The 41,466-nt window shown below is 66.8% G+C and carries 40 protein-coding genes, 1 rRNA gene, 1 other RNA gene and 1 riboswitch; of the genes, 14 read left to right on the top strand and 28 right to left on the bottom strand.

Annotated features, from left to right (window positions below; translation table 11 throughout):
• Positions 1-166: 166 nt before the first annotated feature.
• The 9 genes from lpdA to IE083_RS11105 all read right to left on the bottom strand — a co-directional run bounded on the left by lpdA (position 167) and on the right by IE083_RS11105 (position 11,354).
• Positions 167-1,957: a dihydrolipoyl dehydrogenase gene (gene lpdA / locus IE083_RS11145; RefSeq protein ID WP_189353679.1), complete on the bottom strand. Its 1,791-nt coding sequence runs from the start codon at positions 1,955-1,957 to the stop codon at positions 167-169.
• 107 nt (positions 1,958-2,064) lie between these two features.
• Positions 2,065-3,732: a dihydrolipoyllysine-residue acetyltransferase gene (gene aceF, locus IE083_RS11140; protein ID WP_189353678.1), complete on the bottom strand. Its 1,668-nt coding sequence runs from the start codon at positions 3,730-3,732 to the stop codon at positions 2,065-2,067.
• A 195-nt stretch (positions 3,733-3,927) separates the two neighbouring features.
• Positions 3,928-6,591, bottom strand: a complete 2,664-nt coding sequence (aceE, locus tag IE083_RS11135; protein ID WP_189353677.1) for a pyruvate dehydrogenase (acetyl-transferring), homodimeric type — start codon at positions 6,589-6,591, stop codon at positions 3,928-3,930.
• 1 nt (position 6,592) lies between these two features.
• The gene (locus tag IE083_RS11130) at positions 6,593-6,892 is read right to left on the bottom strand and encodes a hypothetical protein (protein ID WP_189353676.1); all 300 of its coding nucleotides are present in this window, start codon (positions 6,890-6,892) and stop codon (positions 6,593-6,595) included.
• A 38-nt stretch (positions 6,893-6,930) separates the two neighbouring features.
• Positions 6,931-8,373, bottom strand: coding sequence for a M48 family metalloprotease (locus IE083_RS11125; RefSeq protein ID WP_189353675.1), 1,443 nt, complete (start codon positions 8,371-8,373; stop codon positions 6,931-6,933).
• Positions 8,374-8,423: 50 nt separating this feature from the next.
• Entirely contained in the window at positions 8,424-10,130 is a 1,707-nt protein-coding gene (locus IE083_RS11120; protein ID WP_189353674.1) for a SulP family inorganic anion transporter, read from the bottom strand.
• Positions 10,127-10,570 (bottom strand): DUF6691 family protein, encoded by a 444-nt coding sequence (locus IE083_RS11115; RefSeq protein WP_189353673.1) that lies wholly within the window; start codon positions 10,568-10,570, stop codon positions 10,127-10,129. Before IE083_RS11115 ends, IE083_RS11120 begins: the two co-directional genes overlap by 4 nt.
• 10 nt (positions 10,571-10,580) lie before the next feature.
• Entirely contained in the window at positions 10,581-11,012 is a 432-nt protein-coding gene (locus IE083_RS11110) for a YeeE/YedE family protein (protein WP_189353672.1), read from the bottom strand.
• Positions 11,013-11,030: 18 nt separating this feature from the next.
• On the bottom strand, positions 11,031-11,354 hold the full coding sequence (locus IE083_RS11105) for an ArsR/SmtB family transcription factor (RefSeq protein WP_189353671.1): 324 nt from the start codon (positions 11,352-11,354) through the stop codon (positions 11,031-11,033).
• 118 nt (positions 11,355-11,472) lie between these two features.
• Between IE083_RS11105 and IE083_RS11100 the strand changes: the two genes are divergently transcribed.
• The 8 genes from IE083_RS11100 to IE083_RS11065 all read left to right on the top strand — a co-directional run bounded on the left by IE083_RS11100 (position 11,473) and on the right by IE083_RS11065 (position 18,544).
• Positions 11,473-12,333, top strand: a complete 861-nt coding sequence (locus tag IE083_RS11100) for an MBL fold metallo-hydrolase (RefSeq protein WP_189353670.1) — start codon at positions 11,473-11,475, stop codon at positions 12,331-12,333.
• Positions 12,334-12,380: 47 nt separating this feature from the next.
• Positions 12,381-13,373, top strand: coding sequence for a DUF2804 domain-containing protein (locus IE083_RS11095; RefSeq protein WP_189353669.1), 993 nt, complete (start codon positions 12,381-12,383; stop codon positions 13,371-13,373).
• A 130-nt stretch (positions 13,374-13,503) separates the two neighbouring features.
• A complete protein-coding gene (gene accC, locus IE083_RS11090) occupies positions 13,504-14,865 on the top strand; it encodes an acetyl-CoA carboxylase biotin carboxylase subunit (RefSeq protein WP_189353668.1) in 1,362 nt (453 codons plus the stop codon).
• Between the two features lie 192 nt (positions 14,866-15,057).
• Complete coding sequence (locus tag IE083_RS11085; protein ID WP_189353667.1) at positions 15,058-15,624, top strand: beta-class carbonic anhydrase; 567 nt, start codon at positions 15,058-15,060, stop codon at positions 15,622-15,624.
• Positions 15,605-16,267 carry a nicotinate-nucleotide adenylyltransferase gene (gene nadD, locus IE083_RS11080; protein WP_189353666.1) on the top strand — a complete coding sequence of 221 codons (663 nt, stop codon included), beginning with the start codon at positions 15,605-15,607 and terminating at the stop codon, positions 16,265-16,267. The genes IE083_RS11085 and nadD overlap by 20 nt, the downstream gene beginning before the upstream one ends.
• Before the next feature lie 282 nt (positions 16,268-16,549).
• Positions 16,550-16,924: a ribosome silencing factor gene (gene rsfS / locus IE083_RS11075; protein WP_189353665.1), complete on the top strand. Its 375-nt coding sequence runs from the start codon at positions 16,550-16,552 to the stop codon at positions 16,922-16,924.
• Between the two features lie 84 nt (positions 16,925-17,008).
• Complete coding sequence (gene rlmH / locus IE083_RS11070) at positions 17,009-17,479, top strand: 23S rRNA (pseudouridine(1915)-N(3))-methyltransferase RlmH (RefSeq protein WP_189353664.1); 471 nt, start codon at positions 17,009-17,011, stop codon at positions 17,477-17,479.
• 393 nt (positions 17,480-17,872) lie between these two features.
• Positions 17,873-18,544, top strand: a complete 672-nt coding sequence (locus IE083_RS11065) for a lytic transglycosylase domain-containing protein (RefSeq protein WP_189353663.1) — start codon at positions 17,873-17,875, stop codon at positions 18,542-18,544.
• A 67-nt stretch (positions 18,545-18,611) separates the two neighbouring features.
• Here IE083_RS11065 and holA read toward each other — a convergent pair whose 3' ends face one another.
• The 5 genes from holA to IE083_RS11040 form a co-directional block, all read right to left on the bottom strand.
• Entirely contained in the window at positions 18,612-19,622 is a 1,011-nt protein-coding gene (gene holA, locus IE083_RS11060) for a DNA polymerase III subunit delta (protein ID WP_189353662.1), read from the bottom strand.
• Positions 19,603-20,121, bottom strand: coding sequence for an LPS-assembly lipoprotein LptE (locus tag IE083_RS11055; RefSeq protein WP_189353661.1), 519 nt, complete (start codon positions 20,119-20,121; stop codon positions 19,603-19,605). The genes holA and IE083_RS11055 overlap by 20 nt, the downstream gene beginning before the upstream one ends.
• Before the next feature lie 185 nt (positions 20,122-20,306).
• Positions 20,307-22,922, bottom strand: a complete 2,616-nt coding sequence (leuS, locus tag IE083_RS11050; protein WP_189353660.1) for a leucine--tRNA ligase — start codon at positions 22,920-22,922, stop codon at positions 20,307-20,309.
• A 108-nt stretch (positions 22,923-23,030) separates the two neighbouring features.
• The gene (locus IE083_RS11045) at positions 23,031-23,843 is read right to left on the bottom strand and encodes a sulfite exporter TauE/SafE family protein (RefSeq protein WP_189353659.1); all 813 of its coding nucleotides are present in this window, start codon (positions 23,841-23,843) and stop codon (positions 23,031-23,033) included.
• Positions 23,843-24,301 (bottom strand): EVE domain-containing protein, encoded by a 459-nt coding sequence (locus tag IE083_RS11040; RefSeq protein ID WP_189353658.1) that lies wholly within the window; start codon positions 24,299-24,301, stop codon positions 23,843-23,845. Before IE083_RS11040 ends, IE083_RS11045 begins: the two co-directional genes overlap by 1 nt.
• A gap of 82 nt (positions 24,302-24,383) precedes the next feature.
• On the opposite strand from IE083_RS11040, the gene IE083_RS11035 reads away from it, so the two are divergent.
• A complete protein-coding gene (locus IE083_RS11035; RefSeq protein WP_189353657.1) occupies positions 24,384-24,563 on the top strand; it encodes a hypothetical protein in 180 nt (59 codons plus the stop codon).
• 30 nt (positions 24,564-24,593) lie between these two features.
• Here the strand turns inward: IE083_RS11035 and IE083_RS11030 are convergent, their stop codons facing one another.
• The 6 genes from IE083_RS11030 to IE083_RS11010 all read right to left on the bottom strand — a co-directional run bounded on the left by IE083_RS11030 (position 24,594) and on the right by IE083_RS11010 (position 28,525).
• Positions 24,594-25,199 carry a 5-formyltetrahydrofolate cyclo-ligase gene (locus IE083_RS11030; protein WP_189353656.1) on the bottom strand — a complete coding sequence of 202 codons (606 nt, stop codon included), beginning with the start codon at positions 25,197-25,199 and terminating at the stop codon, positions 24,594-24,596.
• A gap of 12 nt (positions 25,200-25,211) precedes the next feature.
• A non-coding RNA gene (ssrS, locus tag IE083_RS16090) (6S RNA) lies at positions 25,212-25,395 on the bottom strand.
• A 14-nt stretch (positions 25,396-25,409) separates the two neighbouring features.
• Positions 25,410-25,724 carry a cell division protein ZapA gene (locus tag IE083_RS11025; protein ID WP_189353655.1) on the bottom strand — a complete coding sequence of 105 codons (315 nt, stop codon included), beginning with the start codon at positions 25,722-25,724 and terminating at the stop codon, positions 25,410-25,412.
• Positions 25,721-25,924: a hypothetical protein gene (locus IE083_RS11020; RefSeq protein WP_189353654.1), complete on the bottom strand. Its 204-nt coding sequence runs from the start codon at positions 25,922-25,924 to the stop codon at positions 25,721-25,723. The genes IE083_RS11025 and IE083_RS11020 overlap by 4 nt, the downstream gene beginning before the upstream one ends.
• Before the next feature lie 168 nt (positions 25,925-26,092).
• Positions 26,093-26,626 (bottom strand): bifunctional adenosylcobinamide kinase/adenosylcobinamide-phosphate guanylyltransferase, encoded by a 534-nt coding sequence (gene cobU / locus IE083_RS11015; protein WP_189353653.1) that lies wholly within the window; start codon positions 26,624-26,626, stop codon positions 26,093-26,095.
• 72 nt (positions 26,627-26,698) lie between these two features.
• A complete protein-coding gene (locus tag IE083_RS11010) occupies positions 26,699-28,525 on the bottom strand; it encodes a TonB-dependent receptor domain-containing protein (protein ID WP_189353652.1) in 1,827 nt (608 codons plus the stop codon).
• Between the two features lie 170 nt (positions 28,526-28,695).
• A riboswitch (cobalamin riboswitch) is annotated at positions 28,696-28,905 on the bottom strand.
• Between the two features lie 117 nt (positions 28,906-29,022).
• On the opposite strand from IE083_RS11010, the gene cobT reads away from it, so the two are divergent.
• From cobT to IE083_RS10995, 3 genes are all read left to right on the top strand, one after another.
• A complete protein-coding gene (gene cobT, locus IE083_RS11005; RefSeq protein WP_189353651.1) occupies positions 29,023-30,051 on the top strand; it encodes a nicotinate-nucleotide--dimethylbenzimidazole phosphoribosyltransferase in 1,029 nt (342 codons plus the stop codon).
• A gap of 130 nt (positions 30,052-30,181) precedes the next feature.
• Complete coding sequence (locus IE083_RS11000; protein ID WP_189353650.1) at positions 30,182-30,790, top strand: histidine phosphatase family protein; 609 nt, start codon at positions 30,182-30,184, stop codon at positions 30,788-30,790.
• 64 nt (positions 30,791-30,854) lie between these two features.
• Positions 30,855-31,646: an adenosylcobinamide-GDP ribazoletransferase gene (locus tag IE083_RS10995; protein WP_189353649.1), complete on the top strand. Its 792-nt coding sequence runs from the start codon at positions 30,855-30,857 to the stop codon at positions 31,644-31,646.
• Positions 31,647-31,725: 79 nt separating this feature from the next.
• Here IE083_RS10995 and speB read toward each other — a convergent pair whose 3' ends face one another.
• Positions 31,726-32,694 (bottom strand): agmatinase, encoded by a 969-nt coding sequence (gene speB, locus IE083_RS10990; protein ID WP_189353648.1) that lies wholly within the window; start codon positions 32,692-32,694, stop codon positions 31,726-31,728.
• Positions 32,695-32,870: 176 nt separating this feature from the next.
• Between speB and IE083_RS10985 the strand changes: the two genes are divergently transcribed.
• Positions 32,871-33,977, top strand: coding sequence for a YjgN family protein (locus IE083_RS10985; protein WP_189353647.1), 1,107 nt, complete (start codon positions 32,871-32,873; stop codon positions 33,975-33,977).
• A complete protein-coding gene (locus IE083_RS10980) occupies positions 33,971-34,999 on the top strand; it encodes a M48 family metallopeptidase (RefSeq protein ID WP_189353646.1) in 1,029 nt (342 codons plus the stop codon). Before IE083_RS10985 ends, IE083_RS10980 begins: the two co-directional genes overlap by 7 nt.
• A 143-nt stretch (positions 35,000-35,142) precedes the next feature.
• Here IE083_RS10980 and IE083_RS10975 read toward each other — a convergent pair whose 3' ends face one another.
• The 7 genes from IE083_RS10975 to rrf form a co-directional block, all read right to left on the bottom strand.
• Positions 35,143-37,104 (bottom strand): PhoX family protein, encoded by a 1,962-nt coding sequence (locus IE083_RS10975; RefSeq protein WP_189353645.1) that lies wholly within the window; start codon positions 37,102-37,104, stop codon positions 35,143-35,145.
• A 97-nt stretch (positions 37,105-37,201) separates the two neighbouring features.
• Entirely contained in the window at positions 37,202-38,008 is an 807-nt protein-coding gene (locus tag IE083_RS10970) for a YoaK family protein (RefSeq protein ID WP_189353644.1), read from the bottom strand.
• A gap of 49 nt (positions 38,009-38,057) precedes the next feature.
• Positions 38,058-38,891 (bottom strand): SPOR domain-containing protein, encoded by an 834-nt coding sequence (locus tag IE083_RS10965; protein WP_189353643.1) that lies wholly within the window; start codon positions 38,889-38,891, stop codon positions 38,058-38,060.
• The gene (locus IE083_RS10960; protein WP_189353642.1) at positions 38,888-39,604 is read right to left on the bottom strand and encodes a type III pantothenate kinase; all 717 of its coding nucleotides are present in this window, start codon (positions 39,602-39,604) and stop codon (positions 38,888-38,890) included. The genes IE083_RS10965 and IE083_RS10960 overlap by 4 nt, the downstream gene beginning before the upstream one ends.
• Complete coding sequence (locus IE083_RS10955) at positions 39,601-40,566, bottom strand: biotin--[acetyl-CoA-carboxylase] ligase (RefSeq protein WP_189353641.1); 966 nt, start codon at positions 40,564-40,566, stop codon at positions 39,601-39,603. Before IE083_RS10955 ends, IE083_RS10960 begins: the two co-directional genes overlap by 4 nt.
• Entirely contained in the window at positions 40,563-41,060 is a 498-nt protein-coding gene (gene rfaE2, locus IE083_RS10950; protein ID WP_189353640.1) for a D-glycero-beta-D-manno-heptose 1-phosphate adenylyltransferase, read from the bottom strand. The genes IE083_RS10955 and rfaE2 overlap by 4 nt, the downstream gene beginning before the upstream one ends.
• A 162-nt stretch (positions 41,061-41,222) precedes the next feature.
• A 5S ribosomal RNA gene (rrf, locus tag IE083_RS10945) occupies positions 41,223-41,336 on the bottom strand.
• Between the last annotated feature and the right edge of the window lie 130 nt (positions 41,337-41,466).

Here is a 41,466-nt window from a genome sequence, read left to right as displayed (position 1 = left end):
GCTTCGCCCCCAAAGCAACGACTAAGCTGTTTGGGAAGGTGGGCGGGCCGGACGCTTACATACAAAAGCCCAAACACCATGCTTTGTCGTAATGACAAAAGGGCAAGCCCTCATCAGGCTTGCCCTTTCTCGTCTCCTGCGGCCAACCTTGGCCGCATTCACACGCTTACTTCTTGCGCTGCGGCGGCAGGTCGGTGCAGCTGCCGTGTGCCACTTCGGCGGCCATGCCGATGCTCTCGCCCAGGGTCGGGTGAGCATGGATGGTCTTGCCGATGTCGGTGGCGTCGCAGCCCATTTCGATGGCCAGGCAGATTTCGCCCAGCATGTCGCCGGCGTGGGTGCCGACGATGGCGCCGCCGATCACCTGATGGGTCTCGGCGTCGAAGATCAGCTTGGTGAAGCCTTCGTCGCGACCGTTGGCGATGGCGCGGCCGGAGGCGGCCCACGGGAACACCGCTTTTTCGATCTTGATGCCGTCACGCTTGGCTGATTCCTCGGTCACGCCGACCCACGCCACTTCCGGATCGGTGTAGGCCACACCCGGAATCACGCGCGCGTCGAAGTAGGCTTTCTGCCCGGCGCAGTTTTCCGCCGCCACGTGCGCCTCGTGCACCGCCTTGTGCGCCAGCATCGGCTGGCCGACGATGTCGCCGATGGCGTAGATGTGTGGCACGTTGGTGCGTTGCTGCTTGTCCACCTCGATGAAGCCGCGGTCGGTCACGGCGATGCCGGCGTTTTCGGCACCGATCAGCTTGCCATTCGGCGCGCGACCGGCGGCGACCAGTACCAGGTCGTAGCGTTGCGGCTCGGCCGGGGCTTTCGCGCCTTCAAAGGTCACGTAGATGCCATCTTCTTTGGCCTCTACGGCTACGGTTTTGGTGCCGGTCATGATGTTGTCGAAGCGGTGGGCGTTGTACTTCTCCCATACCTTGACCAGATCACGGTCCGGACCCTGCATCAGGCCGTCCATCATCTCGACCACATCCAGGCGCGCGCCCAGCGTGGAGTACACGGTGCCCATTTCCAGGCCGATGATGCCGCCGCCGATCACCAGCATCTTGTTCGGTACGGCTTTCAGTTCCAGCGCGCCGGTGGAATCGACGATGCGCGGGTCTTGCGGGATGAACGGCAGGTTCACCACGCGGCTACCGGCGGCGATGATGGCGTTCTTGAACTTGATGGTCTGCTTGGCACCGGTCTTGTCCTGACCTGTGCCTTCGGTGGTTTCCACCTGCAGGTGGTACGGGTCGAGGAAAGAGCCGACGCCGCGCACCACTTGCACCTTGCGCGCCTTGGCCATGCCGGCCAGGCCTCCGGTCAGCTTGCCGATGACCTTTTCCTTGTAGCCACGCAGCATGTCGATGTCGATTTCCGGCGCGGCAAACTTGATGCCGTTGGCGGCGAGGTGTTTCACCTCGTCGATCACCGCCGCGTTGTGCAGCAAGGCTTTCGACGGGATGCAGCCCACGTTCAGGCACACGCCGCCCAGGGTGGCATAGCGCTCGACCAGCACCACTTTCAGGCCCAGGTCGGCGGCGCGGAAGGCGGCGGAGTAGCCGCCAGGGCCGGCGCCCAGTACCAGCACGTCGCACTCGATGTCGGCGGTGCCGCTGTGCGTGGCCGCAGCAGGAGCCGCGACCGGCGCGGCCTTGGCTTCTGCAACAGGTGCCGCAGCCGGAGCAACAGCAGGCGCAGGGTTGGCCGCAGCGGCAGCGCCGGCAGCCTCGATCACCACGATCACGTCGCCTTCGGAGATCTTGCCGCCGACGGCGGTGCGCACTTCCTTCACCACACCGGCGTGTTCCGCCGGCACTTCCATGGTGGCCTTGTCGGTCTCCAGCGTGATCAGGCTGTCGTCCTTGGCAACGGTGTCGCCGACTTTCACGAACACTTCGATCACGTCCACATTGCTGTGGCCGCCGATGTCCGGCACTTTCAGTTCAATCAGATTGCTCATGGTTCACATCCATGTGGTGGCGGCGCGCAGGGCACGCCGCCGGTATTCGGCACGATGGCTTGTTGGCAGCCGAAGGTTGGCCGCGGCCAACCTTCAGGCTGCGACCATTACAGGATCAGGCGGCGCACGTCGGACAGCAGCTTGCCCAGGTACACGGTGAAGCGGGCGGCAGCGGCGCCGTCGATCACGCGGTGGTCGAAGGACAGCGACAGCGGGCACATCAGGCGCGGCGCGAATTCCTTGCCGTTCCAGACCGGCTTGATCTGCGACTTGCACACGCCGAGGATGGCCACTTCCGGCGCGTTGACGATAGGCGTGAAGCCGGTACCGCCGATGCCACCCAGGCTGGAGATGGTGAAGGTCGCGCCCTGCATGTCGGTCGGCTTGAGCTTGCCGTCACGCGCCAGCGCGGACAGCTCGGTCAGTTCCTTGGCGATCTGCTTGATGCCTTTCTGGTCCACGTTCTTGATCACCGGTACTACCAGGCCGTTCGGCGTGTCGGCGGCGAAGCCGATGTGGTAGTACTGCTTCAGCACCAGGTTGTCGCCGTCCAGCGAGCTGTTGAACGCCGGGAAGGCTTTCAGCGCCTCGGCGGCAGCCTTGATGATGAAGGCCAGCGGGCTGATCTTCAGGCCGGACTTTTCCCATTCCTTGCCGATGGTCTTGCGGAATTCTTCCAGCTCGGTGATGTCGCAGTCGTCGTTGAACGTGACGTGCGGGATCATCACCCAGTTGCGCGACAGGTTGGCACCGGACAGCTTCTGGATGCGCGACAGCGGCTTGGTTTCGATCGGGCCGAACTTGGCGAAGTCCACCTTCGGCCACGGCAGCAGGTCGAGACCGCCACCGTTGCCTGCCGGTGCGGCAGCCGGGGCCAGTGCCGCCGGGTTCTGCAGCACGGCTTTGACGAAGCCCTTCACGTCGTCCTCGACGATACGGCCCTTGCGGCCGGTACCCTTCACCTTGGACAGGTCCACGCCCAGTTCGCGCGCCAGCTTGCGTACCGACGGGCCGGCGTGCGACTTGGCGAAGCCGGCTTCGTTGAAGGCGGCAGCGACGGCGGCGGCAACTGGCGTTGCTACCGGTGCGGCAACCGCTGCCGGGGCGGCAGCAGCAACTGGCGCGGCAGCCGCGGGAGCCGGTGCCGGTGCCGGTGCCGCCGCGGCGGCTGGTGCGGCGGCCGCGCCGGCACCCTCGACCACCACGATCAGGTCGCCTTCGCTGGCCTTGTCGCCCACTTTCACTTTCACTTCCACCACGCGGCCGGCGGCGGTGGCCGGCACTTCCATGGTCGCCTTGTCGGTTTCCAGCGTGATCAGGCTGTCGTCGACCTTGATCTCGTCACCGACCTTGACCGCTACCTCGATCACGTCGACGCCGCTGTGGCCGCCGATGTCAGGGATGCGGATTTCGCTGCGGCCAACGTTGGCCGCAGCCACTGGTGCGGCAACGGGTGCAGGTGCAGCTACAGGCGCGGGCGCAGCCGCTACCGGGGCGGCTACCGCGGCAGCGGGGGCTGGCGCGGCGGCGCTGGCGCCGACTTCGATGATGGCGATCACGTCGCCTTCGGAAATCTTGCCGCCGAGCACGGCGCGCACTTCCTTCACCACGCCGGCGGCTTCGGCCGGTACTTCCATGGTGGCTTTGTCGGTTTCCAGGGTGATCAGGCTGTCGTCAACGGCGACGGTCTGGCCCGGCTGGATGAAGACTTCGATGACGTCTACGTTGTTGTGCCCACCGATATCGGGCACTTTCAGTTCGATCAGATTACTCATGGCTCTATCCACATCGTAGGGCGGAGGCCCGCGTGACAGGCAAGGCGTGGCGCCTTGCCGGCTGCGGGCTCCGCCAACATTCGGCTTGGTATCCCGGCTGCCGTCTGGCGGCGGCCGGATCGCGCTGCTGCAGGAGCGGCGAAAGCCACGCGGGTGACTTTCGCCGGTATCAGGGTTGGCCGCAACGGCCGCGCCTTATACCTTCCAGCTAGGCAGCTTGGCGACGTTGATACCGTACTTGGTGATGGCTTCCTGGACGCGGGCGGCGTCGATCTTGCCGTCGCGTGCCAGTGCCGACAGCGCGGCCACGGCGACGTAGCGGCGATCCACTTCGAAGAACTCGCGCAGCTTGGCGCGGCTGTCGGAGCGGCCAAAACCGTCGGTCCCCAGCACCACGTAACGGCCAGGCACGTATTCACGGATCTGGTCGGCGTAGTTGCGGATGTAGTCGGTGGCGGCGATCACCGGGCCGGAACGGCCGGCCAGCTGCTGCTCGACGTAGGACAGGCGCTGCTCGCCTACCGGGTGCAGCAGGTTGTGGCGGGACGCTTCCATGCCGTCGCGGCGCAGCTCGTTGAAGGAGGTCACGCTCCAGATGTCGGAGGCGATGCCGAAGTCGTTGCGCAGCAGGTCGGCGGCGGCAATCACTTCGCGCAGGATGGTGCCGGAGCCCATCAGCTGCACCTTCACCGCGGCGTCGCCACCGTCCTTGAACAAATACATGCCCTTCAGGATGCCGTCTTCGGCGCCCTGCGGCATCGCCGGGTGGGTGTAGTTCTCGTTCATCAGGGTGATGTAATAGAACACATCCTGCTGTTCCACGTACATGCGCTTCAGGCCGTCCTGCAGGATCACCGCCAGTTCGTAGGCAAAGGTCGGGTCGTAGCTGATGCAGTTCGGGATCAGGCCGGCCTGGATGTGGCTGTGGCCGTCTTCGTGCTGCAGGCCCTCACCGTTCAGGGTGGTACGGCCGGCGGTGCCACCCAGCATGAAGCCGCGGGCGCGCATGTCGCCTGCTGCCCAGGCCAGGTCGCCGATACGCTGGAAACCGAACATCGAGTAGTAGATGTAGAACGGTATCATCGGGATGCCGTGGTTGGCGTAGCTGGTCGCTGCCGCAATCCACGACGACATCGCGCCAGGCTCGTTGATGCCTTCCTGCAGCATCTGGCCGTCCTTGGATTCCTTGTAGAACATCAGCTGGTCGGCGTCCTGCGGCACGTAGTTCTGGCCCTGGGTGGACCAGATGCCGTACTGGCGGAACATGCCTTCCATGCCGAAGGTACGCGATTCGTCCGGCACGATCGGCACGATCTGTTTGCCGATGTTCTTGTCTTTCAGCAGGATGCCCAGCTGACGCACGAAGGCCATGGTGGTGGAGAACTCGCGCTCGCCGGAATCGGAAAGCAGGCTGTCGAACAGGTGCAGGCCGGGGATCGCCAGCGGTGCCTTCACCGGTTTGCGTGCCGGCAGGTAGCCGCCAAGGGCAGCACGGCGTTCGCGCATGTACTGCATTTCCGGGCTGTCTTCGGCCGGCTTGTAATACGGTGCATTCGGCAGGTCTTCATCGGAGACCGGAATGCCGAAGCGGTCGCGGAACTTGCGCAGGTTGTCCAGCGCCATTTTCTTGGCCTGGTGGGCCACGTTCTGCGCTTCGCCGCTGGAGCCCATGCCGTAGCCCTTGATGGTCTTGGCCAGGATCACGGTCGGGCGGCCGCCGGCGTTATGAGTGGCTTCGTGGTAGGCCGCGTATACCTTGTGCGGGTCGTGGCCGCCGCGGTTGAGGGCAAAGATCTCCTCGTCCGACATATTGGCCACCATTTCGCGCAGCTCCGGGTACTTGCCGAAGAAGTGTTCGCGAACGTAGGCGCCGTCCTTGGACTTGAAGGTCTGGTAGTCACCGTCCACACATTCGTCCATGCGCTTCTTCAGCAGGCCCTTGCTGTCCATCGCCAGCAGCGGGTCCCAGCGGCTGCCCCACACCACCTTGATCACGTTCCAGCCGGAGCCGCGGAAGTCGCCTTCCAGTTCCTGGATGATCTTGCCGTTACCGCGCACCGGGCCGTCCAGACGCTGCAGGTTGCAGTTGATCACGAATACCAGGTTGTCGAGGCCTTCACGTGCCGCCAGCGCGATCGCGCCCAGCGATTCCGGCTCGTCCATCTCACCGTCGCCGCAGAAGCACCACACCTTGCGACCCGGGGTCTTGGCCAGGCCGCGGCTTTCCAGGTACTTCAGGAAACGCGCCTGGTAGATGGCCATCAACGGCCCCAGGCCCATCGATACGGTGGGGAACTGCCAGAAGTCTTCCAGCAGCCACGGGTGCGGATAGGATGGCAGGCCGCCACCGTCCACTTCCTGGCGGAAGCTGTCCAGCTGCGCCTCGCTGATGCGGCCTTCGAGATAGGCACGGGCATACACGCCCGGGGCGATGTGGCCCTGGAAGTACACCAGATCGCCTTCCTGCTCGTCGTTGTGCGCACGCCAGAAGTGGTTGAAGCCGACGTCGTACAGGGTGGCGGAGGACTGGAACGACGCGATGTGGCCGCCCAGCTCCAGGTCTTTCTTGCCGGCGCGCAGCACCATGGCCATCGCGTTCCAGCGGTTGATCGAGCGGATGCGGTGCTCCATCTCGTGGTTGCCCGGCGATTTCTGTTCCTTGCCGACCGGGATGGTGTTCCGGTATGCGGTGGTGGCTTCGAATGGCAGGTGGGCGCCACGGCGGCGGGTACGCTCGACCATCTTTTCCAGCAAGAAATGGGCACGCTCGGCGCCGTCACTGTCCAGTACAGACTCCAGCGCATCGGTCCATTCGTGGGTTTCAACCGGATCGATATCGTCAGGGTAGATTGCTGCCATCTCACATCCTCACTTTTATTTTCAGTCCGCCACCCGGTTGGGCGGCGTCTGTTGTCATGACATTGGGTGCCTTGGTAAAGGCGTTACAGAACTGCGGCGGATTATAATCGAACAATTCCGCAAATAAAATTTGCGAAAGTGAAAAGTTTCTTACATAGCGCAGAGTGTAAATCGTGCCGATTTCCACGCGAAGTGGGCAATTAGGGATATCACTCAAATTCGGCTTTTCCGCCAGTGATATTGCACTGCAATATGTTGTTTTTTTGCGATTATTGCCGGAACGAAGGGGAACGGGCAGCACCAGTCACGGCGCGGATGGCGGCCGGCGCGGATCCGGCATCAGCGCGGCCTGGCCGGATGCTGGCTGTCGATTTCGCGCAAACGCGCTTCGACGGTGGAACGCAGGTAGAAATCGTCGCCGCCGGCGCGGCTGGCGAGCTGGTACTGGATGCGCGCCGATTCAAACTCCTGTTCGATATAGAACGCGTGGCCCAGCGCGGCGTGGTAACGCAGTGCGTCGCCCTCGCCGTAGCTGCGCGCCGCCAGCCGCCACAGCGCGGCGTTGTCGGGGGTGCGCTTGAGCGCCAGCTCGATCTGCTGCCGCGCCTCGGCGCCGCGCCGCGCCTGCAGCAGGGTGTCGATGTTCGCCAGCCACAGCGCGTCGTTGGACGGGAATTGCTGCAGTGCCTGCTGATAGCGCGCCAGCGCGCCGTCAAGGTTGGCCGCAGCACGCTGGATGTCGCCGCCCAGCAGCAGCAGCGCCGGATGCGGCGGCAGCTGCCGCTGCGCGCTGGCCAGCGCCTGCTGCGCCTCGTCGTGGCGGCCCAGCTGCAGCAGCGCGCGTGCCAGGCCGTAGTAGGTGGCGCCCGGCTGCAGGAAGCGGCCGGCGGCCAGCGCGGTGCGGTAGTGGCGCTCGGCCTCGGCGGCGCCGAGGGTGGCCAGGCGCAGCTTCTCGCGCATCAGCAGGAAATCGCTGCTGTCGGCGCGCATGCGCAGCGGGTAGCCCTGCGCGCGGTTCTGCGCCTCGCTGACGCGCTCGCCGGTCAGCGGGTGGGTGCGCAAAAAGCCGAAGGCGTTGTTGTCGTTGTGGCGGTGGGTCTGCTGCAGGCGGTCGAAAAAGCCGGCCATGTTGCGCGCGTCGAAGCCGGCGGCGGTCAGGTACTGCATGCCGATGCGGTCGGCCTCGCGTTCGAAATCGCGCGAATAGGCCAGCTGGCGGCTGGCGGCGAGACCGACGCCGGCGTTGATCACGCCGGCGCTGACGTCGCCGTTGGACGCGTTGGATGCCAGCACTCCGGCCAGGATCGCCGCCAGCATCAGCAGCTGGCGGTTGCCCTCGCCCTCCTGCATCCGCGCCAGGTGGCGCTGGCTGACGTGGGCGATCTCGTGCGCCAGCACCGAGGCCAGCTCGCCCTCGCTCTGCGTCGCCAGCAGCAGGCCGCTGTGCACGCCGATCACGCCGCCGGGCAGCGCAAAGGCGTTGATGCTGCGGTCGTTGACGGCGAAGAAGGCGAAGCGCATCCCCGGCAGCTGCGCACCAGCGGCCAGCCGCCCGCCGAGGTCGGCGAGATAGGCGTTGACCTCGGCGTCGTCGATCACGTCACCGTCGCCGCGCAGCGAGCGCAGGATATCGCGGCCGATACGGTTTTCCTCCGCCTGCGGCAGGGCGGACTCCGCCACCGTGCCCAGGCTGGGCAGGTCGTTGGCGGCGAACAGCGGCGGCGCGGCCAGGGTGGCGAGCAGGCTGGCGGCAAGCAAGGGACGGCGGAAGTGTCGTTTCATGCCGCTATGATAGCCAGCGGCGGCAGTAAGTTGCACGCGGCGCGTGGTTTTCAGATCTGGTAGTCGCTGCCGGGACACAGCTGCTGGATGGCGATATGGGTGGACAGGTGCAGGCGGCCGTCGAAGCGCGCCGCCAGCCCGGCGCGCTTGCACACGTCCAGCACCGGGCCCTTGACCTCGGCCAGGTGCAGGCGGATGCCGCGCGCGGCGAGGCCGTCGTCCAGCCGCTCCAGCATAGCCAGCGCGGTCATGTCGAGGCGGTTGACCGCGCTCATCACCAGCAGCAGGCTGTGGCTGTCCGGGCTGGCGGCGGCCAGTTGCTCGATGGCATTGCCGACGTGGCGGGCATTGCCGAAGAACAGGCTCTCGTCGACGCGCAGCAGCAGCACGCCGGGCAGCGGCTCGGTGTGGTAGCGCAGCACGTTGCGAAAGTGCTCGGTGCCGGGCACCCGCCCCAGCACCGCGATGTGCGGCCGGCTGCTGCGCATCAGCCACACCGACAGCGAGATCACCACCCCGGCGACGATGCCGGCATCGACGCCCAGCGCCAGCACCAGCAGGAAGGTGACGGCAAATGCCACCGCGTCGGCGCGTTCGGTGCGCCACGCGGCGCGCAGGGTGCGGAAATCGATCATCACCACCACCGAGGCGATGATGGTGGCGGCCAGCACCGCCAGCGGCAGGCTGGCCAGCAGCGAGGTGGCGGTGCTCAGCAGCAGCACCATCAGCGCGGCGGTGATCAGCGACGCCAGCTGGGTATTGGCGCCGGCGTCGGCATTGACCACCGAGCGGGTCAGGCCGCCGGTGACCGGAAAGCCGCCGCTAAGGCCGGCGCCGAGATTGCACAGCCCCAGCGCCAGCAGCTCGCGGTCCGGGTCGATGGTTTCGCGCCGCGGCGCGGCCAGCATCTGCGCCACCGACAGGCTCTGCACGTAGTTGATCAGCGCGATGAAGAAGGCCGGCATCACCAGCGGCGCGAGGCCCAGCGACGGCAGCGCCGCCAGCCGCAGCGACGGCAGCCCGCCGGGCACCACGCCGACCACCGGCAGTCGCGCCTGCCAGCCAGCCAGCGTCACCGCCAGCAGGCCGCCCAGCACCACCAGCATCGGCGCGGTGCGCGACAGCGTGCGCGCCACGCCGGATGCCAGCCCCAGCGCGTGCAGCAACGACGCCAGATAGCGCCGCGCCAGCACCAGCACCAGCAGCGCCGCCAGCCCCAGCAGCAGCGCCAGCGGATTGAGCGCCGCGACATGGGCGAGGAAGGCCTGCGCGATGTCCGGCAGGCTGGCACCGCCGGCGCGGAAGCCGGCCAGCGGCGCCAGCTGCGACAGCACGATCAACAGCGCCGAGGCGGCGGTGAAGCCGGCCAGCACCGGTTGCGACAGCGCGTCGGCCAGAAAGCCCAGGCGCAGCAGGCCGAACAGGAACAGCATGGCGCCGGACAGCAGCGCCAGCCAGATGGCGGCCAGCAGGTAGTCGTCGCTGCCGGCTGCGGCCAACCTTGACAGCGTCGCCGCCACCAGCAGCGAGGTCACCGCCATCGGCCCCACCGACTGCGCGTGGCTGCCGCCGCTGAACGCGTACAGCAGCAGCGGCAGCAGGCTGGCGTAGAGGCCGGCTTCCGGCGGCAGGCCGGCCACCAGCGCATAGGCCAGCCCCTGCGGCACCAGCAGCAGGGTGACGATCACCCCGGCGCTGACATCGCCGGGCAGGTCGGCACGGCGGTAGTGGCGCAGCCAGCGCGGCAGCCAGTTCATCGCGACAGCGCTTTGTCCAGCGGCCGGAACAACAGCATGCCCGCCACCATCGCCAGCACGAACAGCAGCCCCGGCCATTGCAGGCTGCCCAGCAGCACCAGCCCCGGGCCGGGACAGATGCCGGCGATGCCCCAGCCGATGCCGAACAACATACTGCCCAGCACCAGCCGCGGCGTGATGCCGCTCTTGCCCGGCAGGTGGATGGGCGCGCCCGACCACGACGGCAGCTGGCGATGGCTGCGCGACTCGGCGAGGCGGAACAGCGGCAGGCCGACGGCAATGGCGCCGCCCATCACCAGCGCCAGCGACGGATCCCAGGCCCCGGCGAGATCGAGAAAACCGATCACCTTCTGCGGATTGCTCATCCCGGACAGCAGCAGGCCGACGCCGAACAGCAGGCCGATGGCGAACGCCTGCCCCGCTTGTGCACGATGTTTCATGATGCTCTCCTCACACCAGCAGGTGGCGCAGCAGGTAGACCGCGGCAAAGCCGGCCCCCATGAACGACAGCGTCGCCACCAGCGAGCGCGGCGACAGCCGCGACAGGCCGCAGACGCCGTGGCCGCTGGTGCAGCCGGAGGCAAAGCGGGTGCCGATGCCGACCAGCAGCCCGGCCAGCAGCAGCTGCGGGGTATCGGCCATCATCTTGACCGCCGGCAGCTCGCCGCGCAGCAACAGGTACAGCGCCGGTGCCAGCAGCAGGCCACCGACAAAGGCAGCGTGCACGGTGCGGTGCGGCGCGCCGTCGACCAGGCCGCCCAGCAGGCCGCTGATGCCGGCGATGCGTCCCAGCCCCAGCGCCATCCACGCCGCGGCCAGCCCGATCAGCACGCCGCCGGCCAGTGCCGCCAGCAGTGCAGCCGGATTCCAGATGATGTTCATGCTTTACTCCTTAAGGTGTCAGGGCGGCGGTGCCTGCGACCCCGCGTCGTCGCCACAAAACAGGCCGTGCAGCGTGCCGAGAATGGCCATTGCCTCCCGGCTGGCTACACTGTAGTAGATCCACTTGCCCTCGCGCCGGGTGTTGACCACCGCCTCGTTGCGCAGCACGCCCAGCTGCTGCGACAGCGTCGGCTGGCGGATGCCGGTCAGCCGTTCCAGCTCGGACACGCTCTTCTCGCCATCCACCAGCTGGCACAGCAGCAGCAGCCGGTCTTCGTTGGCCAGGCTTTTCAGCAGGCTGGTGGCGCGTGACGCGTTGTCATGCAGGATGCTCAGATCCATGGTGGGTACTTCCTCCTGTCTGTCTTGTTATTTTATCGCAGCGCGTTTTTATTATATTTACAAATATAATGTAACGCAATATATTGATTGCACTGCCATTCCGCCACCAGGAGTCACGATGAACCCCCAAGTCCACGCCGGTTTCGATCCCGTCACCCGGACCGTCAGCTATGTGGTGTACGACCAGCCGGGCGGCCACGCGGCGATCATCGACCCGGTGCTGGACTACGACCCCAAGTCCGGGCGCACCGCCGCCGCCGCCGCAGACCGGCTGCTGACCTTCGTGCACGAACAGCGGCTGACGCTGGACTGGATCATCGAGACCCACGCCCACGCCGACCACCTGTCCGCCGCCGCCTACCTGCAACGGCAACTGGGCGGCCGCATCGCCATCGGCGACCGGATCGGCGGCGTGCAGCGCGTGTTCAAGGACATTTTCAATCTCGAACCCGGCTTCGCCACCGACGGCCGGCAATTTGACCATCTTTTTGCCGATGGCGACACCTTTGCCATCGGCCGGCTGCAGGCACAGGCCATCGCGGTGCCCGGCCACACCCCGGCCGACATGGCCTACCACATCGGCGACACGATCTTTGTCGGCGACACCCTGTTCCTGCCCGATGTCGGCACCGCGCGCTGCGACTTCCCCGGCGGCGACGCCGCGACCCTGTACCGCTCCATCCGCCGGCTGCTGTCGCATCCCGACCACACCCGGCTGTTCATGTGCCACGACTACCCGCCGGAAGGGCGCGCGCCGCAGTGGCAGTGCACGGTGGCCGAGCAGCGCGCGCACAACATCCACGTCCACGACGGTATCAGCGAGGCCGACTTCGTGCAGCTGCGCGAGGCGCGCGACGCAACACTGGCGATGCCGGTGCTGATCCTGCCGGCGATCCAGGTCAATATCCGCGCCGGCCAGCTGCCGCCGGCCGAGGACAATGGCACCGCCTACTTAAAGATTCCGCTGAATCTGCTGTAAACTGCAGCCATCGTGACGACATCGGGCGCACGGCGACCCGTACCCTAATGGACCCCTATCCCTTGCCTCCGGCACCGGCACGACTGGTGCACGAACGCGGCGTGCCGGCCTTCGGCATGTACCGCGGCACCGTCGAGCAATTGTCCTGGCGCGCGCTGAAGGCGCCGCTGGCCAAGCAACTGACGCGCCAGCTGCACCACAAGCGCTGGCAATACGCCGCCATCGGCCACGCCGACTTCTTCATCGGCGTGGCGGTGGTCGATACCGGCTGGTGCGGCAGCGCCTTTGCCTACCTGTTCGACCGCCGCCGCCGCGAGCTGGTCGCCAGCTTCAGCAGCAACGGCCTGCCGCTGATCTCCACCCGCATCGAAAACCGCAGCTTCGGCGACGCCACCTTCCGCCAGGGCAAGGACTGCATCGCCTTCCGCCGCGCCGACGGCCGCCTGGAGCTGACCATCAACACCCCGGCGCTGCGGCTGGCGGCGCACATCGCGCTGCCGGCGCCGCACAGCGTGCTGGTCGCCATCGCCCCCGGCAACTGGCTGGCGCACGCCACCCACAAGAGCAGCGCACTGAGCATCAGCGGCTTTGCCGACTGCGGCGGCCGGCAGCTGGTGCTGGACGACGCCATCGCCAGCCTCGACGCCTCCAACGGCCTGCTGGCGCGCGACACCGCGTGGCGCTGGGCCAGCGCCCACGACCGGCGCATCGGCTTCAATCTGCAGCAGGGTTATATGGGCGACACGGAAAACGCGGTGTGGCTGGACGGCGTGCCGCACCGCGTCGGCGCCGCCCGCTTCGACTTCGACGCCACGCAGCCGCTGGCGCCGTGGCAGATCCGCACCGACGACGGCGCGGTGGCGCTGACCTTCACCCCGGAAGGCGTGCGCCAGCAGGAGCAGGAGCTGCTGATTGCCGCCAGCCGCTACCTGCAGCCGATCGGCTGCTTCAGCGGCCGCATCATCCACCCGCACACCGGCGTCGCGCACGAGGTGTCGCAGCTGCTCGGCGTCACCGAAGACCACCACTCGCGCTGGTAATTGCGGCCAACGTTGGCCGCAAGCCGAACGCTGCCCGCCGCCGCCTGTCTCATGATGCAGGAAGCGGCCGGCCTCCGGCTGCCGGCCGCGGGCGTCCCGCTGCGGCGCCTTGCCTGGAGTGCGGCCAACCATGTTCGACAAGATCCTGATCGCCAACCGCGGCGAAATCGCGCTGCGCGTGCTGCGCGCCTGCCACGAGCTGGGCATCAAGACGGTGGTGGCGCACTCCGAGGCCGACCGCGATGCCAAGTACGTGAAGCTGTCCGACGAGTCGGTGTGCATCGGCCCGGCCCCGTCGGCCAGGAGCTACCTGCACATGCCATCCATCATCGCCGCCGCCGAGGTCACCCGCGCGCAGGCGATCCACCCCGGCTACGGTTTCCTGTCGGAAAACGCCGCCTTTTCGCAGTGCGTGGAGGAGTCCGGCTTCGTGTTCATAGGCCCGCGCGCCGACACCATCCGCCTGATGGGCGACAAGGTGTCGGCCAGGCAGGCGATGATCGCCGCCGGGGTGCCGTGCGTGCCCGGCTCCGATGGCGCGCTGCCGGACAACGACAAGGCGGTGCTAAGGATCGCCGGCAAGATCGGCTATCCGGTGCTGATCAAGGCTGCCGCCGGCGGTGGCGGCCGCGGCATGCGCGTGGTGCGGCAGGCCGGCGAGCTGCTGGACGCGATCCGGATCACGCAGCGCGAGGCCGACGCCGCCTTCGGCAACGCCAGCGTATACCTGGAGCAATACCTGCCGGCGCCGCGCCACATCGAGATCCAGATCCTGGCCGATCAGCACGGCAACGCCGTGCATCTGGGCGAGCGCGACTGCTCGCTGCAACGCCGCCACCAGAAGGTGATCGAGGAGGCGCCCGCCCCCGGCATCAGCGCCGCCCAGCGCCAGCGCATCGGCGAAGCCTGTGCCGACGCCTGCCGCCGCATCGGCTACCGCGGCGCCGGCACCTTCGAATTCCTGTACCAGGACGGCGAGTTCTATTTCATCGAAATGAACACCCGCGTGCAGGTGGAGCACCCGGTGACCGAGATGATCACCGGCATCGACATCGTGCAGGAGCAGATCCGCGTCGCCGCCGGCCTGCCGCTGCGCTACACGCAGGCACAGGTGGTGCTGCGCGGCCACGCGATGGAATGCCGCCTCAACGCCGAGGATGCGTTCAGCTTCATCCCGTCGCCGGGACGCATCGCACATTACCATCCCGCCGGCGGCCCCGGCATCCGCATCGATTCGCACATCTACCAGGGCTATCAGGTGCCGCCGCACTATGATTCGATGATCGGCAAGCTGATCGCCCACGGTGACGACCGCGCGCAGGCGATGGCGCGCATGCGCGGGGCGCTGCGCGAGCTGAACATCAGCGGCATCAGCACCAATATTCCGCTGCACCAGCTGCTGTTCAACGACCCCGGCTTCATCGCCGGCGGCACCAGCATCCACTATCTGGAACAGTGGCTGGCCGATCGCCGCCAGGGGGCGCCAGGATGAGTGCGCGGCCCGCAACGGCACGGCCGGGCGCCGCGCAAAACCCTGCCCGTCACGTGGCCAGGCCGCCCGCGCGCGGCACGAGACCGTCGCCAAAACCCGTGGTAGCATGGCGCCCGACCCCGATAGAGCAAACACACCAATCCCGTGCCCCTGCCTGCTACCCGCGGGCACACTTCAAGACAGGAGAACACCATGGGCCTGCTTAACAACTTGCTGGAACACAACCGCGCCTTTGTCGAGGCGCGCGAATACGAGCAATTCAGTACCGACAAATTCCCGGACAAGAACCTGGTCGTGCTGTCGTGCATGGACGCGCGGCTGGTAGAACTGCTACCCAAGGCGATGGGTCTGAAAAACGGCGACTTCAAGCTGATCAAGAACGCCGGCGCGCTGGTCACCCACCAGTGGGGATCGGTGATGCGCAGCCTGCTGGTGGCAGTGTACGAGCTGCGCGCCGAGGAAATCTGCATCGTCGCCCACCACGACTGCGGCATGCGCGCCATCGACCCGAGCCGCATCCTGGACCATGCGCAGGAACGCGGCGTGTCGGCGGAAACCATCGCCACCCTGCGCGGCGCCGGCATCGACCTGGACAGCTGGCTGAAGGGCTTCGACAACGTGCAGGACAGCGTGCGCCACACCGTGGCCACCATCCGCAGCCATCCTCTGATGCCGAAAGACATCCCGGTGCACGGCCTGGTCATCCATCCGGCCACCGGCAAGCTGGACGTGATCATTGATGGCTATCAGCCCGGCTGAGCACCCGCCGCGCATCGGCGTGTTCGGCGGCACCTTCGACCCGCTGCACGCCGCCCACCTGCGCCTGGCACGCGCCTTCCGCGACCAGCTGGCGCTGAACGAAGTGCGGCTGATCCCGGCCGGCCAGCCCTACCACCGCGAGCACGCCCCGCACGCCAGCGCCGGACAGCGGCTGGCGATGCTGGACGCGGCGCTGGCGACCGAGGCGCCCGGCCTGGTCAGCGACGAGCGCGAGGTGCGCCGCGCGCGCCCCGCCTACACCGTCGACACGCTGCAGGAGCTGCGCGACGAGCTGGGCGACCAGGCCGAGCTGTGGTTCCTGATCGGCGGCGATTCGCTGCAACGGCTGCACACCTGGCAACGTTGGCCGCAGCTGCTGCGGCTGGCCAATCTGGCCGTCGCCATCCGCCCCGGCTTTGTTGCGGCCAAGCTCGATCCGGCCGTCGCCGCCCTGTGGCAGACACGGCAAGTATCTGATTTTTCAAATCGAACGCCTTCCGGTACAATCCGCGCCTTGGACTTGCCGCCCATCACCCTCTCTGCCACCGCCATCCGCCAGCAACTGGCGACGGGGCAGGACTGCAGCGCGCTGCTGCCACCGGCGGTGCTGGCCTATATCCGCCAGCACCGGCTATACCGCTAAGAACCGTTCAAGGTCTGCTGCGCTTCGGCGATACGGCGTTAAAAACGCCTTCGGAATGCTCATTTACCCCGTGTAAACTCCGCTTCCTCAGCCGTTTTCGCCTTGTCTCGCGTGAGCTCGCGAGACTTTGAACAGGTTCTAGACCAGCCGCGCAACACGCGGCGGCAAGCAGGATTTGCACTGGCCGGCGGTTGCCGGCCGTTTGCTCTTTTGCGGAACCTCTGGCCACGCCGGGCGCTGACGCGTCGCCACGTCCCCTGACACCGAATATCAAGGATGCACATGGAAGTTCAAGAAATCGTCAAACTGGCCATCAACGCGCTGGAAGACGTTAAAGGTAAAAACATCGTGTCGCTGGACACCAGCAAGCTGACCTCGCTGTTCTCGCACCTGATCGTCGCCACCGGCGACTCCAACCGTCAGGTGAAGGCGCTGGCCAACAACGTGGCGGTGGACCTGAAGGCCGCCGGCGTCGACATCGTCGGCACCGAAGGCCACGAGAGCGGCGAGTGGGTACTGGTCGATGCCGGCGACGTGGTCGTCCACGTGATGCTGCCGGCGGTACGCGACTACTACGACATCGAGGCACTGTGGGGCGGCCAGAAGCCGTCCTTCGTGCCGGTCGGCGGCCGTCCGTGGGACGCCACCGCGGAATAAGCCCCGCCCTGCCGTGACCGCAAGCGCACCGCCCAGGCGGTGCGTTGTGCTTTGCGGCCAACCTTTTGCCCCTGTAGCCCTGCCATGAAAATTACCCTGCTGGCCGTCGGCACCAAGATGCCGCGCTGGGTGGACGAAGCGTTCAACGACTACGCCAAGCGCTTCGGCCGCGACATCAGCTTCGAGCTGAAAGAGATCAAGCCGGAGAAGCGCGGCGGCGGCGTCACCGCCGAGAAAGGCATCGCCGCCGAGCACGAGCGCATCGTGGCCGCCATCCCGCCGCGCAGCAAGCTGATTATCCTCGACGAGCGCGGCAAGAACTGGACCTCGGTGCAGCTGGCCGGCGCGATGAAGGAATGGATGGCCGGCGGCGACGACATCTGCATCGTCATCGGCGGCGCCGACGGCCTGTCACAGGAGCTGAAGGCACGCGCCGACATCATGTTGCAGCTGTCGGCGATGACGCTGCCGCACGGCATGGTGCGCGTGCTGCTGGCCGAGCAGCTGTACCGCGCCTACTCCATCCTCAACAACCACCCCTACCACCGCGAATAGGGCGCCGGTTGCGGCCAACGTTGGCCGCAGCCTCATGCCGCCTGCGAGCCGGTGTCGCGATCCGGAAACGGGCGCCGCAGGCGCCTCATTCCTGAGCGGCAGAAGCGCGACAGGGTTTGACCGGCCGCAAAGCAGGAGCCGTTATTCCTGCAAGGCGGCCCCCGTCCTCAAGTTGCGCCACGGCGCGCCGTTCGATTTTCCGTATTTGATTTAAACACTTTTACAACAAATTCCAAAAGGGCCGATTCCGCCCAGCGCCTTGCCCCTGCTCGACATAATCCAAAAGCATAAAAAAGACCGTTACGGCCACTACGGTTTGAACTGGAAAATGGTCAATCCGATCAGTAACATGAGGTTATCGCTCCTTTAACCTGAGCCCGAGTTCTTTACATCATGACGAACCGCCTGTTACTGCCGGCAATGCTGCTGGCCAGCAGCCATGCACTGGCCCTCTCCCCCCAGCCTGCCGATGATTACCTCGCCGACGCGGTACGCCCCGGCCTTGGCGCCACCCTCAGCTTCGATGCCCAGCCGGAGGCGCCGCCGGTCCCCGAGACGCGCGGCGATGCGGTGCCGGACGTCAAGGCGCCGGGCTACAACCGGCAACAGGCGGCGCTGTTCAGCAAGCTGATCCACCAGGTGGCGCGCGAACACCAGCTGGACCCGCAGCTGCTGCACGCCATCGTCACCGTCGAATCCGGCTACAACCCGGGAGCGACCTCGCCCAAAGGCGCGCAGGGCCTGATGCAGCTGATGCCGGACACCGCCGCCCGCTTCGGGGTGCGCAACCGGGCCGACCCGCTGCAGAGCCTGCGCGGCGGCGCGCGTTACCTGCGCTTCCTGCAGGGCCACTTCAAGCAGGACATGACGCTGGTGATCGCCGCCTACAACGCCGGCGAGGGTGCGGTCGGCAAGTACCGCAACACCATCCCGCCGTATCGCGAAACCCGCGAATACGTGGCCAAGGTGCTGGCGTCCTACGAGTCGCGCGCCGGCCAGCCGCTGGTGCCCGTACGCCAGCCGCGCTTCCAGCTGATCCTGCCGCCGCCGCGCTACCCGCTGTAAGGCGGCCGCCACAAACAAAAGCCCCTGTCCGCGGACAGGGGCTTTTGCTTGGCAGATGCGTGGCAACTCAGCGCGCGGCGAGGCTGGCGGCCAGCCGTTTCAGGCTGTGCCAGGCGTCGCCCTGCGCCACGCCCTTGATCTGGCGGTCGATGCGCGCGCACTCGGTCAGCGCCTGCATCAGCCGCGCGCCGCCGATGCGTTTCAGCGCCGGCTCCGCCAGCCGCTGCTTGTCGCCCCACAGCCGCAACTCACCCGCCATGTCGCGCACGCTGCGGCCGTCCTTCAGGCCGCGGCCGAGCTTGATCAGCATGCGCACGTCCTCGGTGAACGACCACAACACCAGCACCGGCGCCTCGCCCTCCGCCTCCAGCCCGTCCAGCATGCGCGCGGCGCGTGCCACGTCGCCGGCCAGCCAGCTCTCGGACAAATGAAAGACGTCGAAGCGCGCCACGTTGGCCACCGCGTCGCGGATGTCGGCCAGGCTCAGCTCGCCCTGCGGGTACAGCAGCGCCAGCTTGTCGATCTCCTGCTTCGCCGCCAGCAGGTTGCCCTCGACGCGGTCGGCAAAGAAGCTGGCCGCGTCGTGGTTCAGGCTCTGGCCCTGGCGCTGCAGCCGCCGCGCGATCCACGCCGGCAGCTCGCCGCGCGCCACCGGTTTCGCCTCGGTGATCACCGCGCTCTTTTCCAGCGCGGCAAACCACTTGCTCTTCTGCTGGCTGCGGTCCAGCTTGGGCAGTTGCAGCAGGGTGATGGTGTCCGGCGGCGGGCTTGCGGCCAACCTTTGCAGCGCCTCGCCGCCCTCCAGCCCCGGCTTGCCGCCGGGAATGCGGATTTCCAGCAGTTTGAGGCTGGCAAACAGCGACACGCTGCTCATCGCGTCAGTCAGCTGCGACCAGTCGAAGTGCGCGCCCTCCACCGTCAGCACCTCGCGCTCGGCATAGCCGGCCTGGCGGGCGCGGCGGCGCAGCGCGTCGGCCGCCTCCAGCGCCAGCAGCGCTTCCTCGCCGTGGATCACGTACAGCGGCGCCAGACCGCGCGCCAGCTGCGTGACAAAGGCATCAGGGCTTAGTGCTGGCATGGCCCGGTTTCGGCAGGTAGGCCAGACGGTGCATCAGCTGCTCGGCGGCATCGCGGCGCATGTCTTCCAGCAACAGCGCTTCCTCGCGCTCCTTGCCCAGCACCGCGCTGTCGCTGTACGTCAGCTCGCGGCGCACCACCACCGTCAGCGGCAGCGGCTGCTCGTCGCCCTTGCGCTGCACGCTGGCCTCGACACGGTAGGTGAGCAGGTATTCGTTGACCTTGCCGCCGCGGTTGATGGTCAGGATGTCCTTGGCATTGGCGGTGCTGTCGATAGTCAGCACCAGCTCGGCGTCGGCAGCGCGGCTTTGCAGCTGCACGCGGCCGTCGCGCTGCAGCGCGCTTTGCAGCGGCTCGGCGAGGTTCCCTGCCTGCTGGATGGCGATGCTGGCAAACGGCAGCGGTGTCAGCGGTGCCGACAGCCCGCGCAGGTGAAAGCCGCAGGCGCTCAGCGCCAGCAGGGCGCCGGCCAGCAGCGTGTTCTTGATCAGTCGGTTCATGCGACACTCCGGTGTGCGCCGCGGTGACAAGGCGGCTGACGGGCATACCATCAGCCGCCTTGTTGCGTTGCGGCGCGTTGCTAGTGTAGTGTTTCACGCTATTTGAAACATATGAAAACCAATATCCATGCGGGTTTCAAGCTGATTTCAAGTTCCATCAAGAACGCAGCACTACACTAGCAGGATTAAACGACGATGTTCACCAGGCGGCCCGGCACCACGATGATCTTCTTGGCTGGCTTGCCTTCCATGAACTTGATCACGTTGTCGTGGGCCAGCGCGGCGGCTTCGATCACGTCACGGCCGGCGTCGGCGGCGACGGTGACGCTGCCGCGCAGCTTGCCGCACACCTGCACCATCAGCTCGATCTCGCTCTTCACCAGCGCGCTCTCGTCCACCTGCGGCCAGGCTTGCGCCAGCAGCTCGGTGCCCGGGCGCAGCGCGCTCCAGATCGCCTCGGTGATGTGCGGCACGATCGGCGACAGCAGCACGGTGACCGCTTCCAGCACTTCCTGCGCCACCGCGCGGCCAAGGTCACCACCGGTATCGGCCTTGTCGTAGGTGTTCAGCAGCTCCATCACCGCGGCGATGGCGGTGTTGAACTGCAGACGGCGACCGTAGTCGTCGGCCACTTTCTGGATGGTGCTGTGCAGCTTGAAGCGCAGCTCTTTCTGGCTGGCGTTCAGCTCGCCACCGGCGTAAGCGGTGGTGATGCCGGCGGCCACGTGCTCGCGGCTGAGTTTCCACAGCCGTTTCAGGAAGCGGAACGCGCCCTCCACGCCGGCGTCCGACCATTCCAGCGACTGCTCCGGCGGTGCGGCGAACATCATGAACAGGCGCGCGGTATCGGCGCCGTAGTTCTCGATGAATTCCTGCGGATCGACGCCGTTGTTCTTGGACTTGGACATCTTCTCCACACCGCCCACGATCACCGGCTGGCCGTCCACGCGGTGGGTGGCACCGGTGATCTTGCCCTTGGCGTCGCGTTCCAGCACCACGTCCTGCGGCGCGATCCAGTCTTTCGAACCATTCGGCAGGTCGCGGTAGAAGGTCTCGCAGATCACCATGCCCTGCGTCAGCAGGCTCTTGAACGGCTCGTCGCTGTCCACCAGGCCTTCGTCGCGCATCAGCTTGTGGAAGAAGCGCGCGTACAGCAGGTGCAGGATGGCGTGTTCGATGCCGCCCACGTACTGGTCGACCTGCAGCCAGTAGTTGGCCGCATGCTTGTCCAGCATCGCGGTGTCGCAAGCCGGGCTGGCGTAGCGCGCGTAGTACCAGCTGGACTCCACGAAGGTGTCCATGGTGTCGGTTTCGCGCTTGGCCGCGCCGCCGCAAGTCGGGCAGGTGGTTTCGTAAAATTCCGGCATCCTGGCGAGCGGCGAACCGGCGCCATCCGGAATCACGTTCTCCGGCAGTACCACCGGCAGCTGCTCGGCCGGTACCGGCACGTCGCCGCAGCACGGGCAGTGGATGATCGGGATCGGGCAGCCCCAGTAGCGCTGGCGGCTGATGCCCCAGTCGCGCAGGCGGTACTGGGTCTTCTTGGCACCGGTGGACTTGGCTTCCAGATCGGCGACGATGGCGTCGAAGGCGGCCGCGAACTCCAGGCCGTCGTACTTGCCGCTGTTCACGGTGAAGAGGCCTTCCTTGGCGCCGTACCAGTCTTGCCACTGGCTGGCGTCGAAGTTGTCTTCGCCGGCGGCTGGGGCATACACCTGGGTGATAGTCAGCTGGTACTTGTTGGCGAATTCGAAGTCGCGCTCGTCGTGCGCCGGCACCGCCATCACCGCGCCTTCGCCGTAGCCCCACAGCACGTAGTTGGCGATCCACACCGGCAGCTTGGCGCCGGTCAGCGGGTGGATGACGAACAGGCCGGTATCGACGCCCTTCTTCTCCATCTTGGCCACGTCGGCCTCGGCCACGGAGCCGGCCTTGCACTCGGCGATGAAAGCCTGCAGCGCAGGGTTGGCCGCAGCGGCCTGCGTCGCCAGCGGGTGCTCGGCGGCGACGGCGACGTAGGTGGCGCCCATCAGCGTGTCCGGACGGGTGGTGTACACCTTCATCACGCCGTCGTGGCCGATGCTGTCCACATCGTAGGCAAAGGACACGTCGGCGCCGAAGCTCTTGCCGATCCAGTTGCGCTGCATGGTCTTCACCTGTTCCGGCCAGCCGTCCAGCTTGTCCAGATCATTCAGCAGCTCGTCGGCGTACTTGGTGATGGCGAAGTAGTACATCGGGATTTCGCGCTTTTCCACCAGCGCGCCGGAGCGCCAGCCGCGGCCGTCGACCACCTGCTCGTTGGCCAGCACGGTCTGGTCCACCGGGTCCCAGTTCACCACGCCGTTTTTCTTGTAGATGATGCCCTTCTGGAACAGGCGGGTGAACAGCCACTGCTCCCAGCGGTAGTAGTCCGGCTTGCAGGTGGCCAGCTCGCGGTCCCAGTCCAAGGCAAAGCCGAGGCTGTCCAGCTGCTTCTTCATGTACTCGATGTTGGCGTAGGTCCACGCCGCCGGCGCGCCGCCGTTCTTCATCGCCGCGTTTTCCGCCGGCAGACCGAAGGCATCCCAGCCCATCGGCTGCAGCACGTTGAAACCCTGCGCACGCTTGAAGCGGGCCAGCACGTCGGTGATGGTGTAGTTGCGCACGTGGCCCATGTGCAGCTTGCCGGACGGGTACGGGAACATCGACAAGGCGTAGTATTTCGGGCGGGTGCTGTCTTCGACGGCTTTGAAGGCGGCGGTAGCCTGCCACTTCTGCTGGGCGGCGGCTTCAAGCTCGCGCGGGCTGTATTGTTCTTGCATGGGGATCTCTAGGCGCAAAAAAGCGTGAAAATTCAATCGCAACATTATAGCGGCGAGTTGCCATCGCCGCGAAGCGCTGCACGGAAAAGGTTGGCCGCAACGCCGGTCTCAGCCCTGGCGCAGCAGGCCGAGCAGCATCTCGCTGGCCATCACCGCCATCAGCAGCGCAAAGCCCTTTTTCAGCTTCGCCACCGGCAGCGCGTGGGCAGCGCGGGCGCCCAGCGGCGCGCACAGCACCGTCATCAGCATCAGCGCCAGCATCGCCGGCAGATAGATGAAGCCGAACGCGCCCCACGGCAGCCCAGGCGTCTGCCAGCCGGCAGCCAGGTAGCCCAGCGCGCCGGACACCGCGATCGGCCAGCCCAGCGCGGCGCTGGTGGCGATGGCGGTATGCATGCGCACATTGCACCAGCCCATGAATGGCACGCTCATCGAGCCGCCGCCGATGCCGACCCAGCTCGACACCATGCCGATCACGCCGCCGGCGGCGCTCTGCCCGGCGATGCCCGGCATGTCGCGGCTGGCGGTCGGTGCCGCGCCGAAGAACATCTGCGCGCCGATCACGTAGGCGTAAATCACGAAGAACCAGCGCAGCGCGTTGCTGGGAATCCAGCCGGCCAGCAGGCTGCCGACGAAGGTGCCGACCATCATCGCCGGCGCCATGCCGCGCACGATGGCCCAGTTCACAGCACCCTTCTTGTGATGCGCGCGCACGCTGGCAAAGCTGGTGAACACCATCACCGCCAGCGAGGTGCCCACCGCCAGATGCTGCACATGGCTACCGCCGAGGCCGGCGGCGTCCAGCACGCCGACCACCACCGGCACGATCACCAGCCCGCCGCCGACCCCGAGCAGGCCGGCGAGAAAGCCGGCGACCACGCCGCAGGCCAGCAATACCGCAATCAGCGTCAACGACAACATCAGAGCAGGTTCTCCATCAGGTAATGCCATTGCTGCGGCGTGACCGGCGTGATCGACAGCCGGTTGCCGCGTTGCAACACCGTCATCTCCAGCAGCGCCGGATGCTGGCGCAAGACGGCCGGCGACCGCAGCGCGGTCTTGCGCACGAAGCGCACGTCGACGCACTGCCAGCGCGGATTGGCCGGGTCGGACCTGGGATCGAAATACGGGCTGGCGGGGTCGAACTGGCTGGAATCGGCGTGCGCGGCGCTGGCCACCTCGGCGATGCCGGCGATGCCCGGCTGCGGGCAGGACGAATGCCAGAACAGCAGCAGGTCGCCCGGCTGCATCCGGTCGCGCATGAAGTTGCGCGCCTGGTAATTGCGCACCCCGGTCCACTCGAACAGCTTGTCAGGGTTGGCCGCGAGGTGGTCGATGCCCACCTCGTCCGGCTCCGACTTCATCAACCAGTACGCCATTCCACTCTCCGGCGCCGGTGCTCGCCACCGGACGCGATGCCATATAATGCGACATTCCCCCCACCATCCAAGAGACAATGTCATGAAAACAGTCCTGTTTGCCAGCCTGACGCTACTACTTGCCGCCTGTACCATCAGCGGCCCGCGCGTGTCGGTGAAGCCGATCGAAATCAAGCCGCTGGAAATCGAGATCGGCGACGGCCATCGCGGCAGCGATTCGTTCTGCCCGCCGGGTCAGGCCAAGAAAGGCAACTGCCGCTAAGCAGCGCCGCACCGGCAACCGCCGGCCGGATTACGCCGGTGCCGCCAGGCGCCGGTAACGGATCAGGCCGGACTCGGTCAGCAGATAATCCAGCTGCACGTCCCACGCCTCTTTCGGCACCGCCGCCACCCGCTGGCAGTCGAAGGCGACGCCAACCAGCAACGGCCGCCGCCAGCGGCGAAAGCCGTTGAGATAGGCCAGCGTGGTGTCGTAAAAGCCCCCGCCCTGCCCCATGCGGTAGCCCTGCTCGTCCACCGCCAGCAGCGGCACGAACAGTATCTCCAGATCACGGGCGCGCCAGTTGGCGCCGTCGAATTCCGGAATGCCGTAGCGGTTGTGATACCAGCGCCCGCGCGCATCCAGCACCGAGAACAGCATCTTGCGCCCGCGCAGCGGCAGCGCCGGCAGCGCCACGCGGCAGCCGTGCGCCAGCGCGCGCTCCATCAGTGCGTCCAGCCCCAGCTCCGAGCCGGTGGCGACATAGGCGCCGATGCGGCGGCCATGGCGGAAAAAACGGCGGGCATGACGGCTGATCGCCTTTTCGGCGCGATGGCGTTGTGCGGCAGGAATGGCTTTGCGCGCCAGGCGAATCTCGCGGCGCAAACGCGCCTTGTCAGCGGCAGCAGAGGGGATCATGGGCGGAAGGGGGAGTCCCCCGCGAGAGTCGGTCGGGCCGAATTCGCTTGTACCCTGTTTCCAGGGGGGGTCGCCGGCCAGTAGCTTCGGGCACATCCGCGAAGGGACGCGACACACCTGCTACTCATGCTGACAACCATAAGCGAACGCATTGGTACAAAGGAATTATGGGCCGTCCCGAACACCGCAGGGGATTGAACGGATATTCGTCTAGAACAGGTTTTGCTGGCTCTGGCGTAACGCCTCGTCAGCGGCCTCGCTCATGTGTTGTATTTTACGCCGGATTGTCGCCATCTCCAAGCCGCCATCGCCGACTTTTACCTTCAGCAGGTCGTGGGCGATGTTGAGCGCGGCCATGATCGCGATCTTGTCGGCGTCGACGATGCGGCCGCCGCTCTGGATCGCCTGGATCTTGTCGCCCAGCAGGCGCACCGCCTGCTCCAGCGTGTCGCGCTCTTCCAGCGGCGTGCCGATGGTGAACTGGCGCCCGAGCAGCGTCACATCTACCTGTACGATCTCGCTCATTCGGCATCCTCCTGCGGCAGGCGCGTCATCAGCGCGGCAACGCGGTGGCGGGTTTCCTCCAGCGCGAATTTCATTTCGGCATTTTCCTTCATGGTCTGCGCCAGCACCTCGGCGAAGCGGCCATTCTGGGTTTCCAGCTCGCGGATGCGCGCAACCAGCGCCACCACACGGCCTTCCAGATAATCGAGTTCTTGTTCCATAGCGGCGAGGATAGCCAAGGGTAGTGGGGGCGTCAAACCGGGTCTGCCGCCGTCGCCCGGCACGGGCGCCCGGCGCAGCGACCGCCAAATTTTACGTCCGGCAGCGTACCGGTGTCAGCAAAATATGCTGCCATGCCGCCACAGGCCGGACCCGCCTTGAACAGGTCCTTACGCCGGTGCCTTCAGCACCAAAGGTTGGCCGCACGCCACCAGCGTCACCCGCCGGCACAGCGCGGCGACGTCCTGGTTCAACCGCCCCAGCTCGTCGACGAAGTGGCGGGTCTCGGCGCCGAGCGGCACCACACCCCAGCCGATCTCGTTACTGACCAGCAGCACCGCGGCAGGTGTCGCGGCCACGGCGGCCAGCAGTGCTGCACGTTCGCGCTGCCAGTCGCCGGCCCGGAACCGGCCGTCGGCGTCGAAAAAGCGCATCAGCCACATGCCGAGGCAATCGATCAGCAACAGGCTGCCGGCCGTCCCCTGTGCCGCGATCGGCGCCGCCAGCTCCGGCCCGGCCTCGACCAGTCCCCAGTTCGCCGGGCGGCGTTCACGGTGGTGGGCGATGCGCGCGGCAAAGCTGTCGTCGTCGCGCCGCTCGGCGGTGGCGATGTAGAGAACCGGCCCGCGATGGGCCAGCGCCAGCCGTTCGGCATAGCGGCTCTTGCCGCTGCGGGCGCCGCCGGTGATCAGATGCGTGCTCATGCTCAACTCCTGCCGGAAACCGGAAACGACCGGTCCGGCGGGCGGACCGGCCGTGTCGGCCCGGCAACACGGTTACTGGGCGTAGCGTACGCCGACGAACCAGCCGCGGCGGGACTGGTTGTAGTCTTTTACGGTTTCGTAACGCTTGTCGCCGACATTGCTCAGCCTGGCATTCAGTGTCCACTGTTTGTCCAGCTGGTAATCGGCACCCAGGTTGACCACGCCGTAGCCGGGCAGAAACTCGCTGTTGTCCGCCTTGGCCGGGCGCTTGCCGGCGGCACGCAGCTCGGCGCTCAGCGTGGTGCGGTCCAGCGCCAGGCTGGCGGTGACGCCGCCGTGCAGCTTGCTGCGGTACTGCAGCGTGTTGCCGGTTTTCTCGTCGCGTGCGCGCTGCGAGGTGATGTTGGCCGCAAGACTCACACTGCCCAGCACGGTGCCGGCTTCCAGCGTCTGGCCGATGATGCGGGCCTTGTCGACGTTGTCGACGCTGGAGTAGTCGCTCTTCAAGGCAATCAGGTTGTCGATACGGTTATCGAACGCGGTGAACTTCACGCTATGCGCCTGCTGGCGCCACTGCACCGACAGTTCGCGGTTGCGCGCTTCTTCCGGCTTCAGGTTGGGATTGCCCTGGTAGCCGAATGCCAGCGGCCAGTACAGGTCGTTGAAAGTCGGCGCCCTGAAGGCGGTGCCATAACCGGCACGCAGCAGCCAGCCGGCAGCCGGCACGAAGCCGTAGCCGAGCTGGCCGGTGGTGTGGCCGCCAAACTGCGAGTTGTCGTCGTGACGCATGCTACCTTGCAGCCGGTGGGCACCAAATTCGCCCTGATAGCCGGCATAGGCGGCATTCACGCTACGGCGGGTCCGGCTGTAGGCGGTGCTGCCGAGTACGTGCTGCTCGGTATTGACCAGCCCCAGCGCCAGCTGGCCGGCGGCAGCCAGATTCAGGTCATTCTGCCACTGCCATTCGTTCTGGCGGGTTTCAAACAGGCTGCTGGCGGTCGCGAAGTTGCCGTTGGTGTAGTTCAGCGACTTGTCGGTGCTGTAGCTGTAACGCAGGCTGCTGTTCCAGCGTTCGCCGAGGCGGTTTTTCAGCTCCAGGCTCTGGCCGGCCAGGCGGGACTTGCTTTCATCCTGTTTCTTGGACGACTGATCGTACTCGTTGCGGTTTTCCGACTGGAAGGCGGTCAGGTTCAGGCTGTGGCCGGTAGCCAGTTCGTGCTGCACGCTGGCGGTGTAGGTGGTGTTCTCGTAGCCGTCACGGTCCGGGTTGTAGCTGGACAGCCGGTTGCTGCGCGCCGAGATGCCGTCGGTCCGGTTATGGTTGAACGCAAGGTTGAAGGCGGTGCTGCCGGCCTTGCCGGCGATACCGGCGCCGAACACGCGCTTGCCTTCGGCGCCGACACCCACGTTGGCCGACAGTGCCGGTGTGCCGCTGCCGCGTTTGGTAAAGATCTGCACCACACCGCCCAGGGCGTCGGCGCCGTACAGGCTGGAGGCCGGGCCGCGCAGGATCTCGATGCGCTCGATGGCGTCCAGGTTCAGGTTTTCCAGTGCGGTGCTGCCGGCCGTGGCCGATATCACGCGCATGCCGTCGATCAGTACCACGGTCTGCTTGGCGCTGGCGCCGCGCAGCATCAGGCTGCTGCTCTTGCCCTCGCCGCCATTGCTGTAGAACTCGACACCGGCTTCGCGGCTGAGCAGTTCGGTAATGGTGAGGCTGCCGGACTGGGCGATTTCCTCGCGGCCGAGCACGGTAACATCGGACAGCACCTTGGCCACCGGCGTGGCGGTGCGGGTGGCGGTGACCACCACTTCATCCAGGGTAACGGGATTGCCGGCCAAGGCGGCCTGGGCACAAGCCAGCGCCACCAGCGCGGCCAGGGGTTTGTTTTTGAACATGAATGCACACTCCGGGGTGAGATAAAGGGAGTGCGGAGAAAATAAGGACATACACCGGCCATTGCGGCCAACGTTCTGTCGGATCGCCTCCCCGCGATGCTCCAGCACGACGCGATTCCGCCGCGTCGCTGCACCCGGCGGGACCGGGGTGTCGCTGACACGCTTCCGGCCGCACGGGCACGCTGCAGGCCGGTCTCCGGGCTCGGCCTTGCGGGGCAACGCCTTCCCGTCCGTGGCGGACAGTGGCGGTTGTTGCTCCTCGATCGCGCCGGGCGCGATCAGGCCTTACCGTTGCGGGGGCAGCGCCGGTCTTGCACCGGCTTCCCGTTTCACCCGCCATATTTCGGACACTGGCGGGCACCTGCAGGGGCGCAATTATACCCGCAGCCGCCGCTGCCCGCCTATCATGGCGGCAATTTGCTTATTCCCGTACAAGACGGTTGCCAGCATGGCCGCCGCTGCCGTAAGGTCTGTCCCATTTGACCCGAGAAACCCCCATGTCCCGCATTCCGACCCCCGATTTGTCTGCACTGGCCGCAGCACAGGCCCGCCAGCAACAACTGACCAAACCCGCCGGCAGCCTCGGCCAGATGGAAGACCTGGCCTGCCGGCTGGCCGCGCTGCAGGGGCGCGAGGTGCCGCTGCCGCTGACGCCGGCGATCACCGTATTTGCCGGCGATCACGGCGTCTGCGCCGAGGGGGTGTCGGCCTTCCCGCAGGAGGTCACCGGCGCGATGGTGGCCAATTTCGTGCACGGCGGCGCGGCGATCAGCGTGCTGGCACGCGTCAACCAGGCACGGCTGGAGGTGGTCGATGCCGGCGTGGCGGCCAGCCTTGACGGCCTGCCCATTGTGCACGCCAAGGTGCGCGCCGGCAGCGGCAACATCCGCCGCGAGGCCGCCATGAGTGCCGCTGAAGTGCAACAAGCGCTCGACGTTGGCCGCAACGCGGCACGGCGCGCCATCGCCAGCGGCGCCACGCTGCTGATCGCCGGCGACATGGGCATCGGCAACACCACGCCGTCGGCGGCACTGATCTGCCGCCTGGGCAAGTACAGCCCGGAGGCCATCGTCGGGCGCGGCACCGGCATCGACGATGCCGGCCTGGCGCTGAAGCGGCAGGTGGTAGCCGATGCGCTGGCGCGGGTGGCAGCCGGCCTGGACGGCTGCGGCGTGCTGGCGGAACTCGGCGGGCTGGAAATCGCCGCCATGGCCGGCTTCTACCTGGAAGGCGCGGCACAGGGCGTGCCGCTGCTGCTGGACGGCTTTATCAGTACCGCCGCCGCGCTGGCGGCGCAGGCCATCGATCCGGCGATCACGCCGTGGTTCATCGCCAGCCACTGCTCGCAGGAAACCGGCCACCAGCTGGCACTGGCGGCGCTGGGGCTGACACCGCTGATCGACCTCGGTTTCCGCCTTGGCGAAGGCTCCGGTGCGGCGGCGGCAATCCCGCTGCTGCAACAGGCGATCGCGCTGCACGCCGGCATGGCCACCTTTGCCGAGGCCGGGGTGGCCGGGAAAAACTGATTGTTTTCAGCCACGGAAAGACACGGAAAACACGGAACAAACCCGCGCCTTGCGGCCAACCTTGCCGCACACCCGCCCTTTTCCGTGCCTTCTGTGTGCTTCCGTGGCTAATCAAAAAATGGCTCCGCTCATGAATCCCTACACCCTCACCCTGCTGCGCCACGGCGACATCGACCACCAGGGGCGGCTGATCGGCCACACCGACCTGCCGCTGACCGAGCACGGCGCCGCCGACATGGCCGCCAGCTGGCAACTCATCCAGCGCCATGCCCCGGTAACCAGCATGGCCACCTCGCCGCTCATGCGCTGCCGCGAATTTGCGGTGCAGCAGGCACTGGCCAGCGGCGTACCGCTGCACGTGGCGCCGTTGCTGGGCGAATGCCATTTCGGGGCCTGGGAAAACCAGCCACTGGCTGACATCGCCGCCACCACGCCGGACTGGCAGACGCTGCTGGCACGCGGGCTGCTGACGCCGGAAGGCGGCGAATCATTCGATGCCTTCCGCACCCGGGTGCTGACCGGCTTTGCCGGCTGGATGCAGCAGGCGCGCGGCAGCCACCGCGTGCTGGTCAGCCACGGTGGCGTGATCAACGTGCTGCTGGCCGAGTTGCTGGGCACCGACTTCAACGTCGCACGGCTGATGGCGGTACCGCGCGGCGGCTTCGCGCAGCTGTCCATCCTCGACGGTCATCCGGCCTACCTCACCCGGCTGCAAGCCGCAGACCACAACAGCCGCTGAGTTATCCACAGTTTCGCCGGTTTTTGAAAGTTATCCACAATGCTTCTCCTCCCGTGACCCGACCATGCGCTCACTGATCCTTGCCGTGCAGTTCCTCACCCGTCTGCCCACGCCGCAGCTGAAAGACTTTGATCCGGCGTGGCTGGCCGACGCCGCGCGCTGGTTCGCGCCGGTCGGTCTGCTGGTCGGTGCCGTGCTGTGGCTGACCGTGACGGCCGGCAGCCTGCTCGATCCGTGGCTGGGCGCGCTGCTGGGCCTGCTGGCCTGGCTGTGGGTCACCGGTGGCCTGCATCTGGACGGCCTTGCCGACCTGGCCGATGCGCAGGGCGCGGCACACCGTTCGCGCGAACGCTTCCTGGAAGTGCTGAAAGACCCGCACCTGGGCAGCTTCGGCGTGATGAGCATGGCCACGCAGCTACTGACCAAGCTGGTGCTGCTGATGCTGGTGGTGAAGTTTTATTCCCCGGATGCGCCGATTTCCCCGGCTGCGCTGCGCTTATCCGGGCCACCAAGCGGCTTACCCACGTTGGCCGCAGGGCTGGTGCCGCTGCTGCTGGTGCCGGCCTGGGCGCGGCTGTTTACCGTGGCGTGGTCGGCCACCCTGCCCAGCCTGGCGCCGGGCAGCGGCGAACGCTTCGCCTGGCGCCCGCACTGGCCGTCGTTCTGGTTGAACGCCGCGCTGCTGGCTGCGGCCTCGTACTGGCTGGCGCCGGCGCTGCTGCTGGCACCGCTGGCCGGGCTGTGGTGGTGGGCATACCTGAAAAGGAAACTGGGCGGCATGACCGGCGACTGCCTCGGCGCCGGCATCGAGCTGTGCGAGAGCCTGCTGTTGCTGCTGTTGCTGATCCCGCACTGAAACCGCCATAAAAAACCGCGCCCTGTCTGCACAGGGCGCGGTTTTCGCTTGCGGCCAACCTTGGCCGCAAGGCAGCGGCTTACAGCGTGCCGGCCACCTTCTTGTTGCGCATCAGGCACAGCATGTCACAGGCGATGTGCGCGGCGGCGATGGCGGTGATTTCACTCTGGTCGTAGCTCGGCGCCACTTCCACCACGTCCATGCCGACGATGTTCAGATCGCCCAGGTTGCGGATGATCTTCAGCGCCTGTGCGGTGGTGAGGCCGCCCGGTACCGGGGTGCCGGTGCCCGGCGCAAATGCCGGGTCCAGGCAGTCGATGTCGAAGGTCACGTACACCGGCGCGTCGCCGATGGTGTTCTTGATCTCGGCGATGGTGGCATCGACGCCGTTGTCGTGCACCCACGGCGCGCCCAGTACCTTCAGGCCCATGAAATCGTCGTTCCAGGTGCGGATGCCGACCTGTACCGATTTGGCCGGGTCGATCAGGCCTTCCTTCACCGCCTTGTAGAACATGGTGCCGTGGTTGAGCGAATCCGGCTCGTCGTCCGGCCAGGTATCGCAATGCGCGTCGAAGTGCAATAATGCCAATGGCTTACCATATTTCTCGGCGTGCGCGATCAACAGCGGGTAGGTGACGAAGTGGTCGCCGCCGAAGGTCAGCATCCTGGCGCCGGAGGCGAGGATGGTGCGCGCGTGTTCGACGATGGACGGCTTGATGGTCAGCGGGTTGTGCGCGTCGAACCAGCAGTCGCCGTAGTCGATCACCGCCAGGTCGTCGAACGGGTCGAAGCCCCACGGGTAGGGCTTCAGCTCGGCCAGCTGCACGCTGGCGGCACGGATGGCCTGCGGCCCCTGGCGCGCGCCGGAACGGAAGGTGACGGACAGGTCCAGCGGAATGCCGGACACCACCACGTCCGCGCCTTCCAGGTTGCGCGTGTAGTTGCGGCGCATGAAGGACAGCACGCCGGCGTAGGTATTTTCGATGGAGGAGCCGTACAGGCTCTGGCGGCGAATGGCGCCGTCGCCCTTGATTTGATCGTCAGACATGTTCGCTCCGCAAAAAGAGCACGCCGCAGCGACGCGCCACGACGATTACCGTCCATCTGTACAGCCGACGGTTTGAGGCTGGCGCACCCCGCGGTGCGCAGCGCGCAGTGTGCCGCGTGTCCGCAACCAGAGCAAGTTTTGCCGTGGAATTAACCACTTAGCGAGAAAGGTTCTCAATGAATCAAGACCAGCATCACCCGGCCCCGCCAGGCGGCAAATACGTGCTGTCGTTTGCCTTCACCGCCACCACGCGCGCGTATTACCGGCTGTGGCTGGTCAATATGGTGCTCACCATCGTCACGCTGGGGATTTACTCGGCGTGGGCGAAAGTCCGCACGCAGAAATACCTGCTCGGCCACACCACGCTGGATGGCGGGCGCTTTGATTACCACGGCAAACCGATCGCCATCCTGAAGGGCCGCCTCATCATGCTGCTGGCGCTGGCGGCGTGGACGTTTTCCGAAAGCCTGCCGCTGCTGCACGCGGCCATCGCGCTGCTGGCCATTGCCGCCGCGCCGTGGCTGGGGGTGCAGGCGCTGCGTTTCCGGCTGGCCAATACCAGTTGGAACCAGATGCGCTTCCATTTCAGCGGCAGCAGCGCCGACAGCTACAAGGCCTTTGCCAAAAGCTGGGCGCTGCTGATCCTGAGCCTCGGTCTGGCGTGGCCGTGGGCGACGCAGATCAAGCAGCGTTTTATCACCGGACACAGCACGCTGGGGCAGGCAAGGCTGCAGCTGCAACCCTGCACGGGCGCGCTCTATCGCGCGGCGCTGGGGACAGCGTTGGCCGCAGTCTGCTATCTGCTGGGTACCGGCATGATCGGCGGCATGATCTGGCAGGCGGCCACACTCAGCGGCCTGGCACACGGCATCGCCGTCCAGTTTGGCGAGGCGGCGCTGACGCAGCTGGATATCGTCTTCTTCGCCATGACGTCTGCGCTCTGGGTGATGGCCACGCTGGCTTATGCGCGCATGGCGATCAGCCGTGTGCTGATCAACCACACCACGCTGCAACTGGCGGCACTGGAAGCGTGCCTGGTCTGGTCGCTGCCCACCCGCCAGATGCTGGGACTGCACTTTTCTAACATGCTGGCCTTGCTGCTCAGCCTGGGGCTGGCATGGCCGTGGATACGCATCCGCACCCTCCGCCTTCAGTTGCAGCCGCTGTCCCTGCGCAGCAGCAGCGACCTGTCGGCACTGCCGCTATACACCCCGGACAACCGGCTGGACGACGCCCGTGGCGACGAGCTGGCCGAGCTGATGGCGCTGGATCTGGGATGGTGACGATCAAGGCCTTGTGGCGCGATGGCAAGACGCCGCAGGTGCAGGTGGCCAACGTTGGCCGCAGCGGCGACGAGCTGCTGCTGCTGCGCGATGGCGTGCAATACCGCTATCGCCTGGCCGATCTCCGGCTGGAAGCCGGCGTCGCCGATCTGCCGGACACGCTGCAGCTGCCGGATGGCGGCACGCTGGAAATAGCCGACCGCATCGCCATCCGCCGCCTGATCGGCGGGCTGTCCTGGGGCGACCGCAGCGGCCACTGGCTGCAACAAAGCTGGCGCGCGCTGGCCGGACTGGCGCTGCTGGCCATCGCGGTCCTGTGGCTGGGCTATCGCCACTTGCTGCCGCTGGCCGCCGGGGCGCTGGCACCGCTGGTGCCGGTAGCGGTAGAGCAGACGCTGGCGGACAGCACCCTGCAGTGGCTGGACCAGAGCGGTGCCACCGGCCCCAGCCGCCACGGCGAGGCCCGGCGCGCACAGCTGCAGCAACAGCTGCAGACACTGCTGCCCGGCAGCCGCTACCGCTACCGCCTGCTGCTGCGCGACACCGCCGCCATCGGCCCCAATGCCTTTGCCCTGCCCGGCGGCACCATCATCGTCACCGACCAGTTGCTGGCACTGATCCGGCACGATGACGAACTGCTGGCCATCCTCGCGCACGAGGCCGGACACATCGAAGCGCGGCACGGCCTGCGCAGCGCACTGCAATCATCCGGCCTGCTGCTGGCTCTGAGCCTGATCACCGGCGATGCCAGCAGCGTGCTGCTGGTGCTGCCGGTCTCGCTGGCCAATGCCGACTATTCGCGCGAGCACGAGCGCGAGGCCGACCGCTTTGCCTACGCCCGCCTGCGGGAGCACGGCCTGTCGCCCTGCCTGCTGGGCCAGGCGCTGGTGCGTATCGAGACCGACATCGCACACCGGCACGGCGACGCGGCGGTCAGCGACGGCAGCTGGTTTGCCAGCCACCCGGCCACCGCCGAGCGCAGCCGGCCGGATGGCGTACGCTGCCCACCGCTACCGGACTGAACACCCCGCGCCTGGCGAGCAGGCTTACGGAGGCAAGAACCTGTTCAAGGTCTTTTTGCAGCTGCGGCCAACGTTGGCCGCAAAAAAAAACGGCCCCGCATCGCTGCGGGGCCGTTGCCTTGGCGTCAGGAGAGCGGGGGTGATCAGCTGCCGATCACACCGCCGTTCAGCTTGCGCACCACCACCGTGCCGGCGCGCGGGCGGCCGGCGTTCGGGCCGTCCGGCCAGGTCGAAACCGCAGTCGGCTTGGCCGGGTCGTTGCGCTCGGAGTCCGGCTCGCCCGGGTGCTGGATGTTGACGAACATGGTCTTGTTGTCCGGAGTGAAGGCGAGGCCGGTGATCTCGCAGCCGTGCGGGCCGGTCAGGAAGCGGCGGAACTCGCCGGACTCCGGCACCACCGCCACCATCTGGTTGTTGCCCATGCCCTTGTATTCCTTCATGTTCACCGTGGAGGTGGACACGTCGGTCTGCACCCACAGCACGCCGTTGTGGTCGAAGGTCAGGCCGTCCGGGCTGCCGAAGACATCGCCCTTGATATTGCCGACGTGCTCCTGCTTGTCGGCATCCGGGCGACCGGCCAGCACGAAAATGTCCCACTTGAAGGCGGTGGCGGCGGCGTCGCCACCCTGCTCATGCCAGCGGATGATGTGGCCGAACAGGTTCTTGTTGCGCGGGTTGGCCGCATCGATACCCGGCTTGCCGTCCTTGCCGCGGTCGGAATTGTTGGTCAGCGTGCAGTACACCTCGCCGGGCACGCGCGGGTTGACGGCGACCCATTCCGGGCGGTCCATCTTGGTGGCGCCGAGTTTGTCGGCAGCCATGCGCGCCATGATCACCACCTCGCCCTGGTCGGCAAAGCCATTGTCGGCGGTCAGGCCGTTCTGGCCGTGCACCAGCGGCAGCCACTGGCCGGCGCCGTCGGCGTCGAAGCGTGCGACATAGAGCGTGCCCTCCGACAGCAGGCCCATATTGGCCTTGCGGTTCTTGGCGTTGTACTTGTTCCTGGACACGAACTTGTAGATGTACTCGAAGCGCTGGTCGTCACCCATGTACACCACGGCGTGGCCGGACGGGGCGATGGTCACGGTGGCGCCTTCGTGCTTGATGCGGCCGAGCGCAGTGTGCTTGACCGGCTTGGACGCCGGGTCGAACGGGTCGATCTCCACCACCCAGCCGAAGCGGTTGGCCTCGTTCGGGTTCAGCTGCAGGTCGAAGCGGAAGTCTTCCTTCGCCCAGTTGTAACCGGCGCCCTTGTTGTTGATGCCGTAGCGCTTCTCGTTGGCGGACAGGGTGCCGGAGTCGTTGACGAAGTAGCCGTCCCAGTTTTCCTCGCAGGTGAGGTAGGTGCCCCACGGCGTCTGGCCGTTGGCGCAGTTGTTGAGCGTGCCGAGGATCTCGACGCCTTGCGGGTCGGCCTCGGTGCGCATCAGCTTGTGGCCGCGCGCCGGGCCGCTGATCGTCATCGGGGTGTTGACGTGAATGCGGCGCGCGTACTTGGACGGCCGTACCACCTGCCAGCCCTTGCCGGTGGCTTCCACTTCGATGACGGACACGCCGTGCGCGTGCTGCGATTTCAGCACCTTGTCGCCAGTCCAAGGCTTCATGCCGCCGACGTGCAGCAGGCCGTCATCGGTGTACTCGTGGTTCATCGCCAGCAGGCCGTGCTTGGAGCCGGTGGCGGCCAGCGGCAGCGGGAAGTAGCTCATGCCGTCGTGGTGCATGCCGGCCTGTACTGCCTGCTCGGCGGCGGTATTGGACGCATCCTGCCTGAAAGCCGGCATCTTGCCGGCAATACCCACCGGGTCGCCCCAGGCGTACAGCACGTCGGCGCTGTAGCCTTCCGGCACCACCACCTTGTCTTCAAAACCGAACGGCACCGGCTTGAAGCCCAGCTGCGGCGCCTTCTTGGCAAACGGCACGCTGGCGGCTTCGGCCAGGGTGGCGAAGCTGCCCGACAGCACGCCGGCGATGCCAAGGGCACTGCCGCCCTGCAGCAGGCCGCGGCGGGAGAAGCGGGCTTCCAGCACTTCGGACAGTGCCGGATTGGCACAGGTATTGGTGGTGTCGTCGACACCGTGATGCTTGAACTTGTAGCTGTCGGACATGATAAACCTCGTGGCGGCATGCGTTTGTAGACCGCGCCTACCTTAAGGCAGCTCCGTGACAGACAGATCACGCCAGCATGTCATTTTGGTGACGGATTCATGTTCTGTCATGCTGCATCGTGCCGCGGCTGTTGCGCCACCAGCGCCAGCGCAGGCGCAGGTCGTACCACAGCGGGCGCAGGCCGAGACCGAACAGGAACAGCGCCAGCGGCACGCTGAAGCCGTAGCCGAGGTAGCTGAAGCCGAGCGCGCCGACCAGGCCGCCGACAAAGAAGGCGCCGAGGATCAGCAGGTAGATCTGCAGCCGTTCGCGGTTGGCGTGCACCTGCGCCACCTTGCTGTTGCGGTCGCGGTTGACGTAGCTGGCGCGGGCCAGCTCGATGCCGATGTCGGTGGCGATGCCGGTCATGTGGGTGGAGCGCAACAGGCCGCCGGACAGCTTGGTGACGATGGTGTTGTGCATGCCCATGATGAAGCACAGCAGCAGTACGATGGGCGGCGCGAAGAAACCAGGCGCGATCGCCAGCGCGGCGCCGGACACGCCGAACAGCAGCAGCAACAGCGACTCCTCGATCAGCGACACGCCGTAGCCACTGCGCAGGCGCTGCCGCCGCGCCCAGTTGATCAGCCACGCGGCGTGGGCGGCGCCGGCGATGAAGGCCAGCAGCGCGGCCAGTGCGGCCAACGTTGCCGACACGTCGCCCAGTACCAGATGGTCCGCCATCGACGACACCACGCCGGAGACGTGCGAGGTGTAGCGCTGCACCGCGAGAAAGCCGCCGGCATTGAGCGCGCCGGCGATGAAGGCCATCGCGCCGCCCAGCAGCCAGGTCAGCGGTTCGCGGTACAGGCTGCGGGTGGCGACGCGCTGGTCCAGCAGCCGGGAAAAGTGTTGTCGATGCATGGCGGGCCAAAGAAAAAGGCAGACCGCACGGTCTGCCTCGGGTTCGCGATCAGCTGCAGGCGCGCAGCGGGATGCCGGGCAACAGCCGTTGCTGCAGCACGCGCAGTTTGTCGGCCTGGGCCGCGTCCAGCGCGCGGAAACTGAGGGTGGTGAGCTGGCTGCGCTCGCTGCGGGCATCGACCCTGGCCTTGTCGTAGCCGGCGGCCTTCAGCCGCGCCACCAGCGCCTGCGCCGCCGCCTCTTTCGAGAACAGGCCCAGCGACAGGTGGCCGCTGAACTCGCCCTCGGTCTTGACGATGTAGCTGTCGAAGCCCTTGCCCTTCAGCTCGGCCACCAGTGTCTGCGTTTCCGCCTTGGTCGCCAGCGGCGGGTAGAACACCCACACCCGGCCGGAGCCGCGCGCTTCTTCCTTGACGCTGCTTTGCGGCGCGGTGGCCAGCTTCAGCGCCGGCAGGCCGCCCTGCACCCGAGCCAGCTGCTTGGCGTCCAGCGCACCCCAGGCCAGGCACTGCCCGGCCACCGGCTTGGTCTCCGGTGTTGGCTTGAGCTCGATCTTGGCCACTGTCGGCGTGTCGGCCTTCAGCGGCGCCACCGGTTTCTGTATGGCCGGCTTCTGTGCTGATGGCTGACTGGCAAGCGTTGTCGGCAGTGCCGCCGCCGGGGTGGCGACACTGGCGTCGAGGTTGTCAGGCAGCGCGGTGACGGCACTGGCTTCCGGCTGCGCCACCGGTGCGGACGCCGGACGCCAGCCGGCCGGCAGGATGGTCAGCTGCGCGGCATTGATGTCCTGCGCGCCGATGTCGGCGGCCGGTTTCTGCTTCAGCACGCCATAGAGGCCGACCAGCACGTTCAGTACCACCACGATTACGAGAAACCACTTCATGAGCCGTCTGCCACGCTTGCTAATCCATAGAGGACCAGATTATCCACCATCCGCGCATCCGGCGGGAGGTGCGGCCGCAACAAAGCGGCGTCGCCGCCGGTGAGCAGCAGCAGCGGCACACGGCCAGTGTGTGCGGCCAACCTTTGCTGCAGGCGCTGCATCGCGCCGCACAACGCGTCGATGGCGCCGGAGGCCAGCGCATCCTCGGTGCCCTGCGGGAAGGCGCAGGCCTGGCCGGCGGCACGGTCGAGATTGGCGGTATTCTGCGCCAGGCTGGCCAGCATCAGCCGGTAGCCGGGCAGGATCAGGCCGCCGAGATAGTCGCCCTCGGCAGTCAGCGCCTCCACCGTCAGCGCGGTGCCGGCGCTGGCGATCACCACGTCCTGCGCCGGATAGCACTGGCGCGCGCCCAGCACCGCCAGCCAGCGATCGGCGCCCTGCTCCGCGACATTGCGATAGTGATTGCGCACTCCGAATGCCGCCGCCTGCGCGCGCTGCCACTGTACCGGCAGCGGCGCCGCCGCTTCGATCGCCTGCCGCACCGCCGCGTGCGCCACGCTGGCAGCCAGCACCGCGTCCAGCGACAACGCCGCCCACGGCGCGGCCAGGCTGGCGATGTCGGCGTGCGCCACCGCGCCCTGCTGCCGCAGCTGGCGGCCGTCCCACAGCGCCCACTTGACGCGGGTGTTGCCGGCGTCGATCAGCAGCTTCATGGCGCCGCCCGCAGGCTGACTTCGCCGACATGGAACACGCGGCGACCAGCGGTGCCATCGACCAGCAGCGCGCCGCTGTCGTCGACGCCGACGGCGCTGCCGTCGACCGGCTCGCCGTGACTGAAGCTGAGGCGCACCGGCTGGCCGATGAAGGCCGCCAGCTGGTGCCACTCGTCGCGGAAGGCGGCAAAGCCGTCGCGGTCGAACTGCGCCAGTACCTCGGCCAGCTGGTTGAGCAGCGCCGCCAGCAAGGCATTGCGGCCAACCTTGCAGCCGGCGTCGGCGAGATCGGCCACCGGCTGGTCCACCTCGCCCGGCGAGGCCACGTTGAGGCCGATGCCGATCACCACCGCCGCCGGCCCCAGCGCATCGCCGGACAATTCGATCAGGATGCCGGCCAGCTTGCGGCCGTCGAGCAGCACGTCGTTCGGCCATTTCAGCGCCACCGGCACGCCGAACTCGCGCAAGGCGCGCACGATGGCGATGCCGACCACCAGCGACAGCCCGGCGAGGCCGGACAGGCCGCGATCAAAGCGCCACAGCAGCGAGAAGGTCAGGCCGGCACCAAGCCGCATCTGCCAGCGCCGCCCCAGGCGGCCGCGACCGGCGGTCTGCCGCTCCGCCGCCAGCACCAGGCCGTGCGGCGCGCCCTGCGCCGCGCGCGTGGTGAGCTGGGTATTGGAGGAGTCGATCTCGTCGGCCAGCGCCAGCGTGAACACGTTGGCCGCACGCTCGTCCAGCCCGGCGCGCACCGAGGTCACATCCAGCAGCGCAAACGGCGCCGGCAGACGGTAGCCCTGACCGCGCACGCTGAACACGGTGAGACCGAATTCGTTCTCCAGATGGTGCACCGCCTGCCACACCAGGGTGCGCGAACAGCCCAGCTGCTGCGCCATCGCCTCGCCGGAGTGGAAACGGCCGTCAGCCAGAGTCCGTAACACCGAAAACGCCAGGTCTTTCATTGGCCGTCCACGGTCCGGATTTTCCTGATGGTGGCGGTAGTCGAGGTATCGAACAGGAAGGGAATGGAGTGCACCTCGCCGCCGCGGGCCAGCGTTTCGGCACTGCCGACGATATTAGCCACCGTCCAGTCACCACCCTTGACCAGCACATCCGGCTGTACCAGGTCGATCAAATCAGCCGGGGTATCGCTGTCAAACCAGGTCACCAGGCTGACGCTTTCCAGTGCCGCCAGCACCGCGGCGCGGTTCAACTCGTTGTTGATCGGGCGGTCATCGCCCTTGCCCTGCCGCTTTACCGAGGCGTCGGTATTCAGCCCCACGATCAGGCTGCCGCCCAGCGCCCGCGCCTGTGCCAGATAGGTCACGTGGCCGCGATGCAGGATGTCGAAACAGCCATTGGTAAACACGATCGGGCGCGGCAGTGCGGCCAACCTTGCGGCCAGTTGCGCAGGCGGACAGATCTTTTCTTCAAACTGCGGAGTCGGGTAAGCCATGTGTTTCCTTTGCTGCGGCCACGACGACACGCGGCACAATACGATAAGCGGCAAGGATACCATTGCCGCCACGCTTGCCGCAGCGCCAATGCCATGCAAAAAGCCCGGACACGGGGTCCGGGCTTTTTGTCTGCTGCGGAATATTCCGCAGCGCTAATGGGGCTCTGGCAATGTCCTACTTTCACACCCGTAATGGGCACTATCATCGGCGCTAAAGTATTTCACGGTCCTGTTCGGTATGGGAAGGCGTGGGACTACTTCGCTATGGTCACCAGAAAAACTGGTCGTTTACCGGCATCCTGCGGGTAAACCAATGCCTCGACCATCAGGTCAGGGCATCTGAATGGGGCGTCTGGCAGTGTCCTACTTTCACACCCGAACGGGCACTATCATCGGCGCTAAGGCG

The organism is Vogesella fluminis (genome assembly GCF_014652335.1).
In the GTDB taxonomy this organism is placed as follows: domain Bacteria; phylum Pseudomonadota; class Gammaproteobacteria; order Burkholderiales; family Chromobacteriaceae; genus Vogesella; species Vogesella fluminis.
Note: the sequence above shows the minus strand (reverse complement) of the source record. Positions and strands in the feature narration are given on the sequence as shown.

Bases quoted from the DNA above. Each gene is read 5' to 3' on its own strand.
- IE083_RS10955 (WP_189353641.1), bottom strand. From the start codon at position 40,566: ATGAAAGACCTGGCGTTTTCGGTGTTACGGACTCTGGCTGACGGCCGT.
- rfaE2 (WP_189353640.1), bottom strand. From the start codon at position 41,060: ATGGCTTACCCGACTCCGCAGTTTGAAGAAAAGATCTGTCCGCCTGCG.
- speB (WP_189353648.1), bottom strand. From the start codon at position 32,694: ATGTCTGACGATCAAATCAAGGGCGACGGCGCCATTCGCCGCCAGAGC.
- IE083_RS11085 (WP_189353667.1), top strand. From the start codon at position 15,058: ATGGGCCTGCTTAACAACTTGCTGGAACACAACCGCGCCTTTGTCGAG.
- IE083_RS10975 (WP_189353645.1), bottom strand. From the start codon at position 37,104: ATGTCCGACAGCTACAAGTTCAAGCATCACGGTGTCGACGACACCACC.
- accC (WP_189353668.1), top strand. From the start codon at position 13,504: ATGTTCGACAAGATCCTGATCGCCAACCGCGGCGAAATCGCGCTGCGC.
- cobT (WP_189353651.1), top strand. From the start codon at position 29,023: ATGTCCCGCATTCCGACCCCCGATTTGTCTGCACTGGCCGCAGCACAG.
- IE083_RS11010 (WP_189353652.1), bottom strand. From the start codon at position 28,525: ATGTTCAAAAACAAACCCCTGGCCGCGCTGGTGGCGCTGGCTTGTGCC.
- IE083_RS11100 (WP_189353670.1), top strand. From the start codon at position 11,473: ATGAACCCCCAAGTCCACGCCGGTTTCGATCCCGTCACCCGGACCGTC.
- IE083_RS11105 (WP_189353671.1), bottom strand. From the start codon at position 11,354: ATGGATCTGAGCATCCTGCATGACAACGCGTCACGCGCCACCAGCCTG.
- IE083_RS10980 (WP_189353646.1), top strand. From the start codon at position 33,971: ATGGTGACGATCAAGGCCTTGTGGCGCGATGGCAAGACGCCGCAGGTG.
- rlmH (WP_189353664.1), top strand. From the start codon at position 17,009: ATGAAAATTACCCTGCTGGCCGTCGGCACCAAGATGCCGCGCTGGGTG.
- IE083_RS10985 (WP_189353647.1), top strand. From the start codon at position 32,871: ATGAATCAAGACCAGCATCACCCGGCCCCGCCAGGCGGCAAATACGTG.
- IE083_RS11120 (WP_189353674.1), bottom strand. From the start codon at position 10,130: ATGAACTGGCTGCCGCGCTGGCTGCGCCACTACCGCCGTGCCGACCTG.
- IE083_RS11110 (WP_189353672.1), bottom strand. From the start codon at position 11,012: ATGAACATCATCTGGAATCCGGCTGCACTGCTGGCGGCACTGGCCGGC.
- IE083_RS11000 (WP_189353650.1), top strand. From the start codon at position 30,182: ATGAATCCCTACACCCTCACCCTGCTGCGCCACGGCGACATCGACCAC.
- IE083_RS11045 (WP_189353659.1), bottom strand. From the start codon at position 23,843: ATGTTGTCGTTGACGCTGATTGCGGTATTGCTGGCCTGCGGCGTGGTC.
- IE083_RS10995 (WP_189353649.1), top strand. From the start codon at position 30,855: ATGCGCTCACTGATCCTTGCCGTGCAGTTCCTCACCCGTCTGCCCACG.
- IE083_RS11095 (WP_189353669.1), top strand. From the start codon at position 12,381: ATGGACCCCTATCCCTTGCCTCCGGCACCGGCACGACTGGTGCACGAA.
- IE083_RS11065 (WP_189353663.1), top strand. From the start codon at position 17,873: ATGACGAACCGCCTGTTACTGCCGGCAATGCTGCTGGCCAGCAGCCAT.
- aceF (WP_189353678.1), bottom strand. From the start codon at position 3,732: ATGAGTAATCTGATCGAACTGAAAGTGCCCGATATCGGTGGGCACAAC.
- nadD (WP_189353666.1), top strand. From the start codon at position 15,605: ATGGCTATCAGCCCGGCTGAGCACCCGCCGCGCATCGGCGTGTTCGGC.
- IE083_RS11025 (WP_189353655.1), bottom strand. From the start codon at position 25,724: ATGAGCGAGATCGTACAGGTAGATGTGACGCTGCTCGGGCGCCAGTTC.
- IE083_RS10960 (WP_189353642.1), bottom strand. From the start codon at position 39,604: ATGAAGCTGCTGATCGACGCCGGCAACACCCGCGTCAAGTGGGCGCTG.
- leuS (WP_189353660.1), bottom strand. From the start codon at position 22,922: ATGCAAGAACAATACAGCCCGCGCGAGCTTGAAGCCGCCGCCCAGCAG.
- cobU (WP_189353653.1), bottom strand. From the start codon at position 26,626: ATGAGCACGCATCTGATCACCGGCGGCGCCCGCAGCGGCAAGAGCCGC.
- IE083_RS11040 (WP_189353658.1), bottom strand. From the start codon at position 24,301: ATGGCGTACTGGTTGATGAAGTCGGAGCCGGACGAGGTGGGCATCGAC.
- aceE (WP_189353677.1), bottom strand. From the start codon at position 6,591: ATGGCAGCAATCTACCCTGACGATATCGATCCGGTTGAAACCCACGAA.
- holA (WP_189353662.1), bottom strand. From the start codon at position 19,622: ATGCCAGCACTAAGCCCTGATGCCTTTGTCACGCAGCTGGCGCGCGGT.
- IE083_RS11030 (WP_189353656.1), bottom strand. From the start codon at position 25,199: ATGATCCCCTCTGCTGCCGCTGACAAGGCGCGTTTGCGCCGCGAGATT.
- lpdA (WP_189353679.1), bottom strand. From the start codon at position 1,957: ATGAGCAATCTGATTGAACTGAAAGTGCCGGACATCGGCGGCCACAGC.
- IE083_RS11020 (WP_189353654.1), bottom strand. From the start codon at position 25,924: ATGGAACAAGAACTCGATTATCTGGAAGGCCGTGTGGTGGCGCTGGTT.
- IE083_RS11115 (WP_189353673.1), bottom strand. From the start codon at position 10,570: ATGAAACATCGTGCACAAGCGGGGCAGGCGTTCGCCATCGGCCTGCTG.
- IE083_RS11035 (WP_189353657.1), top strand. From the start codon at position 24,384: ATGAAAACAGTCCTGTTTGCCAGCCTGACGCTACTACTTGCCGCCTGT.
- IE083_RS10970 (WP_189353644.1), bottom strand. From the start codon at position 38,008: ATGCATCGACAACACTTTTCCCGGCTGCTGGACCAGCGCGTCGCCACC.
- rsfS (WP_189353665.1), top strand. From the start codon at position 16,550: ATGGAAGTTCAAGAAATCGTCAAACTGGCCATCAACGCGCTGGAAGAC.
- IE083_RS11125 (WP_189353675.1), bottom strand. From the start codon at position 8,373: ATGAAACGACACTTCCGCCGTCCCTTGCTTGCCGCCAGCCTGCTCGCC.
- IE083_RS11055 (WP_189353661.1), bottom strand. From the start codon at position 20,121: ATGAACCGACTGATCAAGAACACGCTGCTGGCCGGCGCCCTGCTGGCG.
- IE083_RS10965 (WP_189353643.1), bottom strand. From the start codon at position 38,891: ATGAAGTGGTTTCTCGTAATCGTGGTGGTACTGAACGTGCTGGTCGGC.